The organism is Bradyrhizobium sp. UFLA05-112 (assembly GCF_053572325.1).
The window spans coordinates 1-57,671 of the sequence record NZ_JBANBK010000015.1; the positions used below are offsets into that span (position 1 = coordinate 1).

A 57,671-nucleotide genomic window follows, 5' to 3' on the forward strand; every position below is an offset into this window, starting at 1 on the left:
GTGCCTTGGCGCTTTTTGGACGCCGGTCAGTTGACCCTGCGGAGCCTCCTTCTTGCCGGCGTCCAAAAACCAGCACAATGGGTGACACGCCGCGGGGATTGCAAAAGTTGTTACTCTATCAGCAGCAGTCCGCGTTTCTTATCACCGTCGAACGTATTTACAGCCGCGAACAGCCGCTTTCGCTCGACTAGCCATGGCCGGTAGTCGGAATTGACATCGAGCACGAAAACTAGGTCCTCGGCTTCGAGATAGCCCCCGATAGGCGAATGATGCCCAACACCAGCACCAAAAATTTGCGAGCGATCGAAATTCACGATGTAGCGTCGGCCGGGATCGTTTGAGCGACGCAGGTGCTCCAGAAACTGGTCCTCGCTGAGATCACGCAAGACTGTGACTTTCCGGCTCGTGTTGGTCCTGGCGACCTCGGCCAGTTCATCAAGCGTGAGACCCAGGATGCATACCCCTGTCCAGCACCGCCCTGTGCCGGCCAACACCTCGCCCTCCGTGCTTGCCGCCTCGCCAAGTGACCTGTACGCATTCGCAACAGCGGCAGGTCCGCAACGAGAGCCATTTGACTGCCAGTTCACGTTTCTCTGGAATGTGGCTGCCACTGGAAGGTGCCACGCGCGTTCAATAAGCTCGGGTGTACGCGTTACCGAGGACGCTATAACTTCTGATGGCACGCGTGACTGGCTGACGACCCGGGCCCCGGCAGCCAGTAGACCCGCCGCAACTACCGTGCTGATGATACTGACGTAGCGCCATCGCTTCATGGGTCGTCTGAACCTAGCGGCAGTCACGACAGTGCCCTGGCGATTATATCCTCGAGCTTATTGGCGGGAAGAGAGATCCATCTGAACGCCCGTTGAGGGCCACGAGCGCCATTCTAGCGATCAAACCGCCACTTCCGGTCCACCAGAGCAGCAGACGTTGTGACCGGCTGTTGGCAGGTCTCTGAAGGGCCCAATCCAGAATCCTGCGCCGCCGAACGGCGCGTATTCATGCGTGCGAGGACAGAAATATTTCGGGTTTAGCTCGAAACGAAACCCCTGCTATCCACTCCTCAATGCACAAGTTGTCCGAGCTAGCCCGGATTTTTATTGGGACATGCGGGTGAATTGGTCAGCGGTTCTGATCTCACAGAGCCTTTGCGTGAACCCCATCGTTCGAGCTTTTGCGATGCGAGCGATCAGGCGTTGCGGTGAGGGAGAAGGATTTGTATGTTTCGCGCAAGACCTGCTTGGGCGCCACAGGAGTTCCCAAATCGGCATAAGTTCGCGAGAGCTGCGAGAGCGCGATGAAGAAGGCGCCAATAGGGCCTCTAACGAGGTTCAATTTGCGCTCGTGATCGCTCGCATGATCGAAACGGTAAAGACCGATCCTGAGCTGATGCGCCATGCGATCTATGATTTGGCGCGCCATAAGCTTCAGGAACAACTCGTCGATTCGGATTCGACAGATACCCGTCAGGCCACACTCGCGCTCGAAACCGCAATCCGAGGCGTCGAAGAATTTTCACGACAGCAGATCAATCTGCTCCCACCATCTTCGGTGCCGCCGCCGGTTTTGACGCATGATCCGCGGCCGCGGGAAGCCTCTCCCCCGTCTGAAGCTGATGTAGGGCCGATTCGTCCGAAAGTTGGAGCCGATCGCCATCCCTTGCGGGCTGTCATGACGCGAACCGCTTTGGTCCTGTTAGTCGTTGGAGCCGCCCTTACAGCAGTGCTGCAACGCGAACGGCTGATGACCCTGGGACAACCCTTCCGGGGACACGGAGGACGGGTGGTCTCCGACACGGCGGCGACGATATCCGACGCCAGCGCAATAGCCAATGCGGCCTTCAAGCCGCCTCCGCCGCCTCCCGCCTTCCCGCGGCCGACCGACTACGGGGTCTATGCAATTGCAGGCAACGTCCTGACCGAACTGAAACTGCTGCCTGGCCGCGCGCCTGATGTCAGGGTCGCTATCTCGGCCGCATTCAGGCTGCCTGGTAAAGTGATCCTGCCGAACGGACAACCTGAGTTTATAGTCTTTCGGCGGGATGCCGCGACCAACATATTGGAGCGCGCGGAGGTGCGGGTGATCGCCAGGATTACCCGCGATTTTTCAGCCGCTTCCGCAGGCCAAAGGCTTGACGACAGCGACGCCTGGGTCATCAGGAATTTCTCTTACCCGTACCGGGCGACTCCCGTATCGAACAACCCAGAGATGTACAAGCTCCACAGCGAGGACCCAGCGCTGCAGCTTCCTCCCGGCCACTATGCGCTGATACTCAAGAATCAGTCCTATTATTTCAGTATCGAAGGCGACATTGTGGATGCAAGGCAGTGCATCGAGCGGGTCGTCAGTACCAATGGTACCTTTTATTCAGCTTGTCGGAAGTCGTGAGACTCGCCGCAACTCGCCACTGCGCGCGCATCCCAATCCTCTCTGTTTGCAACTGCCTCCGCCACCTGCTTGCGAAAGCCGATCGGTTCGTGAACTGCTGAGCATACCGAAAACCAGTCGCGAGTTGATCCACTCGCGGCATTGCTTTGCCTGCTGCTTTTCCCTCGCTCGCGTCGAACGCGCGTACTCAGGATTCGCGCGCCCGGCGGACAGCGGCCTCCAGCTTTTGCTTTTGCTTCCGCTTCTCCCAGCGCAACTCCTCGTCTTGAGCCCGTTTTTTGAGTTGTGCACGCTCGCCTTCGATCGCCCTTGCCTTGGCTTCGATCTCCGGCGCTCCGAGCGCACAGAGCTCGGGTGCCGGTATAGCCGGCCAATAAGAAGGGTCCAGCCCCCAAGCCGGGAGACACCGTCGGCTCCAGCTCATGCTCGAACCAGCAGAATCCGCCGGTCCTGCGGCAGGATACTTCCAACATCAAAGATTTGCCGGAAAACAAGAGCGGTCCGAAGAGCTTCGACGATGTAGAAGCGAGGCTTTTCTTACGAGGAAATCGGCCTACGGCACGAGATGAGTCAATTCTATCGGCTCAAAGCGACACTCGAGGAATTGTTTGGCCGCCCTGATGTACATGGAGCTAAAGGAAAATTCGGACCTAGCGGATTGGAAAAAGCATCGAACAAGCTTTTTGGACGCAGTTTGGCTTTCAATTAGATCAAGCGTCCGTATCGCCGATGACGAATGGTTCAATGACATCGATGAGGCAATCGAGCGCGGGCGCCAACACATTAAGCTAGCCCGAAAAGCCTCTGATCTTTTCGCATCACTTTCTGCGACCCTATTCCATATCGTCTTCACGCAGATCGGTTTTATGCCTACTCGGCAGCCGACTGATCTTGCCCCCAAGTTTTATCCAGCCCTGAGTTCGCCCCGGTCGTTGAATTTGCCCAGTTGGGCGGTGGGAGCGACTGGAGCTGGCGCGGAGCCTTCGGCATAGCGCAGCGCCAGATCCCGTTGCGGATGGCAGGTGAAGGCGAACTCGGACGGCGACTTCCATCCGAGCTGAGAGTGTGGTCGCGCGTCGTTGTAATCGGCCCGCCAGCATCCGAGCGCGACGCGGGCCTGGGCCAGTGACGTGAACAGCGTCTCGTTGAGCAGTTCGTCCCGTAGCCGGCCATTGAAGCTCTCGATGAACGCATTCTGCATGGGCTTGCCCGGCGCGATGTAATGCCAGCCGACGCGGTTTTGATCGGCCCATGTCAGGATGGCGTTGCTGGTGAGTTCGGTGCCGTTGTCGCTGACCACCATCCTGGGCTTGCCGCGCTCGGTCATCAGCCGGTCCAGTTCCCGTGCTACCCGGGCGCCCGAGAGCGAGGTGTCAGCCACCAGCGCCAGGCACTCGCGCGTGCAATCATCGACCACGGTCAGGATGCGGAAGCGGCGGCCATCCGTGAGTTGATCCGACACAAAGTCGAGCGGGGCCATCGGCACCGTCATCGGCGCCCGGGTCCCAAGGGCCCGCTTGTGGCCGCCGCGGCGGCGTTTTCATTCCCACGAGATCCTTGAGCGCCGCATTGTCCAGCATGGCATCAGCCAGCAACCGCTTCAGCCGTGTGTTCTCGTCCTCCAGCGTCTTCAGCCGCTTGGCCTCCGACACCCGCCGAACTTGGCCTTCCATTTGTAGATGCTGGCGTCGCTGACGCCGTGCTCGCGGCACAGATCGGCAACCGAAACCCCGGCCTCATGCTGCTTCAAAATCCCGATGATCTGCTCTTCCGAAAAGCGGCTACGCTTCATGCTCTGGTCCTTGTTTGGGCCAGAGCGAACTTCAATCTGGATTAAGCCTGTGGGGCAAGGTCACGAGTATGCCGGCAGGCACCATCGTCAAGCTCGGAAGCAATGGCGGGAACCTCTTGAGCGCCATGAAGATCGGCACCATCGTAAGTCTTCGGGAGGATGGCGCTTGCTCTGATCACTTCTCCCGCATGACGCCTCGCAGACGGTCTTTGAGCGGGCGGACCAAATAATCAAGAACCGTTCGCTCGCCGGTGGGGAAAATCACGTCCGCAGGCATTCCAGCTGACAAACGATCCTTAACGAACGACGGTATGTCATCCACGACAACTTGTGCAAGGAAGTACGGTTGTTTGGTCTGTTCGTCTATGAGGCGATCGCGGGAGATACTCTCTACCTCCCCCACAATGATCGGAAGGATACGCGCTTGAAATGATGAGAACCTGACTTCCGCGGGCATACCAGGCTGGAGGTTTTCCGTATCCTGTGGTTGCACGTGCGCCTGCACAATGAGGGCGTCGTGCTCGGGGACCACATCGACCATGGGCTCACCCGGTTTGACGACTCCGCCAGAGGTAAAGACCCGCAGATTTTGCGCAACGCCTGTGCTTGGAGACAAGATGTCCACGCGAGACAGGACGTCCTGCGCGACTCTTACTTTCTCACGAAGATCATTGATCTTCTGTCGCGTTTCGAGCATCGAGCTAGCAATATCCTCCCGGAACTTTTGGCGAAGTTGCCGGATCTGCAGACGCGCTTCTTCGATGCCGTTGCGGGCCTTTGATTCATCCGCCATTGAGCGTCCAAGCAAACCTTCCAGGCGGCTCCTTTCGCGCTCGAGCGCCATCAATCGACTTTTCTGGGTTAGCTGATTTTCAAACAAGTGACGGACGTCAACCAATTCTTCATTGACATACTTGAGCTGATTCGCGGTTCCGCTTCTCTCCTGCGTTAGACCTTCGATCTCCGATCGATATTGATCGATCTTGGCGTCAAGTATTTGGACCTGACCTTTGAGGGAGCCGCACCTCTCGTGAGATTGAGCCACTTGATCGGCAATTGCCCGCTTGACGTTCGGATCGTCGGCGCGATCAAGCAGCTCCTTGGGAAATGCTATTTCGTCCTGGCCATCCCGTTCAGCGATCAAACGCGCTTCCTGGGCGATCGACGAATCCAGCTGGTTTCGCTGCAGCTCATATCCAGCCTTTGCTTGCGTAAGGTCCAGTCGGAATAAGACCTGCCCGGCTTGGACGTGTTGTCCCTCGCGAATGCGGATTTCGCGAACGATACCACCCTCCAGATGCTGGATGGTCTTGCGGTTGGTTTCCGCGGACACAACTCCGGTGGCGGTGATCGCACTATCCAGCCGAGCAACGGCAGACCATCCACCTAGAACGAGAAAAGTGCCGACTATGACGACGTAGCCGGCTGTGGCTGGGACCCTCCAGTCCGGAACGGAATTCTTACGCATCGTCGCACCTATCGGACGGCTGTTGCAGCACTGGCGACCGCCGCGATTTTCGGACCGCCCATCAATCTAGAAAGAATCTCAACGCGACCGCCGAACGCCGACACCCGTCCGGCTGCAAGCACGAGCACTTTGTCCACCGCGGCAAGCATCGCGGTCTTGTGCGATATAACGACAACGGTCGAGTGCGCTCGCTTCAGCGCCTGGATCGCCTCCATCAGGGCCGCTTCGCCTTCCGAGTCCAGGCTCGCATTTGGTTCATCGAGTATCACGATCGGTGGCTTTCCATAGAGCGCGCGAGCCAAGCCTATACGCTGCCGCTGTCCACCCGATAGGATAAGTCCGCCTTCGCCTACCTGGGTATTGTAACCATCGTGCAAGCCTTGAACCAACTCGTGAACTCCAGCCATTTCGGCCGCAGAAAACAACTTCTCTTCGTCATGCTCGCCGAACCGGGAAATGTTTTCTGCAAGCGTGCCGGAAAACAACTCAATGTCTTGCGGAAGATATCCGATATAGGGGCCAAGCTGATCGCGATTCCAATGAGCCAACTCAGATCCGTCAATTCTGACTTTCCCAACGGCGGGTCGCCACACTCCAACCAACGCTCGTGCCAAGCTGGACTTACCTGCTGCGCTCGGACCTATAATTCCCAAGACTTCACCAGGCTGCAGGGCGAAAGAGACTTCGCGGATAACGGGCTCCTTTGCGCCGGGGGGGATTACGAGAATATTCTCGACTGAGATCCGGCCCTGGGGCGGACGAAGAGTGATTTTTTCGCCTTCCTCGGGAAGCATTTTCACAAGATTGCTTATCCGCTCGTATGCAGAGCGAGCTGCCAGGAATGTCTTCCATTGTCCGACGGCTATTTCGACCGGGGCAAGCGCGCGCCCCATGATGATCGAGGCCGCAACCATTGCGCCGGCCGAAGTCTCCTGATTGACCGTCAAATACGCACCAACTCCGAGTATCGCGATCTGGAGAAACGCTCGAACGAACTTGCTGAATGCCACAAGAAAACCGGCCCGATCACTTGCGCCCGCCTGCAATTGCAGGCCTTCACTATGTCGATCGGACCAACGGTCCCGTAAGCCCTTGAGCATGCCCATGGCATAAAGCACGTCAGCGTTCCGGAACGTCGCTGCTGCGTACGAATGGGCCAGGACCGAATTGCGAGAGGCGTCCTTCAATTGATTCCGCGTCAATAGCTCGTTGGCCAACGCTAACGCAAAAATGAGCAATGCCCCCACACCAGCAACGTAACCGAACCAGGGATGCATAATGAAACATCCAGCGACGAACACAGGAACCCAAGGCGCGTCGCAGAACGCTATGAGGCCTGTGCCAGTAAGGAACTCGCGAATTGTATCGAGGTCTCGTAAAGCCTGCGCATGGTTTGTGCCCGGCTGAACAATCGTGCCGCGCAGGACCGTATCAAACAACGGGCTCTTTGCCTTTTCGGCGAACAGAAGGCCAAGCCTAACAAGGACAGACGATCGGATTTTCTCCAGAGCTGCATACACGATCAGGAGAAAGCCCGCGATGATGGTCAGCGCGACCAGCGTGCCGATGTTTCGACTGCCCAAAACCCGATCGTACACCTGGAGCATGTAGAGGGGGCCCACAAACGCCAGCAGATTTATGAAAAAGCCAAAGACAATAGCGGTTGCGAAGCCAGGGCGAATAGCCTTGGACGCGTCGGCTAAAAACGATGGACGCTTAGACATGGGCGACTAATTTCCTGGAGGCTGGTAGTCTCAATGCCTCATTGAAAATATTTCGACAGCTCCGCAGCCCTCTTTGCTGCTTACGTGACGGCCGCGACAATCGACTGTTGTCTCCTCCAACCATCAGGCAACTCATAAAATGGCTGATAGGCTTGGTCGATCTCACGCCAGGGTAGTTGTAGTGTGGTGCACATCAATTCCGACGATGCTGAGCGTCGAGCCATCCGACACGCACGCTTCGTGATCGGGTTGAGCCTGGTTGGCGGTCACATCACCCGGCAGAGCGGCATAGTTCACCTGAGCGGCGGGCGCGCCGGTTGCCGTGAGCTGGTTCGCCAGAGCAGCGGGCCCGCCGGTCGCCGTGAGCTGGTTCACCTGAGCGGTCGGGTCGCTGATCGCCATGACCTGGCTCACCTGAGTGGTCGGGTCGCTGATCGGCGTGACCTGGCTCACCTGAGTGGCCGGGTCGCTGATCGCCGTGACCTGGCTCACCTGAGCGGTCGGGTCGCCGGTCGCCGTCACCTGGCTCACCTGAGCGGTCGGGTCGCTGATCGCCGTGACCTGGTTCACATGAGCGGTCGGCTCGCCGGTCGATGTGACTTCGGGCTGTACTTGCAACACCGGCGCTTGGATCGCGTCAGCCACATGCACGGTGCTGGAGTGATTGTCGGCCGCGACGGTCGTATCCGAATGCTCAACCGCTGTGGTCGGCGCCGTCGAAACATGCTGAGGAGAGGCATGGTCCGGCGTCAGATTTGACGGGGCGGAGGAACTGACAGAATTGGAGGCGACGGTTATCAGTTCCCTGGCGACAATCGGAAAGCCGTCACCCTGCAGGTGAAAATCCGCCAACTTCAAATCGAGATCATGCTCGGCACGGACTACGTCATTCCCGGAACAGGCAGCCACACTATCGTGATGAGATGACTCGGGAGCGGGACCAGACGGCTTGGCCACCAGGCCGGCAATCGCCGGCTCATTGAAGTGGTGAACAGCGTCTTGCCCGTCAAGATGGAGCGCCGCCGCAGTCAAGACGGACCGATCATCCGTGCCGTGAAACGCCTGAAAATTTTGCAGCAGGCTGTCGTCAGCAAGCGCCTGTCCGATATGTGGACAGTGCTCTCCGTGAGCGGGCTGTGCATGATCGAGTGACACGAGGTCATCAGACGGCTTGCTAACCGAACCGCCTATCGCCAGGCTGTCCCAAACTGAGGCGATTACGATTGCGGAATATGTCGCCGCCAGATCGTGACGATCGAGGAACCATCCGAACGACTTCTCCGGCCGGCTACCGTCGTCGGCAGTCGCATTCAGTTCACTGCTCTTGACGTAGCCCGTGACCACCAGGGCGGCCAACAGTGTGGCGGGATGCAAAAAAACGGTCGATCGCGACGAATGCTGCTTCGGCAAAACGTACGGATGGGAATCCAGCAACTCCCGCACCAACCTCTCGAAGTTTCGGCCGCGAAGCACTGCTTCAGTGAAATTCGAAGCGACAACGTATTCGCCGCCGATGCGGGCAAAGTGAACGATTACCTCTTCGTTGTCTTGCCGGAAGAAAACAAACCAGGGCTCGCCCTCATCGGTGAGCCCACGATCTGTTGAAATCCCAACTCCGGATTTTGTCAGGGCATCTTCCACCCTGTAGAATTCCGCCAGCTCCGGTTGGCTCCAATCGCCGCGCTCGCAGGCCCGAAAAAAGGTAAGAACCTGATTACTTTGCAGCATGAAAGTACTCAGCCCAATGGTGAACTCGCTACGTAACAGCAACCGCTCATCGTAGATGCGGCCAAGCTCCCCCAGGGCCGGAAAGTACAATCGAAAGTGTTGATGCCCCTAGTGCCTACCCCTTGTTGCTCTTTCCAAACAATATCGAATGGGTGACCGGATCATAGCACCTGAGGAGATTTCTGACGAACAACTTCGGCTCTATGCCCAAAACCTCGGCCCACACCAAATATCGGTCGGGGGGTATCCGGCCGCGGCCTGACTCCAATTGAGAGATGAAGGTGTAATAATTCCCCCCCACCTTCTCAGCCATCTGGCGCTGCGACAACCCCCGCTTTTCCCTCAGCCCTTTGAGCCAGAGGCCCGCCTCTTTACGCAACTCAACAACCGCTGGCGATGAAATTTCCTGATGGTTCGAATACATCACTCCACCAATGAAATTGCCCCAAATCACTGGCCGGCGGGGCGTGAGAAAAACGGTCAATCGTGTATAGTGTTTTTGCTACCAATTGTAAATATCCCTGACGCCTGGAATGTCTCTCCGTGAGAATACGGACGTGGGGCGGAGGTCTATCCTGCACTTCAATACAAAGAAAAACACCAAGCGCGTTGATCTGATCAGAGCGGCGGTGGCAAACTCGGTCCAAGGTGCAAGCCGGGCATCCCAACAAGCCAACGGCTCAGGCAGATCCTGCGCCGCGACTACCCGGACCGTGACCATCCGAAGCTGCTCGAGCACGCCGTTGACCAGCCCGCAAACGCAGCAGCAACGACGGTTCGTAAGTCGCACGCCGGCTGGGATGACCTTCTAGCCCAACGAATCGATTCCCGGATTTGTGAGCCACCACGGAGGAGCCGCAACGCTGTCGCGCGGCTTCCACTCTCATTCGCCATTGTGGTGTCGAATCTGCGCACTACGGCCAGCAGCGACGTCGGAAAGTACGAGCCCTAATCGCACCGTTTCCGAGTCGAAATATAGACTGCTCTATTTTGATTTTGGGAGGACCGCAGATTCCGCTTGCGTCGATAACTAAGGAGTATTAACTTCACTGTACACCAGACTGAAGTATTGCCTACCGTTCGCACTGTCGGTCCCCGCTTCGGTTTCGCCGGAGCGGGTCTGCCAAGGATGGAGGAAAGAATGGAACGGTTGTACCTGGGCATCACTGTTACCAGCACGTTCACGCTGGTCACGATGGCGCTGATTCTAGTGTTCATGCGATAAGGCCGTCTCAAGTTGCTGGCAGTCTCGTCTTTATTCTGGGGCGGCATGAGTGTTGCTCATATCAAGGCAAACAAGATGACGCGTCAACCAGCACGATGGCCCCTTCGTCAATCTATTTTGCTAGGAGCTTTTCTGTGAGTAGTTGTAGCCAAAGTTTTTCTCCTGAGGCTTTGCTTCGAAGCGTCCACGAATTGGCCGAACGTATTTCTGAACTTCGCGATCTTCGAAGCCGGGTGCGGGAGGCCGAAGAGAGAGCGCGTGCCAGACGGTGGCACACATCATCCAATCCAGGTACCTCATCCAATCCAGCCACCTCGAAGAGGCGGCTCTTCGAAGAACGGCAGCACCCGATTGTTCATATGAAATGGGCTCGCGGAGCGGGACCGGTTGAACGGCTTGTTAGTTGGAAACTGATCGCTCCTCGAAACGGACTGGAGGAAGGTGGTTAGGGGCCATTCTGCGGACGATCTAACGCGAACAAACAGTTTGGCAAGCCGTTGGCGCGGTTTGCCATGCCGACGCGTGCACGGGTGTTTTGTACGCACCACAGGGCAGCTAGTCGGCTGCCGTTCTTTTTGAAAGCGATATGACGGAATACTTCAATCTGAAGGCAGAACTTCGAACGAATTGGGACCGCGTCACCGGCCGGCGCCATACCAGCACCCGTCCTATGGACCCCGGTCTTGGCGAACGCGACCTAGAATCCGCGCATGCCGAAGCCGTTCGGCAGAGAGGCGACTACGGGGCGAGAGATATCGGCGTTCGCGGCGCGGACACGCGCAGATATCAGTAGTGAGAATGCTCGTCAGAGGAAATTCGTGGTCAATTGCTTTCGACATGTTGATCGGCGGGACGCAGCTTCCAAAGCGCGGGTCAAGCGGATCGTATCGGGACCTCGGCCTCGCAACGAATAGCAACGCCACTGCCATCGAACCGAGTAACCCGAGCAGTCAGGCAGGGTGCGAAGCACTGATCAAAACCGACCGCCGTCATGCAATTGGTCAAAGCAACCGTGGCCAACCCATTTCGCCTTGAATGGCCCCTCCCGAGAAGTCGGCGCGGGTACTTTCGCGAGCGTAGTTTAGTTGCCATTCGGCCCCGGCGGGAGGATGCTCTGGGCTGTGGGCACAATGGAGAGCTGCATGAGCAAGGGTCTCGACAATCGGCACCGCAACAAGGATGGCGAAATCAGCAGCAAACACGGAAACACCCTTGTCCGCACGCTGCGTAAAATTTATGGACAAGGTTTTGCCGCCGGGTATCCGGAAACCGCGCTACTAAGTGAGGTAATGCCTCAACTCAATGAGACTTCGTTGAGCCAACTCCGCCGCGATTACGAGACGCATCATTTAAAAAACAAGATCGCTCATGTATCGGAATAAAGGCACCGACTTGTCGAATCGGGGCTGAAGGTGAAGGCACCAAAATGAACCAGGTGAATGCCCGGCGCGAGATTATTCGCGAATGGCGTTCGCTTCCGAAGGAGCTGAGACAAAGGGACGAACAAGCCGCAGCGTTCGCGATGCAGATAAAAGACAAATACAATTCTCTAGCGATAGCGCAGACCCATATCAAACCGTCTTGGGTTGGCTTTGAGTTACCCATCGCCTCCGCGCGGGCCTGGAGTGAAAGACGGCGGAGCGCCTGAGGCGACTTTCTTTCGCGGGTGATGACCAACGTAAGCGCTGTTGCCGTCGTCAGGGATTGGGATAGCCCTTCCACAACCACTCTAGCGCCGCCGGCAGGGTTTGCGCAACCGTCGAGCGGTCGACATGCTTGGCGTTGCGCGCGAACAGGAACTGGTAGTGGTAGCCCTTCTCCGCCAGCACCTTAGCCATCAATTCGGCGGACAGCGTCCAGTCGTGCATGCCATCGGGGATCGTCGGGTTGGGATAGAACAGGTCCTGATCGCCCATCTCGAACCAGTAACGGATCGGCTTGGTGGGCGCGCTGGGGATCAGTGGCACGCCGGGCGGCTCCGACGGCGTGAGCACACCCGCCTTGACGGTGAGGTTGGGACCGGCGGGCCCCGCCCATGGGCTGTGATATTCCCACGCGCCGCCGCGCAGCGCCGGATTGTACGGCCATTGTTGGTTCACCATCGTCGGCGAATAGGCCAGCACCCGATGATAGAGTTCAGGATGAAACCACGCCATGGTGAAGGCCGCCGTGCCGCTCGAGCTTAGTCCCATGGTCGCGCGGCCCTCGGGGTTCTTGGTGAGTTCTACGCCGGCATTCTGCTCGACCAGCGGCAACACCTCGCGCTCGACAAACTGCGCATAGGTCCCCGACACCGTGTCGTATTCGCGCCCGCGCTGGGCACCCTGCGCGTCCTGCCCGCCATTGCCGATCTGAATCGAGACCATCGGCGGCACGCGGCGCTGCGCGATCAGATTGTCGAGGGTGGTGTTCATGTCCTTCCAGGCCATCGAGCCACCGTCACCCAGCACGATGAACGGCGCCTCCGTGCCGGACACATATTGCGCCGGGACATAAACCTCGATCGTGCGCGTCCAGGTGCCGGGATGGCTGGTTGTGACGATCATGTTTGACTTGTCGCCCGGCGCCGTCGTCGCGATCATGATCGAGCTGTTGCCGCAGCCCGCCACATCGTCGCGGATCAGGCCGGGGTTGTAGATCACGCTGTCTTTCGACGAGAGGGTGAACGACGTAACCTTGCCGCGCGGCACGCCCTCCTTCGCCACCGTCTCAGGCGCGGGCGCATGCGTCGGGCCGATGATGAAGTTGCCCTCAGCGCCGGCCGGCGGCAGCGTGCCGTCGGAAAGCTCGGTTGCGCGCGGATAGTTCGGGTTGGACGGATCGCGCGTGGGTGGCGCCGTCTTGAAATCGAGGCCTGTGGCGTCGATGAAGAAGGGAGCCGTCTTGTCAGAGGTGTTGGCGCCGGGGGGAACGGCCATGTTCTGGGTGACGCAGGTCGATTGCGCGAGGGCGGCGGGCATGAGCGAAACGACAGGGATCAGCGCCCCCGCGAGGACAGCCAACAATTTGCGCATCGTCTTCTCCCGGCGAAGACGAGTCTCATTGGCTCGCCTTTACGGGAACTATGACGAGCGGCCGGAGGACGGTCAAGCATGGCCCCTAATGGCCGTCATACTTCCGAAAGCGGAGTATCCAGTGACGCCCCGGCGCGGGGTATCGCAGACGACATTAAGCGCTCAGGGATCACAACGGTGCCGAGGGAGCCGCATCGCGACCCTTGATCAGGTCCAGTGCGAGGGCATCGATAGCCTGCGTCAGCAAAGCAGACCGTTGCTGAGGAGCCAACGATTTTGCCTGCTTCATGAGCCGGCGCATCGATCAGGAGCGCGTGCGAACGGAACAGGCCGGTCCCAGCAGCGAGCAGAGCGATGAACACGAGTGCTGAAATCATCAGACGCTTCATATCTCCAGCTTGCGCGCGCCTTTGGCCACCACTTGCTCAATGCAACCTGAACACGCCATCGACGGCGCGCAGTTCAGCCGGCTTGATCAGCCTGGAATGCGCCACGGTGACCGAGAACAAGGGGCCGTCGAGCTTCTCCCGCCAGAAGGCGAGGAAATCCTGCAGCGCCGGAAATTTCGGAAACAGATCGTAATTCTGCCAGACATAGGTCTGCAGCAGCGAGCGATGATCCGGCAGCCGATAGAGGATACTTGCCGTCGTCAGCCCGTATCCCATCACTTGTTTCCGAAAATCCTCGGAAGCAATCCCAACCCGAGAAGCCATGCCAATCTCCATTCCCTCCACGCTGGTCCGTCCCAGCAGATCATCTTCGCCGTCGCGGCCTGACACCCCCTTATCGCTCCCGAAGCGTTCGCCATCAGTGATGGCCGTCACTGTGATGCGACGGGGCTTTTGAAGTCGGTGAGGCCACCAACTGGAGGGCGCTTCAACCCGAAGAAGCGGTGGCAGCGTAAGCGTGCGTGAGGGGATGATATGAGCGCTCGCTTTCAATCGTCTCAGGTTGAGACGATTGAACCATCGCAGGAGTGGCAGAGCGCTAAGGACATCCGTGGAGATAACGACTGAAAGGCAAGCGGTGACCGTTGCCGTTCAATCGCTCCGCTCATTCAGCGCATATCACGAAAAGCAGCCAACCGAACACGATTGCGACCCCCGCGAGCGCAACGAGAAAGTAGAAGCTATCCCGCGTCATCGTGTCAGCCTGGGTGAATACGATTGCTGAAGGTAAGGCGTAATGGCTGACGCGGTCCTTACGCCGTCGTTCAATCTCAGGTGAAAGGGATGTTATGGCACCGAACAGCGGTAAATTCGTCGCCTACTACCGGGTCAGTACGGCGCGGCAAGGCAGAAGCGGCTTTGGCCTTGACGCGCAGCGGCAGGCCGTCAAAACCTATCTGGACGGCGGCGATTGGCAGATCGTTGGCGAGTTCTCCGAGATAGAGAGCGGTCGCAAATCCGGCCGCCCCGCATTGGAGAAGGCATCGGCTGCGGCCCGGTTGCATCGCCCACCGCTCATCGTCAGCAAGGTGGATTGGCTCACGCGCTCGGTTGCTTTCCTGTCGCGGCTGCTCGAAGCTGGCGTTGATGCGCGCTTTGCCGATCTGCCGAAGATCGAAGGTGCGACCGGCCGCTTCCCTTACAGCAAATGGTGGCCGTTGCCGAGCTAGAGGCTGGCATGATCAGCAAGCGCACCAAGGACGCGCTGGCGGCGGCGAAGCGGCGCAGGGTGAAACTCGGTGGAGATCGCGGCGTGAGGCCAACCGCAAGGGCCTGTAAGCTGCTATCGAGGTGCAACGTGAGCGCGCGGCGGCAAGGCAGCGGATATCACGCCAATTATTGCGGAGCTGCGGGCCAGCGGCGCAACGAGCTGAAGGCGATTGCAACCGGTCTTACCAAGAAAGGCATTGCAACCGCACGCGGCAAGAACTCATGGACCGAGACGCAGGTCGCACGCGTACTCGAACGCCTGTGAGCCGCAACGTCACTAGGGAACGCACGCGGCATCCCCACCGCGCGCGGATCAGGTGATTGGTCGCCGACGCATGAGACGCGCGCTCGAACGTCAACAATAATCGAAAATAATACTCGCTACCTCCCCTGCGTACCACGCCTACGTCGAAGATCGATGGGTAGACCCCTGCAATGAGCATGGAACAAAAGTTCTTTGCCCCGTCACGTTGGCGACCATGAACGCGGGGGGCTCATTTACGAGCGTTACCGGCCCGCTCCTCATCAAGAACGGACCAGGGTGTCAATCGGCGCGCAAATATTGCAGACGATGACGTAATTGCGGTCGGCGCTCGCGGCACGAAAGATCCGCTATCTTCAGGCCTTCGCAATCTTTTGAACCGGAGGGGGCTATGAAACAGTATGTTGGGCTGGAGGTCTCGCAAAAAGAAACTTCAGTATGCGTTGTCAACGAAGTAGGTCAGGTCTTGTTCGAGGGGAAGGCGAAGTCCGACCCTGGAGCGCTCACCGCGCTGCTACGCAAGCGGGCGCCACATGCGGAGCCCTTCTATGCAGCCTCAATCGTCTTTGCGACCGCCTTCCTGACGCTCGCGATTTCGTTCTGGCCGTACATGATTTCCGTTCTCGATCCGGATCGAGGACGCGGCCGCACCCGCCTCGAGCCTGGCTTTCATGTTCTGGGCGGGCGTCTTCGTGTTTCCGCTGATGCTGATCTACACAATGATCAACTACATCGTCTTCCGCGGCAGAGTTAAGCCGTCAGCAGGACATTACTGAACCGAAGGGAGTTGAAGATGCAGATCGGACTGTTTGTACCCTGCTTTATCGACGCCTTCTTTCCGGAGGTCGGTATTGCCACTCTGGAGCTGCTCGAGCGCTTCGGTCATGAGGTCGTCTATCCACGCGACCAGACCTGCTGCGGCCAGCCGATGGCCAACAGCGGCTTCAACGCCGAGTGCGCCGACACCGAAGCGCTGTTCGTGCGCAATTTCTCGGAGTTTGACTACGTCGTCGCTCCGTCCGGCAGCTGTGTCCATCACGTGCGGAACGACTTCGATGCGATTGAGCAGACAGAGGAAGTGAAGGCGCTCCGACAGCGCACCTACGAACTTGTCGAGTTCCTGCATGACATCCAAAAGGCCGAAGCTTTTCCCTGGGCGCGGTTTCCGCATCGCGTTGGCTTGCATAACAGCTGCGGCACGCTGCGACAGCTCAAGCACGCAAAACCCTCCGAACTGCGCGAGCCGTTCTTCTCCAAGCCGCTTGATCTGCTCTCCAAGGTCGAGGGCATCCAATTCGCGGCCCCGGCACGGCCGGACGAGTGCTGCGGGTTCGGCGGCACCTTTTCGGTATTCGAGGAAGCCGTTTCGACGAAGATGGGTTACGATAAAGTGAGCGATCACGCGCGAGCCGGAGCCGAATACATCGTTTCGGCCGACTCCTCCTGTCTGATGCATCAGAGGGGCTGCGCCGAGCGGATCGGGATCCCGCTCAAATTCATTCATATCGCGCAGATCCTGAACGGAGCGAGCGCATGAGCACCAAGACAGAACCGACCACTGGTGACTGTGGGATGCTGCATCCCGAGTTGCTCGCGCGGGACGATCAGGACGCGATCTATCGCGACGGGCGTCGCCTGGACCATGCCGAGGGCAGCTCCGTGGATCAGGCCGAAGCGGCCGCGCGGTTCATCGCGGCACCTCAGCACGAGAAGATGCACGACGAGCGGCTGTGGGACCTCCGACAGAAGCGCGACCGGGAAATGGAGCACATGCCGGAGTGGGAAGAACTGCGCTCGCTCGCGTCGGCGATCAAGGAGCACACGCTGACCCATCTCGACGAATATCTGGAGCAGTTCGAGGCAAACGCACGCGCGAATGGCGTCTATGTGCACTGGGCCCGGGACGCGGTTGAGCACAACAAGATCGTTCACGGCATTCTCAGGGACCACGGTGCCAAGTCACTGATCAAAAGCAAGTCGATGCTGACAGAGGAGTGGATTCCGGCACTATATGGCCTCGGTCGGCATCGAGGTGATCGAGACCGATCTCGGCGAGCGCATCTAGCAACTCGACAACGAAGACCCAAGCCACGTGGTCGTTCCGGCGGTCCACAAGATGCGACGTGGCCGACGTGTTTGCGAAGACCATCGGGACGGATCCGAACAATAGTGACGTGCATTATCTGGCCGAGGCGCAGCGCGAGGCGACGCGGCCCTTGATCCTGGCGGCGGACGCCGGCATGACCGGTTGCAACTTTGCCGTTGCAGAGACCGGCAGTGTCGTCGTCTGCACCAATGAGGGAAACGCCGATCTCTCGGCCAACGCGCCGAAACTGCACATCGCCTCGATCGGGATCGAGAAGACGATACCCCGGCTGGAGCATCTCGCCGTTTTCGTACGGATGCTGTCGCGCAGCGCGCTCGGGTCGCCGATCACCCAGTATACGTCACACTTTCGAGGGCCGCGGCGGGGCGGCGAGATGCACGTGGTCCTGGTGGACAATGGCCGGTCCGCGCGCCTCGGACTGGAGGAATTCTGGACCTCACTGAAGTGCATCCGCTGCGGAGCCTGCATGAACACCTGCCCGGTCTACCGGCGCAGTGGCGGCCTGAGCTACGGCGCGACCTATTCGGGGCCGATCGGGCTCATCATCGACCCGACCTTCAATGCGCGCAAATACAGCAACCTGCCGTTCGCATCCACGCTGAACGGTAGTTGTACCAACGTCCGCCCCGTGAAGATCAACATCCACGAGCAAATCTACGCCTAGCGGCGAGAGCTCGTGAAGCAGCACGAGGTGCCGTTCGTCAAGAAGGCCGCCATGAAAGCCGCGGGCGAGTTGCTGTCGCGTCCGGCAGCCTACCGCGCTGCGATTGCCGCAGCCGATGCGGTGCTGCCCCATCTTCCACGGTTCGTGATCTACAATGGTCTCAATGCCTGGGGCAAGGGCCGCGAAATCCCGCATGCGCCCAAGCAAACGTTCCACAGTTGGTATCGTATAAACCGGGGAGAGAAAAAATGAGCAGCCGGGAAGACATTCTTGCCGCCATTCGAACCAACCGTCCTAAAGCCGAGCGGCCGCTACCCGTCGTTCCCTTGTTCGATCCGCCCGAGCCCGTGGCCCTTCTGGCAACATTCAAGACAAGTTTGGAGCGCATGGGCGGCATATTCCTCGATCCGCCAGTCGGCGGGGACGAGCTCCAGGCGGCGCGCGACAAAATTGGCACGGCGAAAGTCGTTTGCTCGGTGGTGCCGGAGCTTGCAGGCAATCGCGACCTTGCGGACGTCTATTCGCCTGTCGACCTGGCGGATGTCGATTTCGCAATCGTGCGCGCTTCCTTTGCCGTTGCTGAGACCGGCTCGGTTCTCCTGAGCGAGCGCGATCTGGAAGTCAATGCCTTGGCATATCTCGCGCAGCACATCATCGTTCTGCTTGATCCCGCCGACATCGTTCCAAATCTCCATCACGCCTATCGACGCCCTGAGTTCCGGTCGGGACATTACGCGTCATTCAATACCGGACCATCGGCAACCGCCGATATCGAAGGCGTCCTAATACATGGCGCGCAAGGAGTGCGATCCTTGTCTGTCGTGCCACTTGCAAGGCGCACGGCTGAACACCGTGTGTAGATCGATTTTGGCTTTGAGGTGAAGCGATGGATGGGACCTTGGTTTCCGCAGCGGCCGGCCTTGGCGGAGCCGCGATCGGGGGAGCAATGTCTTTCCTGGGCTCGTGGGTCGCACAACAGAAGCAGCTGCGTGCTCAATGGTTTGTCCAGGACAGACTGCGAAGGCAAGATCTCTATAAGGAATTTGTCGAGGCGGCGTCCAAGTCTTACGTGGATGCGCTCCAACATGACAAGCCCGACATTGCGTCGATAGTGGTCCTGTACGAGAAACTGAGCCGAATGAGGATCATTTCCTCGCCGGCGGTGCTTTCTGCTGCTGAACAGGCCCTCAGGCGGATTATCGATACCCTGCTCCAACCCGGAATATCGCTGACGAGCGAGAGCGTTCGCGAGATGTTTGAAACCGGCTCTGCTGATGTTCTCCGGAGCTTCGGCGAAGCATGCCGCGCTGAATTCGATGCGCTCCGCGCTCAACAGTTCAAGGCGTGGGCCGTACGAACGAAGGTTTGGGAGAGGCCGGTCGCTTAAGGCGCGCAACGCCTTGCGCGATTGCCGGAAAAAGATCCGATGCCTTGCGAGGATCCCGTGACGAGCGCGCGCCTGCCGGCGAGGTTGAACAATTCAAATGGCAAGGGAGACCTTCTTCAGCGCGGCGATGGACGCGGCTATCGGCCGAGCAGCTTCTTCACGCCGGCAAGGCCGACGCGAAGGAACGGATCGGAATGAATGTAGAAATACCGCACGCCCTGCTCCAGCCAGGACGGCAGCTCGTCGGAGGTCACCAGCGTGCCCGCGATCTTGCCTGCGGCGCGAATCTTCTTCACGGCAAATCCCACGCGCTCGATCACAGCTTGGGGCCGGGACTGGCCGAACGGAGGCGCCGGCGGATATCCCATGTTCTGGGACAGATCGCCGGGTCCGATGAAGAACACGTCGATCCCATCCACCGCGAGCAGCTCATCGATGTCATCGATCGCTTTCGGCGTCTCGATCATCGCGATGATCAATCGCTTCTCATGGTCGGCGGGACAGGCGTAGCGGACGGCGTCGACGATGGCGCGCGCCTGGTCTGCGGTATCCACCATAGGAACCATGAGACCGTCGGCGCCGGCGTTGAGATAGCGGATCAGGAGTGGCCGCTCGTGGGAGTGCGGGCGAACGATGGCCGCTCCACCCGCCCCGCGAATGGCCTGCGCGGCGGCGCGCACATCCTCGAAGCTCCAGGTACCGTGCTCGCAATCGACGAAGATGGCATCTGCGCCAAGCTCGACCAGGCGCACCGCCAGTCCCGACGAAGCATGGTGGGGCGTGAGCATGGTGACCGCCTCGCCCTTGGCAAGACGCTCGCGCAGTTTGGCGCCGTTCATGGGAGATCCTTTCTAACGCTTCGGCTGGTCTTTCAGGCCTTCCGGCGCACCGACCCACCGGGCCGTCTCGATGTCTGCGGAGGTATCGCGCATGAAGGTCGGGCAGATGTGCAGTTCGGGGATCACGGCGCCCTTTTGCAGGCTGGCGCAGAGCAGCACCGCGCGCGCGACGTCGTGCGGATTGAGCATCACAGCACGTTCGCTATCCGCCGGCGGTCGCGCGCGATTATTCATGATCGGCGTGTCGGTCTCTCCCGGCAGGATCGTCGTCGCGCGAATGCCCTGGTTGCGATAGGTGTTGTGCAGGAAGGTCATGAAGTTCTTAACGCCGGCCTTGGCCGCACCGTAAGCGGCACCACCAAGCAGGTTCGGGTTGACGACCGCCAACGAGGAGACGGTGATGATCGTACCCTCCCTCCTGGCGATCATGTCCTCCAGCACGGCCTGGGTCAGGTTGAACACCGCGGTGAGATTGACGTTCACCGTGGCGTTCCACTCGACCTCGCTGATGAAGCGCGCGTTCAGCACCTTGCTGGCACTGCCCGCGTTGTTCACGAGGATGTCGACCGATCCGAGATTGTTCTTGACCCAGCCGACCGTCTCCAGGATCGCCTCCCGTGAGGCGACATCGAGCGCACGGGCAACGGCCTTGCCGCCTGCTTTCTCGATCGCCGCGACAACCTCCTCCAGCGGCGCGATCCGGCGGCCAGTCAGGACGACCGTCGCGCCCTCCTGGGCCAGGAGGATCGCGGTCTCTCGGCCGATTCCCGTCCCTGCGCCCGTGACGAGCGCGATCTTTCCGTCGAGCAGGCCCATTCCGTACCTCTATTCGGCAGCGGTCGCCGCCAGACTTGAGCGTCGATAGCCGTAAGTCTGCCTCGCTGCCGCTGGCGTAATCAACCCTTCGGCCAGATCGAGTTCGACCGCTGCAGGGCTACGCTCACTGGTTTGTCCCCATCCGCCGCCACCGGGCGTCTCGACCTCCAGCCGATCGCCGGTCCTGAGAACGACCTTGCCCTTGGGGAACTGCGGTTCGCCGTTCCTGGTCACCTTGCCGGCGCTGCCGGATTGGCCGCCCACGACGCCGAAGCAGGGATGACGCACCCGCTCGGAAGCGAGATAAATGCTCATTGGATTACGTCCGCGGTTGCGCAGCACGACGCGCTGGCCGAGGCCACCACGACTCTTGCCCGCGCCGCCGGAATCCGGAATCAGCTCCTTGCATTCTGTGAGCACCGGCACGGCAATTTCGAACATTTCGACCGCCGTCACCTTGCAGTTGGACGGAAAGCTCAGGGTGTCGAGACCATCGTACGCGGCACGAGCTCCCTGTCCGCCGTGAAAATTCTGGACGGAGCTGTATTGCGAGCCGTCGTCGCGCTGACCGACGCAGTTCGCAGCCCAGATCGGCGCGCCGCCGCTATCGCCCATCACGAGACCAGGCACGACACCCTCCAGCGCCTTGAAGATCAGCGACGGAATCACATGGCCGATCAGGTTTCGCGAATTTCCGGCGGTCCACTGCTCCGGGTTGAGGATGGAGCCGAGCGGGGCTTCATCGGTGATCGGCGTGATGCAGCCCTCGTTGTTGGGCGTATCGGGGTCGAGCAGGCACTTCAGCGCATAGACGGAATGGGCGTAGCGATAGTTGGTGCGACAATTGATCGAATGAAGGATCTGATCCGAGGTGCCGGCATAGTCGACGTGAATGGAGTCGTCGCGGACGATAACCGACGCCTTGAGCTTCACATCTGCGTCGTACCCGTCGAGCAGAACTTCCGCTGAGTACGTCCCGTTCGGCCATTGCCTGATGGCCTTGCGCGTCTGCGCTTCGGATCGCGTATGGATGGCGTCCGCGAGCTCGTCGATGCCATCGAGATCATACTCGTCCAGGAACTTCACGAGCTCGCGTCCCATGACGTTGTTGGCAGCAACCATGGATTCGAGGTCGCCCATCACTTCGGTCGGGAGGCGAACGGACGCAGCGATGATATCCAGCACGTCCTTGTTGAGAACGCCTGCTTTGTGCAGCTTCACGATGGGAAAGCGAATGCCTTCCTCGAAGATGTCGCTGGCCTCGGAGTGCAACGGGCGGCCGCCGACATCGGGCAGATGGGCGATCGAGCCCGCATAGGCCACGATCTTGCCCTTCCTGAATATCGGCGTGATCATGGTCACGTCGGGGAGATGACCCGTGCCGATCTCGGGATCGTTGGTGGCGAGGACGTCGCCCTCCTGCAGGCTTTCCGGTGGAAACTTCGGCAGAAAGTATTTTTGCGCGGCCATCGGCAGCGACGTGATGAACACCGGGATAGACCAGGTGCACTGGGCGAGCGCGCGGCCGCGGCTGTCGAGCAGCACGGTCACATAATCGTGGTTCTCGCGCACGATCGGCGAGAACGCCGTGCGCCCGAGAACGATGTCGGCCTGGTCGGCGATGAAGATCAGGCGATTCCACATCACTTGAAGGTTGATCGGATCGTTGAAATCGGCTGCATTCACGGACATGCGCGGCTTCCTCTAGGCGATGTTGATGACGAGATTGCCGTGGGCATCGACGTGAGCCCTGCCGCTCGGTCCGACGACCGCGGTGGACTCGCGCTGCTCGACGATGGCCGGTCCCTCGATTTCCTCGCCGACAGGCAATTTGTAGTGGTCGTAGACCGCCGTCTCGGCGTACCCGCCGAGCTCGTTGAAATACACCGGGCGCGAGCCGTTCTTGGCCTGGGCAGCTTCCCTGCTGTGCGGACGCGTGACCTGATCCTTCTCGCCGCTGGAGCGCAGGCGCCAGGTGATGACCTCGACCGACGAACCGGCAACGGTGCGGCCGAACAGCTCGCGGTACAGCTTGTAAAAATTGGCGAGCAGCTGCTCCAGGAATTGCTTTGCGGGAAGATTGCGATCCGGCAAGGCGACCGTGATCTCGTGCCCCTGGCCGACGTGGCGCATGTCGACCGTGTAGGTGTTGGTGATCGTCTCCGGTGCGACACCGGCTGCGATGACGACTTCTGCGCCCTGCGCCGCAAGGTCGCCGAGCAGGCGATCCATGGTGGCGAAATCCCAGTTGTCGACCCTCATCGGAAAGCTTGCCGACAGATCGACCGCGACCGGCGCGATGAGCAGCCCGATCGCCGATGTGACGCCGGCGCCGGTCGGGCAGATCACGCGCTTGATGCCAAGCTTGCGCGCGATGCCATAGGCGTGCACCGGACCCGCACCGCCGAAAGCCACCATCGGCAGGCTGCGCGGATCGACGCCGAGATCGGTCGCATGTACCGCGGCCGCCTTGCTCATGGACTCGTTGACGAGGTCGTGGATGCCCCACGCGCAACGCGGCACGCTGACGTCGAGGGAAGCCGCGAGCTTGGCCATTGCCGCCTCGGCCGCATCCTTGGACACCTTGAAGGAGCCGCCGACGAAGGATTCGGTCCCCATATAGCCGAGCAGAATGTCGGCGTCGGTCACCGTCGGCTCGGTGCCGCCGCGCTGATAGGCAGCGGGGCCCGGAAGCGCGCCGGCCGAGCGCGGTCCGACATCGAGCAGGCCGAGTGGGTTCTTGGCGGCGATCGAGCCGCCGCCGGCACCGATCTCGATCATGCGGATCGACTGGATCTTTAGTGGAAAGCCGGAGCCCTTGCGAAAACGATGATAATGCGCGACTTCGAGGTCGGTGCCGACCGTCGGCTCGCCATTTGGAATCAGGCACAGCTTGGCAGTGGTGCCGCCCATGTCGAAGGACAGCACGCTGCCCTCGCCCGCGATGCGGCCGAACTCGGCCGCTGCGACGGCGCCCGCCGCCGGTCCCGATTCAATCAGGCGCACGGGCAGCTCGGCGGCGCGGCGGCTCGGCACGAGGCCACCGGACGAGGTCATCCACAGGACCTGGCGATTAATGCCTTTGGCGGCGAATTCGCGCTCGAGATGCGCGACGTGGCCCGACATCTGCGGGCGCGTATAGGCGTTGACCACCGTGGTCGAAGCGCGGTCGAACTCGCGAACTTCCGGGCACACCTCGGAGGACAGCGAGACGAAGATGTCGGGATTCTCTTCCCGCAAGAGCGCCGCGATGCGCTGCTCGTGAGTCGGATATTTGTAGGCGTGGAGCAGGCAGACGGCGACGGACTTGATGCCGTCGTCGCGCAGCCGGCCGGCAATCTCGCGAACCGTTTCCTCCTTCAGCGCCGTCACGATGTCGCCATCGGCCGAGATGCGCTCGACCGCACCATAACTGTCGGCGCGCGTCACCAGCGGATCCGGATATTTGAGGTTCAGATCGTAGAGATCGTAACGTCCTTCATTGCGGATGCGCAGCATGTCCTGAAAACCGGATGTCGAGATGAAGCCGGTCTTGACGCCCTTGCGTTCGAGCACTGCGTTGGTAACGACGGTGGTTGCGCCTAACACCTGGAGCTTGTCGAGGTCGACAACGTCACCGAACTGCTCGAGCAGCTCGGACACACCACGAACCACGGCCTCGGCCGGGTTGTTCGGGGTGCTCAGGACCTTGTGCAGATGCAATTCGCCGGTGTCGTCGAGAAGCGCGAAATCGGTGAAGGTTCCACCGGTATCGAATCCAAGCTTAGCCATCTTTTTCCTCGAAGCGATCGTCATCAAGACGACGCTGGTCCGTCGAATTTTCCCTGCCGACGCACGGTCAAAGCATGGAGTCGAGATTGCGGATTCCACGTATTTCGAGGGTAGGAAATGTGCCCTTGGCCGGCCACCACAACTCCGGTCTGCCGCCATAGGTTTTGTTTATGGCTTCAAGGACGCAAGCACATTCGCCTTAAGCACGTGGTGCTCGCGTCCTCGAAGTGATCCGGATTTGAGGCTAGACCGCCCGAATGCCCTGCGGATGGTTTCGCATCAGCTTCTCGACCACGGTCAGAAGCACCGCTCGCGTGGCAAGCGCCGGCTCCGACAGCGGCAAATGATCGGACACGCACAGCGAAACGGTGGCCTCAATCGCCGGGCGGACGAGCCGCCGGACTTCGACACCCGCAAAGCTCGATGCGCTCGCTGCGACGGATGCCGGCAAGATGGTGGAGCCGAGCCCCTCCGTGACCGCCGCGCCCAGCGCGGAGACGGACTCGATCTCAGACACGACGTTTGGTGTCACCCTTGCCCGCGCCAGGGATTCATCGATCAGCCGGCGCAGAAAATGCCCCTGGCTCGGCAGCAGAAGCTTGACGTCGGCAAGCGCGGAAAGCTGGAGCGGCTCATCCACGGATTTCTTCGCGGCCGGATCCGCGCGCGACACCAGATACAGCTCCTCCCGGAACAGCGGCTGGAGTTTCACGCCCTTGATCGGACCGGACCCGTAGATCATGGCCATGTCCATCTTGCCGGTCATGATGAGCTCGCTCAGCACGTGGCCGAAACTGTCGTTGATGTGGACGATGATCTGGGGATGGAGCCTGGACATCTCCTTGAGCAGCGGCAGCGACAGCGTGCTGGAGGCCGAATAGGTGGCAAGCCCGATCGACACGCGTCCGGCCAGCGCCTTGGTCGATTGATCGATGTCGATCTGCGCCTGCTCGATCTGCTTCAGCAGAAGTTGGGCATGACGATAGAGAATGAGGCCGGCTTCGGTCGGGACGATGCCCTGATTGCTGCGCAGCAGCAGCTTGTGCTTGAAATGACTCTCGAGAGCGGCGATCTGCTGCGAGAGCGCGGGCTGCGCCGTCCGCAACAGACCGGCCGCCCGCGAAACGCTGCCGGCGTCGACGACTTTGACAAAGCTCTTCAGCTTCCTGAAATCGACGCTCATGTGTGCGGAACGCTGCCCCTCGATGTACCTGGGTTGGCAATATCCTCTATCTAGGTCGTTGATTTCAATGAGATTCTTTGCAAGACCCCAGGCGTTCAGCGTAGCGCCTTACAGGCCTTCCCGATGCGGTCGCAGGCTTCCTTGATCGCCTCCATCGAGGTCGCGATCGACAGGCGGAAATAGGGTGACAATCCGTAGGCTGCACCCTGCACGGCAGCGACACCGACGTCATCGAGCAGGTACAGCACGAAATCGAGATCGTTCTCGATGACCTTTCCGCCCGGCGTCGTCTTGCCGATCACGCCGGCGCAGCCCGGGTAAAGATAGAAAGCCCCATCCGGGACGAGGCACGACAGGCCTGATATCGCGTTCAGCCGCGCACAGGCGTAGTCGCGCCGCTCCTTGTAGAGCTTGACGCTCTCGCGAACGAAGGATTGATCGCTGGTGAGCGCATGAGCTGCGGCGGCCTGACTGATCGACGACGGACATGACGACATCTGCGATTGCAGCTTGTTGATTGCGGCAACCAGCGGCGCAGGACCCGCCGCATAGCCGATCCGCCAGCCGGTCATCGCGTACGTCTTGGAAACGCCGTTGGTGAGGAGAATGCGCTCCTTCAATGCCGGCACGGCGGCCGCCAGCGTGGTTGCGGGTACGTCGCGATACCAGATCTGGTCGTAGATATCGTCGGATAGCACGAGCACGTTGGGATGCCGCAGCAGAACAGCGCCCAGCGCCTCCAGGTCCGATCGCAAATAGGCCGCGCCCGTCGGGTTCGACGGCGCATTGAGGATTAGCCACCGCGTCCGCGGCGTAATGGCGGCCTCGAGCGCATCGGCCGTCAGCTTGAACCCCTGGTTCTCGGAGCAGCGCACGATGACGGGCTTGCCGTCGTTGGCGATGACCATGTCGGGATAGGACACCCAGTACGGCGCCGGGATGATGACCTCCGTCCCCTCTTCCACGCTTGCCATCAGCGCCAGGAACAGAATCTGCTTGGCGCCGCCGCCGACGCAAATCTCATTGTCGGCATAGTCGAGCCCAAGGCGCCGCTTGTAATCGCCGATGATCGCCTTGCGCAGGGCGACGGTGCCGTTCACCGCGGTATATTTCGTCTCTCCGCGATCAATCGCATCGTGCGCTGCGGCCTTGACGTTATCAGGGGTGTCGAAGTCAGGCTCCCCGATCGCCATGTCGATGATGTCACGACCTGCTGCCTTCAGTTCACGAACGCGCGCGGACGCCGCGGTGGTCGGTGAGATCTTGATGCGGGAGACCCGCGCGGCGGGCACGAAAATCGTCACTTTGGTGGTCCTTCGCGTTGCAGATGACGTCAGTGTTCGACGTCGGTTTCGTCGCGCATGCGGCCGGTCAGGAACAATTCGCCCAACTCGTCGTGCGTGATATCCGCGGGCCGGCCGTCCCAGATTACCTTGCCGAGGCGGAGGATGACGGCGCGTTGGGCGACCGCCATGGCCTTTTTGGTGTTCTGCTCGACGAGCAGAATGGTCTGGCCGGCAGCATTGATGCGCAGCAGCTCATCGAAGACGTTCCCGATGGCCGTGGGCGACAACCCGACCGACGGCTCGTCGACCAGCAGGATCTTGGGTCGCTGCAGCACCGCCATCGCGACCTCGAGCAATTGCTGCTCGCCACCGGACATGTTTCCCGCCAGCGTATTGCGGCGCGTCTTCAGGATCGGAAACAGGTCGTAGACATAATCCCGCTCCGCCTTCACTTTGGCATCGCGCAAAGTGTAGGCGGCCATCTGGAGATTCTCGTCGACCGTCATGAGCGAGAAATTGCAGCGTCCCTGCGGGACCCAGGAGATGCCTTCGGCGAGAATCGCGCGGGACTTGTAGGCGCTGATGTCCTTGCCCTGCCAGTTGATGCTGCCGCCCTTGATCGTCGTCATGCCATAGAGCGTCTTGAGCAGCGTCGACTTGCCGGCGCCGTTCGGTCCCATCAGGGCGACGAACTGGCCTTGGGGCACGTCGAGATCCACGCCGTTGAGGATGTCGAGCAAGCCGTAACCCGCGCGCAGTCCCTTGATCGAAAGAGAGGGTTCAGCCACCGAGATAGGCCTCCCGCACCGCCTGGTTCCGGACAATCTCGTCGGGCGTGCCTTCCGCGAGCTTGCACCCTTGGTCGAGCACGACCACGCGCCTACACAGGCTCGTCACCACGTCGATGTTGTGCTCGATGATCAGGAAGCTGACGCCGAAAGACGTGTTGGCAAGGCGGATGCTGTCGACGACGCGTTCGATGAGCTTGGGGTTGATGCCGGCCATCGGCTCGTCGAGCAGGATGAGCTTTGGCTCGGGCATGAGCATCGAGGCGAACTGGATCAGCTTCTGCTGGCCGCCGGACAGCTTGCCCGCGGGCTGGAAACGCACGTCCCACAGACCCGCGATCTGAATCAGCTCCCGCGCCCGCTCCCGCAGTGCCGCCACGCGATTGCGGGCTGCCGCGCCGATCCCGAACGTCGACAGGATGCCGGGAAAGGTGAACATCTGGCCCGCGATGACGAGGTTTTCCTCGATGTCGAGCGCGCCGAACACGACCGTCTTCTGGAAAGACCGCAGCATGCGGCCCTCGCGCGCGATGTCGTTCAAGGACCAGCCCGTGATGTCCTGGCCATCGAGCTTCACCGCTCCCCCGTTGGGTTTCGCAAGCCCGGTCACGCAATCGAAGAAGGTCGACTTGCCCGAGCCGTTCGGACCGATCAGCCCGCAGATCTCGCCGCGATCGACATGGAGATCGAGGGCGTCCACCGCGCGGATGGCACCGTAGGATTTGCAGAGGCCGGAGATATCGAGGATGGGAAGGCCGGTCATTTGCGCCTCTCCAGGAATGACCAGAAGCGGCCGATCAGCGGTGCGAAGCCACTCGGGAACCAGAACACGAGACCGAACAGGAAGAAGCCGTAAGCGATCATGCGCAGTTCGGGCGCAACGCGAAGGGCTTCGGTGAGGCCGACGAACAACAGGCTGCCGAAGATGACGCCTGAGATGGTGCCGGCACCTCCTCCGAGGACGATGATCAGCATCGTGGTCGAATAGTACATCTGGAAGGTGAGCGGGCTGACCACGGTGAGGTAATGCGCATAGAGGCTGCCACCGAAGCCGGCAAACGCGGCACTGATCATGAAAACCAGCAGCTTGTAATGCCAAGTCGGGATGCCGACGGACTCGGCCAGCGTCTCGTTCTCGCGAATGGCGATCATGTTCCGGCCCGCCGGCGACCGCACGATGAGGTAGACAGCCAATGTCGCAATCGCAGCGATGGCGAGGACCAGATAATAGAAACCCACCGTTCCAGAGACCGTGAACGAGGCCGGCCCCAGCGCGAAATAAGGTTTCGGAATGGCCGCGAGCCCCATGTCGCCGCGTGTCAGGCTGATCCAGTTCTTGGCAATGGCCTGACCGATGATGACGAAACCCAGCGTACACATCACGAAGGATGTGGCGCGCAGCCTAAGTGCGGGAATGCCGAGCGGCAGCGCGATGGCGCCGGCGGCGATCCCGGCCGCCAGGAAGTTCACATAGAACGGCGTGCCGAAATGCACCGCCAGCAGCGCGGACGCATAGGCGCCGATGCCGAAGAATGCTGCCTGGGCGAGCGAGAGCAGCCCGGTATAGCCGAGCAGCAGGTTGAGGCCGTGCGCGGGCAGCAGGAAGATCAGCGCGATGATCAGCGCGTGCAGCGGATAGTTTCCGAGAAAGAGCGGTGCGATACAGGCGAGCGCGATCAGCGCGACACCGAACGGAAGTCGAAGATCCCGCGCCGTCGTCGGCAATGGGAGCTCGGCTGGTGTCATGTTCGGACCTCGCGCGATCTCGGACAACTCTGGATACCTCGCTTAGAAGCGCGCCTGGGCGGAGAACAGCCCGTGCGGACGCCACATCAAGACGAGCATCAGGGTGGCGAACCCAACGGTGTCCCGGAACTGCAGGCCGACATAGGTCGCGACCAGACTTTCTGCGATACCCAGGATCATCGCAGCGATGAACGTGCCGCGAACGTTACCGAGCCCGCCCATGATGATAATGGGCAGCGTCTTGAACGTGATGAGCTCGCCCATGCCGCCGTAGACACTGACGTTCACCGGCGCGGTCAGAACGCCCGAAAGAGCAGCAAGGGAGGCGCCGAGAATGAAGGTCCACAGCGCAATATGGCGAACATCGATGCCGACGACGGCGCAGCACTCGATGTTCTGCGACACCGCGCGCATCGCCTTCCCCATGCGGCTATAGGTGACGATCAATTCGAGGCCGACGAACACAACCAGGCCGACGAGCAGGATCAGGATCCGCTGCTCGGCCAGTGTGAATCCAAAGATGCTCACCGGCTCGATATAGCCGCCCGAGAAGAACTTGTAGCTGCCGCCGAAGACGAGAATGGTCGTATTTTGCAGGATCAAGGCGACACCGAGCGTCGCAAGAACCCCGGCTTCGGCCGGCGCTCCGACGATCCGCTGCATCACGAAATTGCCAACGACGACAGCGATCAGCGCCGTCGCGACCACGCCGATCACGACGGCGACCGGATATGGCAGATCGAAATAGTCGATGGCGAACCAGGCCCCGAAGGTGCCGAGCATGTAGTATTCGCCATGCGCGAAGTTGATCGCCCGCAGCACACCGAAGATCATCGTCATTCCGACGGCAACGATCGCATAGACCGATCCGGAAACGATTCCGTTGATGACCTGCTCGACGACCGTGTAGAACATGCGCCTGACCGTTCCGTTTGGGCCTATTTGGGATAGTCGATCTCGCCTGCAAAGGTGCCCTTGATCACGGGCTTGCCCTTCTCGACTTCCAGCAAGATCATGGGCAGGCGCGCCTGGTTATGATCATCGAAGGTCACCTCGCCGACCGCGCTGTCATAGTGAATTGCCGAGAGTGCAGCCCGGACCTTCTCACGGTCAATGCTTTGAGCTTGCTCGATCGCCTTGGCCAGCAGATGCACCGTCTCCCAATGCACATAGGCGTGATTGTTGGGGGCCTCGCCGTACTCCGCGATGAACTTCTCGACGAACGCCTTGCTCTTTGGGGAATCGAACGCCGGAAGCCAGGCCGCAGCCTCGATGGCTCCTTCGAGCGCCTTCGGCGCCGCCTTGATGGTGCTTGCCGTATTGAACTCGGCATTCCCGACGAGCGGAATCTTGCCGGCGATCCCGACTTCGATCATCTGGCGCCCTACGATGGGAGTCGAATCCGCGTTGCCATACATGATGATGGCCTGCGCGCCGGAATCGCGGATCTTGGAAAGCACGCTGCGGAAGTCGACTTCACCTTCCTTATAGTAGTCCTCAGTCAGGATCTGGCTGTTGAAGCGAGGCAGGTACTTCTTGGTGAAGGCGATGGCCGCGCGCCCATAGTCGGTGTCAACCGAGAGAACGGCGTATTTGGTGAAGCCCTTCTTCTCGGCGGCATACTGGAGCACGATCAGCGCCCGGTTCTCGTCCGTCGGATAGTTGCGATAGGTCCATTTGAAGCCGCCGACGCCCGCCTTGTAGGTGATCATCGGGTTGGACGACGCCGCATTGAGGAGAAGGACGCCAGCGTCTTCGGCCACCGGCTGCATGGCCAGCGTAACCGAGCTGGAAACGTCGCCAATGATGAAATCGACCTGGTCCTGATCGATCAGACGCCGGGTCGCCGAAACACCTTCGACCGGTGTCCCCTGGCTGTCCGCGGGCATGACCTTGATCTTGCGCCCGCCCACGCCGCCCGCGCCGTTGATCTCTTTCGCCGCCATCTCGGCGCCGCGCAGCGAAAACGCGCCGTACCGCGCATTCGGACCGCTCATCGGCGCGACGAGCCCGAGCTTGACCGTGCCGTCCTCGGTTCGAGCAAATGCACGGGAGGACATGTCCTGAAGTCCGATCAGGGCGGTTCCGATGCAAAATCCCCGCCGGCTTACATCAATCGTCATTTCCCCGCTCCGTTGCTGCCAACTTTTGTGCACCCACTAAGTCCGCCGGCTTTTTGGTCTGACGCTTAGAATTTTTTGCTGCGTCCGGCAGTAAAAAATAGATTTACGCCCGGTCGCGGGGGAAGCACGACTGCGGTCTGCCGCCATAGCGAATTTTTATGGCGGGATGCGACCGCGGCGAGAGGATCATCCCGAACAGCTCGGCCGCCCGGTCTAATCGGCATGAGCAGCGGCCAGGCGGGGACGCGACCTCGGAGATGATGCGAAGCATGTTGTCCTCGCGAGAATACAGGCGAGCACCGAGCATCACTTCGGCATGGCTGCCGAAGCCACTTGCGGGCATCGACCAATTGACGCGAGCCCGAACGGCGAGGTTGCTTGCAAGTCCTTGCGATGTTCGGGACTTGCCTCGCGATGAAGTGGGTCGGCGCGCGGTGTAAACTGCCGACAATCGCCATAATTTGGCATTGGTTTCTTCGGAAGAACCACTCAACGGCAACCAATGCGGCACAAATGCGCAAAAATGACCCGATGCCAATCGGGAGCTGCGCATGTCCCAGTCAGTACACGTTCGAGCCTTTCGCGACCTTCTGGGCAGTGGAGGCTTCGTTGAAGACCCGGAGCGAATCGCCACTTACACATCGGACCAACGCCGGCTCTTCACGGGGACAACGTTTGCCGTGCTGAAGCCGGCGACGACGCAGCAGGTCGCCGACATAGTGCGCCTGGCGGCGCATCACGGTATCGGAATCGTTCCGCAGGGCGGCAACACCAGCTACTGCGGCGGTGCGACGCCCGACGCGTCGGGACGCCAAATCATCGTGAGCCTTGAGCGGATGGACAGGATTCGCGAAGTCGATCCCGTCTCCATGAGCATCTCTGTCGACGCCGGCGTCATCCTGAAGAACGTACAGGACGCCGCGACGGCGGCAGGACTTCTGTTCCCGCTCAGCCTCGGCGCGGAAGGCAGTTGCCGAATCGGCGGCAACATCGGCACCAACGCCGGCGGCCTGTCGGTGGTCAGGTACGGGATGACGCGCGATCTGCTGCTCGGGATCGAGGCGGTGCTGGCGGACGGCACGGTGGTGTCCGACATGCGCAAGCTGCGGAAAAACAATACCGGCTACGACGTCAAGCAGTGCTTCGTCGGAAGCGAGGGGACTCTCGGCATCGTCACCGGCGCAGTGTTGCGTCTTGCGCCCTTGCCGACCCGCCGCGCAACCGCATGGCTGAAGCTCGCGAGCGTCGCGCCGCTCGCCGAGGTTCTCGCCCTCGTCCGTCGCGAATCCGCGGACCTGCTGACCACTTTCGAATTCATGGCGGCCCGATCGATCGCACTCGCGACCGAAGCAATGACCGACCCGCCATCCCTGGGAGCGGGCCCAGGAGGCGCCGTCCTCGTCGAGCTCGCCTCTTCCTCACGTCATCTCGATCTCGACGAATTGATGGAAGCCGTACTGGCCGAGGCGATCGAGTCCGGATGGATCGAAGATGCATTGCTGGCGCAGAGCGAATCGCAGCGGACCGCGATGTGGCGGCTCCGCGAGACCATCCCCGAGGGCGAGAAGCGCCGGAACGGATCGGTCAAGCACGATATCTCGGTACCGCTTTCCTCCATTCAGCGCTTCCTGGATCTGGCCGGCTCGCAGGTGCGATCGTATGACGCCGACCTTGAGCTCTCCGTTTACGGGCATGTGGGCGACGGTAATCTGCACTACAACGTCCTCGTTCCTCGCGATGTCGACCGGCTGGAGTTCACCAAGCGGATCGAAGGCAGCCTATCATTGCAACTCTACGACACGGCTGCGGCGCTCGGCGGCACGTTCAGTGCAGAGCACGGCGTCGGTCGTTTCAAGAAGAACCTTCTGGAGCGGTATGGCGATGTCGGCCGCATCGCTGCGATGCGCCGGATCAAGACCGCCTTTGATCCGGCAGATATCATGAACGCCGGTGCGATCGTTCGTCCGCTGGACGTGACGTCTGCCTCTTGAACCGTCGGCCGGCAAAAAGAAAGAGCCACTCCCAAGGAGTGGCTCAAGTTGGGGAGGAAACGCTCCATCGGCACTGCTGACTTCCGGCTCGATCTTCAGATGGCGGAGATGTCCAGCTTCGAGCCATCGACCAGGCGCGACAGCCGAAACGGTGTGGGATCGACGCAAGGCGTGTCGTTGACGACAAGCTCTGCGGCCAGATGGCCGAGCCCCGGCCCCAGACCGAAGCCGTGACCCGAGCAGCCCGCCGCAAGGACGAGGCCTTCCACCCCATCCACCTTTGACACCACAGGCACTGCGTCCGGCGTGCAATCGACGAAGCCGCCCCAGGCGCTATCGATCTTTATTTCGCCGAATTGGGGGAAGGTTTTCCGGACACTCTCCACCACTTGGCTCACCAGCCATTTCAAGGGCGGAGGATCCAGCACGCGATTCTGTTCGAATATCCGGTCGTCGTTGGTCAGAAGCGCCGGCATCGAATCCGGCCCCGAAACGAAGGATCGGCCGACGCCGAGCCTGACATTCTTCAAGCGGCGCAAGAACTGCGGCATGAATTCGCGGCTGTACCTGATCGCCTGGGGCGTGATTTCGAGGTTCGCCTTGCCGCTGATCGCAAGCGTATAGCTGCCGTCCAGTCGGCGCGTGATCGTGCAGTAGGGTGTGGAGACCGCCTCACCTATGTTGATCGTCGGGGTGGAACGCAGCGCAGTCTGCCGGATGCTCGCCTGGGGGAAACTGATCCCGAGCGGCCGAAGGAAGCGGGAGGACCAGGCGCCGGCGGCGCACAGCACCGCGCTGGTCCTGATGTAGCCCCTCTCCGTGTGCACGCCCGCAATCTTGCCATTGGCCAGGTCGAGCGCCCGCGCGGCGCATCCCTGATGGATCGTGGCGCCCAGGGTTCTGGCCGCTTCGGCGATAGCCGGCGCAGCGAGCGCAGGTTCGGCCTTGCCGTCACGCTCCGAATAGGTCCCGCCAACCCATTTATCGCGCGCTTCCGGGACTCGCTCGGCCACCTCCGCCCGGCTCAGCACGCGTGTGTCGACGTCGTACTCCCTGGCGACCTCGCGCCACTTTTCCCAGCCGGCGAGCACAGCCTCGTCGTGGGTCGCATAGACGAGACCGCAGCGTCGAAATCCGAGGTCCCGATTGATATCGCGCGTGAGCTCGTCCCACAGTCGCATGGAGAGCACCGAGAGCGGCAGTTCGCGCCGGTCGCGGTTCTGCTGGCGGCACCAACCCCAGTTCCGGCTCGATTGTTCACAGGCGACGTGGCCTTTCTCGAGCAGCGCCACAGAGAGGCCGCGCTTCGCCAGGTAATAGGCGGCCGTAGAGCCGAGAATGCCGCCGCCGACGACGACGGCGTCCGCCTCGGCCGGAAGACGCTCATCGCTGTGAATGCGCTCGACGCGGGGCGACATGTTCCAACGAACCTCGGCAACCAAGAGTGCGGAAGCAAAATTCCGATCAGCTCTTCATCGCATCGTGCGCACGATACAAAGTGCTGAAATCATCCAGAACTTCGCAAGTTGTTCGGTTTTCGAGCGCTTGAGCGACACGACCTGCTCAAGCCCCGACCGAGCAGGGTGCTTTTCGGAGCCGATATTGAGCTACCGGTAGAACCCGAGAACTGCCTTGGTCTCGAGATATTCCTCCATGCCCTCGATGCCATATTCCCGGCCATTGCCGGAACGCTTGTAGCCGCCAAAGGGTGCGTTGGGGTCCCAGTCAGGATGGTTGAGATGCACTTGGCCCGACTGGATCTGCCTGGCGACGGTCCGCACCATCTCCATATCGGTGCCCTGCACATGGGCGCCGAGGCCGTAGACGGTGTCGTTGGCGATCGCGATCGCGTCGTCTACGGTGTCGTAGGGGATGATCGACAGCACCGGGCCGAAGATCTCCTCCTGCGCGATCCTCATGTCGCGACGGACGTTCGAGAAGATGGTCGGGCGCGCATAGAAGCCAAACTGAAGGTCGCCGGGCCGACCCGGCCCGCCGATGACGAGCTTGGCGCCTTCCTCCAGGCCGACGCCGATCATGGTCTGCACGCGCTCGAACTGCGGCCGGTTGGCGATCGGGCCATGGGTCGTGCTTTCCGCAAGGGGATCGCCGACCACCAGTTCCGAAGCGGTCGCCGCCGCCAGGCTCTCGACCTCATGCATCTGCGGACGGTACACGAGCATCCGCGTTGGTGCGCTGCAGGATTGACCGAGATTGCGGAAGGCGGCGCCGACGCCGAGCGGAACAGCACGGCTGAGATCGGCGTTCGGCAAGATGATATTCGGCGACTTGCCGCCAAGCTCCTGGGCAACACGCTTCACGGTGGGCGCCGCCGCTTGCGCGACGAGAACGCCGGCCCGTGTCGAACCGGTGATCGAGATCATGTCGACCTCTGGATGCGACGCCAGAGCGGCGCCCACGATCGGTCCTGTCCCATTGACGAGATTGAACACGCCGGGCGGACAACCGGCATCGTCCATCAGCTCGGCAAACAGCAAGGCGCTCAGCGGCGACAATTCGCTCGGCTTCAACACCACGGTGCAGCCCGCTGCGAGCGCGGGTCCGACCTTGGCTGTGATCTGGTAGAGAGGCCAGTTCCATGGCGTGATAAGCCCGCAGACGCCGATGGCCTCGCGCATGATCGCGGTGCTGCCGCGCGCGGCGATGAACGGATAATTCGCGAGATTGTCGCGGGCGACGCGGATATGTTCGGCGGCCAACGGCACCTGAGCGCGACGTGCGTAGGTGATCGCAGCTCCCATCTCGCACGTGAGAGCCTGTGCGAACAACTCCAGCCGCTGGAGGAGCAAACCATGAACCCGGTCGAGCAGCGCCGCTCTCTTGGCAGGCGGTGTCATGGACCAGGCGGCGAAGGCTCGTCTGGCGGCTGCGATTGCGCAGTCCACATCGTCGTCATCGCCGAGCGCGACGTCGGCGATCGGCTGCTCCGTCGCCGGGTTGACGACAGTTGCTGCTGCCGTGACGGATCCGATCGGCTTCCGCCATTCTCCGTCAATGTAGCATTTTCCGAGGAAGCCGGCTTCCGTCAGGTGTCGAAGGGGCGAGGTCATTGGAGGCGATCCTTGATCCGGTAATGGGCGCCGATCAGCGGCAGGAACCAGGGTTGGCCGGGAATGACCGGCCCGCCCTACCAGCCGCGCATCCGGGGCCATCGCGCGTGAATCGCGTCGCTGCCGGCGGAGACGACGTTGTACAACTCGTGTTGCGACGCCGTCGCACAGGCGTGATTGGGGAGAATCCTGACCTTCGCGCCGATCGGAAGATCGGGCAAAGCGTGCGCCGACCCGGGCCTGATGGCGAGGATCCCGTGCTCCTGGCTTGCTTGCGAGACGATCAGGTCGGGATAGATCTTGCCTGCCGCGTCGCAGACCAGACCATATCCCTGGTCGACCCGCTGCGCCGCAGTGCCGCGGTCGCGCGACAGCGCCATCCACCCCGCATCGACCAAAATCCAGCCCTTCTCGGCTTTCGTGCCGATCACGGTGGCGAGCACCGATATGGCGATGTCATCGGTCGTGCAGACACCGACACCGTGCATGACCAGATCAAAGAACATGTAGACACCGGCACGCATTTCTGTGACGCCGGTCAGGTCTTCGGCGAAATGGGCGGTCGGCGTCGAGCCGACGCTGACGGCAGGGCATTCATGCCCGGCCGCGCGCAATGTCGTTGCGGCGGCCACGGCCACGGCGCGCTCGTTCTCCGCAGCCGCGGCAAGGGCCGCCGGCGTGCTGAGGCTGTAGGATTCGCCGGCATGGGTGAGAACGCCGGCAAGCTTGACGCCGGCCTCGGCCAGGGCTGTCGCGACGGTCAGGAGCTTGGGATCGGTCCCGGTCAGCCCGCCGCGATGACCGTCGCAGTCGATCTCGATGAAGGCGGACGGTGTCACACCGGCTGCGCGCCCGGCCGCGCCAAGCTCGGCGGCCTGCTCAGGCGAATCCAGCAGCAGCTTGATGTCGATGCCTGCTTTCCCCAGGCGCATCGCCCTCGCGGCGGTGTGAGGTGCAAGTCCCACGGCATAGGTGATGTCCCGGAAGCCATGCTGCGCGAAGTACCCGGCCTCCGCCAAGGTTGAGACAGTGATTGGCCCCGGCTCCGATGGATGGGCGCGTTGAGCGACGTCAATGGATTTCGCGGTCTTCATATGGGGACGCAGCACGATGCCTTGCGCGGCCATACGAGAAGAGAGGCGCGCGAGATTGCGATCCAGTCGGTCTCTGTCGAGCAGGAGAGCCGGTGTTGCCAGCGCGCCGAGCGTTGCAGCTGCCTGGTCCGAGCCGGCGTCCGGGATGTCAGTTCTGTCCATCTCCACCCGCAGCATCCCGATGTCCCCTAGCCGAATGACTGATTGGCGACCCCAAACAGGCGCGCTGGTCCAGTCCATCGAGCCGGCGTTCCCAGCACCATGGTTGTGGCGTCGCTGACGCGTTGCAGGCCGATGCTTTCGAGCCATGCCCCGAGCTGCGAGGAGGCTGGAATGTCGATCCGGACGAAGACAGGCCCGAGCCGCGCGATCGTAAATTCAATCAGCGCGCGCGCATCGGTCGGGCTTTCAGCCACGACGGGGCCGATGACATGCCCGCGGCCGAACAGGCGAGAGATGGCGAAGCCACGAAGTACGCCGTCACGCAGCAGGACATGGCCGTCACCGCTGTCGAACAGCCGACTCAGCATCTGTCGTCGCTCCAGCCCTGTAGCGGCGCGGTCGAGCCGCGCGATCACCTCGAACTCCGATGCAGCCATCGGCCTGAGGAGACCCGATTGCAGCGTCTCGCGGATTGCACGCGGAATTCCCTGATGCTGGTGAATAATCCCGGTCGGTACAAAGCCGCGGCGGCGATACAGCGTGATGCCCTCGGCCGTCGAATTCAGCGCGATGGTCCGTGGGCGCGCGGACGCCAGCAACGCGTCCATCAGCCGCGCCCCATAGCCGCGGCCCTGAGCAGCCTTCGCGACAATGATCATGCCGGCGGAAGCATGAGTCTCGCCGTACGGCCACCAGGCCGCGGTCCCGATCACCGTCCCGGCGCGCTCCAGAACAAAGCCATGGCCCAGCTGCAGCGCGACGTCCCAATCCTCGATCCGGTAGGGCCAGGACATTTCTTGCGAGAGCTTCAGGGCGCCTTCCAGATGTGATCTGGCGAAGGGAAGCAGGACCACATCCTCATTGTCGAGATGCCCGACTGGATAAGCGGCGGCTGTCATGATCGGTCGACGTCTCTTGCTCGGGGACTACTCGCCACAGTGCGCGTGCGATCTCGTGATCGTCGCATGGTCTGCAGCGTATCTTGAGGACGACAGCATTACGCAATCAGACTCGCGCAAAGTTCGGCATAGTATTTCATTGATGATGCGGCAGAACGACCGATCTGCCGTCAGCGGCTGGCGCGCCACAGCGCGATCCGGTCCCGCATCCGGTAGCCCTGGATGAAGGCAGGCATGAACCAGGGATTGCCGCGATAGAACGGGATGAAGGCCGGAGGGCGGAAATCAAAGGCCGTGCGTGCCCGCTCCTCATGCCCCAGGAGCTTGTGGGCTGCATGCATACCGACCCACGGCGCCCAGACCACGCCCGAGCCGCAAAAGCCGCTGGCATAGACGATGCCGTCCTTCGCGAAGATGCGAGGAATCATGTCGCGGTTCATCGCCACGTTGCCGAACCAGCTGTGCGAGAGGCGAACGCTCTCCAGTTCCGGAAACAGATTGATCAGGCCCTTGCGGAGAAGCAGCTTCGGGGCGATGGGATCGCCGACCCGGGAGCTGTCACGGCCGCCGAGCAGAAGGCGTTTGCCGTCCGGCGAAGGCCGGTAATAGAAGCCGACCTCCCGATTCTCGGTGATCATCATCCGTCTCGGCATCAGCCGCGCCATGACCTCGGGGGCGAGCTCCTCGGTCGCAATAATCCGGCTGCGAACCGGCACCAGCCTGCGGCGCAGGAAGGGCACGGCGCCATCGGTGTAACCATTCGTGCAGACCAGCACCTGACGTGCCTGCACCGGCCCGGCCGAAGTGACGACGCGGAAGCCGGCTCCATCTCTTTCGATTGAAATCACGGGCGTCCGGGCGTGGACTGCCAACCCCGAATCGAGCGCGACGCGCAGGAGTTCGGCGTGGAATTTCGCCGGATGCAGCCCGCCGATGTCCATCCGAACCGTGCCGCCGCGATAGACATCCGTGCCGATGTACTTGCGCTGCTCGGCATAAGGAACTGCGTAAGCCTCGATCCCAAGCCTCTTAGCGAGCCTCGCCGCGGTCCGCGCCATGGATTCGTATTGTTCATAGCCGAAGGCGCCCTTGAACTGTCCCACCGGCTGGAAGTCGCAGGCAAGCCCTTCGGTCTTGATGAAATCGTACAGGAATTCGCGTGCGCTCTTGCCTTCGGCCTCGACTGCCAGCGCCCTCTCCTCCCCGAACCGCCGGGTGAGCGTCGCGAAATCCGGCCGAATTGTCCCGCTGGTGATCCCGCCATTGCGCGTAGAAGCTCCCTCTCCCGGATCCATCGCATCGAACGCCGCAACGGAGCGTCCTTCGCGCGCCAGCACCAGACCGGCCGAAAGCCCGGCATAGCCGGCGCCCACGATCAGCACGTCGAGCTTCCTGGGCAGTGGCTGTTGAGGCAGCGGCTTGAGCGGTGCGGCTTCCCACCAGTAGGGCGTCGCCTTCTCGTCAACTCTCGGCGCGTGCATGGCGATTGCTTCTCATTTGTCCAGTCGTGGCTCGGCTCGAAGTGTCAAATGTGGTCGTTTCGAACGTCGAGAGCATCTCGCAAGCCATCGCCGATGAAGTTGAAGCTCGTCACCGCGATGGTGATTGCGGCTCCGGGAATGATGGCGAGCCATGGAGCGCTCGCCAGATATTGCTGGGCGCCGTTGAGCATGTTGCCCCAGCTCGGCAGCGGCGGCTGGATGCCGTAGCCGAGGAAGCTGATATAGGCTTCCAGAAGAATCGCGCGGGCGACCGCCAGGCTTGCGGCGACGATGATCGGGCCCATGGCATTGGGCAGGATCTCGCGGAACATGATGTGCCGACGGCTCAGCCCCACCATGCGTGCAGCCTGGACAAACTCGCGCTCGCGCAGCGAGCGCACTTCGGCCTCGACAATCCTGGCGGTCTCCATCCAGCTTGTGACGGCAATGATGACGGTGATCATCACGGGGCTCGGCCGCAGCGTCGCGGCCAGCGCCAGGACGAGGAAGATCGAGGGATAGGACAGGAAGCCGTCCACGGTGCGCATCAGCGCCGCCCCGATCCAGCCGCCGCGATAACCCGCCGTGACGCCGACCATCGTGCCGATCAGCGTTGACAGCAACATCGCGGAGAACCCCACCAGCAGAGAGATGCGGCCGGCCACCAAAAGCCGTGCGGCCAAGTCACGTCCGAGAGGATCGGTGCCGAGATAGTGGTGACCGCTGAGAGGCGGAGCAAAGCGCGCCCGCAGATCGATGTGGAGGGAGTCGTAAGGCAAGGCATAGGGCCCGACGATGCATGCCAGCACGAGCAGGGTGATCATCGCGATCCCAACGAGCGCCAGATGATGACGCATGAAGCGGTACACCGCACGGCTGTGCCACCAGTGAGTTGGAGTAGCGTGCGCGGCGATGACGGTCATATCAGCTGCCTCCTGTTATCAGGCATGAGTCCGCGGGCTCAGCCCAGGCGAATGCGCGGGTCGACGGTGGCGATGATGATGTCTGCGATCAGGTTGCCCAACACGACCAGGATCGCCGAGAATATCAACAGCCCCATCACGACGGGATAGTCGCTGTAACCGAGACTATCGAGAAACAGCCGGCCCATTCCGGGCCACGTAAAGACCGTTTCCGTGACCAATGCGCCGGTCAGGATGCTCGGCAGCTGCATCCCTGCCAGCGTGATCATCGGCAGCAACGCATTGCCGACGACGTGCTTCAGCAAGATCCGGCGCTCGCTGACGCCCTTGGCGCGAGCCGTCTTGACGAAATCCTGACTTAGCGCATCGAGTGTCGCGGTGCGCATGTAGCGGCTCCAGATCGCGACATGAACCAGCGACAGCACCAGGCTCGGCAAGATCAGGTGATGCAGATAATCCAGCACCGAGCCGTCGCCGATCGTGTACATGTTACCTGCAGGAACCCAACCGAGCTTCAGCGTGAAGATGTAGATGCCGATGAGGCCGAACCAGAAAGTCGGGACCGACAGCGCGACCATGGCGCCGACCGTCGCGCAATAGTCGAACAGGGAATAGCGGTGGGTGGCGCCGCGGATTCCGATCCAGGCACCGACCGCGATCGCAAATGCGGTGGACGTCCCCATCAGCAGGAGCGTCGCCAGCAAGTGTCGACCGATGACCGCCAGGACCGAAGAGCCGTCGCGGAACGAGTGTCCCCAATCGCCCTGGAGCAGCCGCCAGGCCCAATCCAGATACTGTATCCATAGCGGCCGGTTCAACCCGAGCTGCGCTGCGAGCCGCTCCACATCCTTCTGGGTCATGCCCGGATCGAGCCCGAACTGCGCGAGAGGACCGCCCGGCATGAGGTTGAGAACCGTGAAGCCGATGATCGAGACGATCACCAGCAGCACGATGCTCTGCGAGAGACGATTGAGCAGGAACCCGGACATTCGAGTCACCATGTTGGCGTTGCAGCATCACCCCAGCGCCGGCTTCGGCCACACCGCCTCGGCCGGCAGCACATCAACTCGCCCAATACCAGGCCAGCGCGTTCCAGGACTCCGTGCGCGTATTGCCATTGGGCACGAAACCGTTGATCCCCTTCTTGAGGCCTTCGACCGCATTGCTCTGGTACAGCGGCAGGAAGGGGAGATCGCGACGGACGAGCTCCTGGACGCGAGAGTAGATCGCGCGGCGGGCTTCAGGATCGAAGGTTCGCGCGCCCTTGTCGAGCAGGGCATCGACCTCCGGATTGTTGTACTGCGCATTGTTCGAACCGCGACCGCCTTTCACGGCGATCGAACGCGAGTGCAGGCGATTGGTGACATCAGGGTCGGCGCCGATCAGATACGAGCTGCCGACGATCACGGAATCGAATTGCGATTGCGTCCAGAACTCGCCCCACATCACGGCAGCGGGTAGGTTCGATATCTTCATCTCGACGCCCAGCTGCGCGAAGGTTTGCTGCAGGAACTGCTGCACCTGTTCGCGCAGGGGATCGCCGGACGTGGTCGAATTGGTAAAGGACAGGCGAACGCCGTTCTTGGCACGAATGCCGTCCGCGCCCTTTGCCCAGCCGGCCTGATCGAGAATCTTACCCGCGCGATTCACGTCGAATTGGTGCAGCGGCAGATTGGCATTGAAGAAGAATGACTGCCGCGGCATGAACGTCTCTGTTGGCGTCGGCACGCCATAATAGAGCCCCTGGATGATCGCCTCCTTGTCGATCGCAGCGTAAAGCGCCTCGCGAACGGCAAGCTCCTTGAACTGCGGGCGCTCGAGGTTCAGGTAGAAGGATTCGAACGAGGTCCTTGGGACGAGGGTCACGACGCGGTTCGGCAGCGACTTGGCTTCCCCATAGTGGTCAGGGGTGATGTAGGGCTGACCGACCAGATCAACGTCGCCGCTCTTGAATTGGGTGTAGAGGACGGTGAGATCGGGAATGTATTTGAAGACCAGCCTCTCGATGTGAGGACCTTCCCCGAAATAGTCGGGGTTGGCTACGAGCTCGAGATGATCGCCGGCGACCCGCTGGCCCCATTTGAATGCACCGGTGCCGACCGGCGCCTGATTGAAGGCGGCGTTGTTCGGATTGGCCTCCTTCTCGAGGATGTGCTTGGGAACGATGAAGGTTTCGGTCAGGAAGGACAGATACGGCGCAAAGGCCTCTTCCATTCGCCACGAGATCTCCGTCGGCGAGATCACCGTGACGTCGCGCACGAGGGCATGGCCGGCGGTGCGCCAGCTGCGGAAGTTGGGATTCACAATCAGCTCAAGCGTGAACTTCACGTCCTCGGCGCTGAACGGCGTGCCGTCGTGCCAGCGAACATCGTCACGCAGGCGGATGCGCCATTTGAGACCGTCCTCCGAAATTCCGCCATTCTTCAGGTCCGGCACTTCCGCCGCAAGGTTGGGCTGAATGACGCCCTGCGGATCGATGCGGAAGAGCGCATCGAACACCGAGAAATGTACGCCATCATCGACTTCGATATGCACCATCAGCGGATTGAAAACGGTCGGCTCTTGCCCGAGCCCGACGATCACACGGCCGGTCGGCTTTTCCGCAGAGGCTCGTGCGAAAGCAGGCTTGCCCAGGAGATTGGGCGCGAAGAGGCCCGCCGCTCCGCCAAGTGCCACCATCCGCAGGGCATCGCGCCGCGAGTAGTTCGATGTGGTCGCAGAACGGCTCGTCATAACGTCTCTCCTTGCCTGTGGTGTCCGACGCCGCTTTCATCTTGGGACATGCCCCCGGCCTGCTCGCCGGGGATCGCTGCCACCAGTTCACGCGTGTAGCTGGATTTCGGGTCGAGGAAGATCTGAGACGGCGGTCCACGTTCCACGATTTGTCCTCGATGCATGACCGCGATTTCATCGCAGATCTGGCTGGCAACGCGCAGATCATGGGTGATGAAGATCATTGAGACGCCCGTCTCGCGCTGAATCTGGTCCAGCAGCTTCAGGATCTGGGCCTGGATCGATACGTCGAGCGCAGAGACCGCTTCGTCGGCAATCAGCAGCTTTGGCTTGAACATCAGCGCCCGGGCGATGCCGATGCGTTGGCGCTGCCCGCCGGAGAACTCGTGCGGATAGCGGTCGAAGGCTCCTGAATCCAGGCCGACATGGGACAGAAGCTCCCGCGCCCGATCGCAAGCTTCGCTGTAACGCATCCCATGCGCGACCGGACCGACTGTCAGGATTTGCCCGACCGTCGATCGCGGGTTGAGCGAGGCAAAAGGATCCTGGAAGATCATCTGGATCTTTGGCCGCAGCGGCCGAAACTCGGCTTCGGAAAGCTGAGCAAGGTCGCGGCCCTCGAACAGAATCGAGCCGCCGTCGCTGTCCATAAGCTTGATCAGCAATCGGCCGAGCGACGATTTCCCCGAGCCGCTTTCGCCGACGACGCCCAACGTGCGTCCCGACGTGAGATCGAAGGTGACGCCATTGACCGCGGGCACGATGCGCTGTGTACGGAAAAGTGCACTGCCGCTGCGATAGGTCTTTACGAGGCATTCAACCTTCAGGATGGGGGCCCTGTCAGCTGCGTCCAAGGGAACACGGTCCTTGCCGGTCAAGTGCGGCACGGCCGCGATCAGGCGTCGCGTGTAGAGGTGGCTGGGCGAGTTCAGGACCTGCTCGGCACTGCCCTGCTCCACGCAATGGCCTTTCTCCATCACCACAACATAGTCGGCAATCTCGGCCACGACGCCGAAGTCGTGCGTGATGAACATGACGCTCATCCCCTTGCGGCGCTGAATGTCGCGGATCAATTGAAGGATCTGCGCCTGGGTCGTCACGTCCAATGCCGTGGTCGGCTCGTCCGCGATCAGGATCGCAGGCTCAAGAGCCAGAGCCATGGCGATCATCACGCGCTGCCGCTGTCCGCCCGAAAGGCGGAATGGATATTGGTGATACATGAGCTGCGGATCGGGCAGACCCACTTCAATCAACAGCTCAATGGCCCGGCTGCGACGGGAGGCCGGCGTGCCGACATCGTGCGCGGCCATCACCTCCTCGATCTGCGCGCCCACGGTCATCAGCGGGTTGAGCGCCGAGAGAGGGTCTTGAAAGATCATCGAAACGACCCGTCCGCGCAGGCTGCGGAGCTTGTCGGGCGGGAGGCCGACAATGTTCATCCCATCCAGGTGGATCGCACCCGAGGAGACCCGGATCACCTTTGGCAGAAGCCCCATGATCGCGTTGGCGGTGACCGACTTGCCCGAGCCTGATTCCCCGATGATACAGAGAATCTGTCCGCGGTTCAGATCGAACGAGATGTTCTCGACGGCGTGGGCCCGCTCCATTCCTTCAGGCAGACTCACGATCAGCTCGCGCACCGACAGCGCGACATCAGCGGGGATTGTCACCTGGATGCCAGAGGCCATAAGAGCATCCTCCCGTTTCAAGCCAATGCCGCCATCTTGCTGCAGCCGGCGCCTTCGGCTCCTTGCGCCTCCACGCTCCCTGGACAGGTCGATAATTCGCCGCTCAACTTGCCATTCCTTCGTTGGAGGCTGCGACATGATTCAGGCCTCTTCGCGCAAGAAGCAAGAGCTGTTGCTCAGAGCGCAGCGCCGACCCGATCGGCCATATCGATCAAAGCGAAGCTCAGCTGACATCCACGTCATCGCTTCTGCGAAGGCCTGCTCCTGGGCACGGCTCATGCAAATTGCCTCCGTGGACTTTGGCCGATCGATCGCTTGGTTCTGCCGATCTTGGCGATTTGAGTCAGCCCGGAGTCGCCGAAAACGGCATCGAAGCAGCAGGAACTTCTGAAAACGAAGTCCGATTTGGCATTTCAGTCTGCGGCGCCGGCCCTGCCATGGCGCACGCCGGGAAGCGCCCGATGGATTGCAGGAGCACGTGCATCGGTCTCACCGCCTGCAAGCTGCAACGCAAGCAAAGGATTTTTGCAATAATAGCCTGTGTCAAAGCCAGTAAACCGCAGGATATTCGGTCTCATGATGAAAGTCCGCGGGGCCTGCCGCAATTCCTCGGTTACGCTACGCAACCACCGAGGATCCCAGTCCGATGAGCGCGCCGCTCCTGCATATCGAATCCAGTCCATCCCTGCCTCGTGAGGCGGACGTCGTCGTCATCGGCGGCGGCGTGGTGGGCGTGTTCACCAGCTACTACCTCGCCCGCCGCGGCCTCAAGGTCGCCTTGCTCGAAAAGGGCCGCGTCGCCGCCGAGCAATCCAGCCGCAACTGGGGATGGTGCCGCCAGCAGAACCGCGATGCGCGCGAGTTGCCGATCGCAACCAAGAGCCTCGATCTCTGGGAGAAGGTTGCCCATGAGACCGGTGAAGATATCGGCTTCCGCCGCTGCGGCCTGTTGTATTTGTCGAACGACGAAAGCGAGCTGGCGGGCTGGGCCAAGTGGCGAGACTTCGCCAGGACGGTGGGCGTCACGACGCACATGTTGAGTGCGGAAGAAGCGGACGAGCGAGGCAAGGCGACGGGCCGCAAGTGGAAGGGTGGCGTCTTCTCTCCAACGGACGGAACGGCAGATACCTCAAAGGCGGTGCCCATCGCCGCGCGTGCGATCATGGCCGCAGGTGGGACGGTGCACCAGCAATGTGCGGCGCGCGGCGTGGAGCTGAGTGGCGGCCGGGTCAGCGGCGTGGTGACCGAAGCCGGCACGATCCGGACGAAAACGGTGGTCATGGCAGGAGGCGCGTGGGCGTCCTCGTTCTGCAACCAGTTGGGAATTCGCTTCCCACAGGCGTCTGTCCGCCAGTCCATTCTCGCCGTGGCTCCGGGCGCCACCGGCCTGCCTGATGCCCTCCACACCGGCCTCGCCTCAATCACCCGGCGCGGCAATGGTGGATACACCCTCGCCATCAGCGGGCGCGCGCGCGTCGATCCGACGCCGCAGCAGTTCAGGTTCAGCCGTGAATTCCTACCCATGTTCGCCCGCCGGTGGCGAAGCCTTAGCCCTGGGGCTTTCGAGGGCCTGCGGCAGCGCCATGAATCCCTGGGCAAATGGCGGCTGGATGAGGTCACCCCAATGGAGCTGAACCGGACGCTCGATCCTCGCCCCGACATGAAGCAGATTCGCGCGACGCATCGACGAGCTTGCAAGCTCGTGCCGGAACTTGAGCACGTCGAAATTTCCAATGTCTGGGCCGGCTACATCGACAGCACGCCAGACGGCATCCCCGCGATCGGTGAAGTTGAATCGATTCCGGGGTTCATTCTTGCAGCGGGGTTCAGCGGCCACGGCTTCGGAATTGGCCCAGGCGCGGGGCATATGATCGCGGACGTCATTACGGGCAGCGCGCCAATCGTCGATCCGCGTCCCTACAGGCCGGAGCGGCTGAAAATGAGCGCCTGGGGCAAGGTCAGCGAGTTCTAAGACGCGGTTTGTGCCGCCGGTGGGAAAAGATGCTGGTTGATGCTATGACAAGGCGTATGACCCTGAAGCCTCAAAGCCTCCACACCGTTGTCGGCCCTATCTCATGGCATTGCTATGAAGCTCGATAAGATCGACATCAGGATTTTATGCGAACTGCAGAAGAACGGGCGGATTTCCAACGTCGAGCTCGCGGAGCTGATCAACCTGTCCCCGAGCCCTTGCCTGATGCGCGTCAAAAGGCTCCAGACGGAAGGCTTCATCACCGGCTATTCCGCCCAGATCGATGTTTCCAAGCTCGGACAAACCCTGACTGTCTTCGCCGAAATCACCCTCAAGAATCACCGGCGGATCGATTTCGCGCGCTTCCTCACGACCATCGAAAAGATCGACTCGGTGGTCGAATGCCATCTGGTTTCGGGCGGGTACGACTATCTCGTGAAATTCATCACGGCAGGCATCAGCGAGTACCAGGCGGTCATGGAGCGCCTGGTCGAGATGGATATCGGCATCGACAAATACTTCAGCTTCGTCGTGCTGAAGTCGCCGATCGTGAAATCTCATCTGCCACTCGAAAGCATATTCAACGGCTAGAGGACGGGCTCGGTCCTTATCCCATCATGGCCGCGCGAACGTCCTTGTCTTCGAGCGTCTGGTCGAGCGTCTTCCTGGTCCGCTCGATGATACCGTCGATGTCCGCATCCGTGCAGCACAGCGGCGGCGCATAGCCCAACACGCCTTGCGCGAAGGCGCGGATGACGAGACCGTTGTCCCAAGCGCGGTCAAAAATGCGACGCGCCGCGTCGGCTTCCGCCGGCAGAGGCGTCTTGCGCTCCTTGTCAGTCACGAGCTCGATCGCAGCCAGCATGCCGCGCCCCCTGATATCGCCGACGAGTGGATGATCGGCCAGCGCGCGAAGACCCTCCATGAGCCGATGCCCGGCCTTCCGGCCGTTTTCCAGCAAGCCGTTTTCATAAAGATCAAGGCACGCAAGCCCGACGGCCGCGCTGACCGGATGGGCGGAATAGGTATAACCGTGGCCCACGGCCGCCTTGCCGGCACCATCGGCAATGGTGTTGTAGATGCGGTCCGACATCAGCACGGCCCCCATCGGCACATAACCCGAGGTCAGTCCCTTTGCCGTGGTCATGAGATCTGGCACGACGTCATCCTCTTCGCAGGCGAAGAGCGGACCGACTCGGCCAAAGCCGGTGATGACCTCATCCGCGACGAACAGGATGTCGTGCTCCCGGCAAACACCATGCATGGCCTTCAGCCAAGACGGCGGTGGAACGAGGACGCCCCCTGATCCCTGTATCGGCTCGACATAGAAGGCGGCGACGCGTTCGGCACCGAGCTCGGCGATCTTGGCCCGCAGAGCGGCGACCGACGCCGCTATGATGGCCTGGGGATGGGAGCCGACAGGATTGCGATAGGCGTAGTGCGACGGGATTTTGTGCTGCCAATTGTATGGTACTCCGAAGCCCGCATGAAAGGCCGGCAGCGCGGTCAAGCCGGCCCCAGCCGTCGACGATCCATGATAGCCAGACTCGACGGAAATGAACTGATCCTTCTGTGGCATACGCTTGGCATGATAATAGTACCGAATGAACCGGATCGTGCTGTCGACGGCATCGGAGCCGCCCAGGGTGAAATAGACATGGTTCAGATCGCCAGGCGCCAATTCAGCCAGCCTTGCGGCGAGCCGGATGGCCGGGTCGGAACCCAACCCGAAATAGCCCGTCGCATAAGGCAGTTCGCGCAGCTGCCTCAAAGCCGCTTCAACGATGCTGTCCTGTCCGTAGCCCGCATTGACACACCACAGCCCGGCAAAGCCGTCCAGCAATTGACGGCCCGAGACATCGGTCAGCGTCGCGCCCCTGCCTGACTTCAGCACGCGGACGCCAGTCGCCTCGTGGCTACGATACGATGAGACCGGATGAATCAGATGCGCGCGATCGAGCTCAATCAGCGAGTTGCTCAACATGTCGTCCTCCAGATCAACCGCAACAACTGTGCGGCTACCCCGATGTTTTCGCACTCAACGTAGGACAACCAGGACAGCAGTTGCTCCCAGGCTGGACATCGAGGAAGGGCATTTTGGCTGTCATTGACGATCGGCGCCGCATCTTATGCCGGCATCGGCCTGCGCCCGGCGCTGGCACTCAACTCGAAGGCGCCTCTTCGCACAACTCTCTGCCACAGCTGCGATCCGATACGACACAATCTGCTCCCGGTCACCGCGACAGCGGTGCTTTATCCGGTCGCCCGCCCGCTATGATCCCTGTCGTACCGGACCACGGTGCGCGAGGACCGAAAAGGAACGAGCCATGGCAACATTCAGACCGAAATACATCACCTTCGACTGCTACGGCACGCTGACCAATTTCGACATGGCCGGCGCGGCCACCAGAGTCTATGGCTCCGAGCTCTCGTCGCCAGCCATGACAAAGCTGATCAAGGATTTTTCGGCCTATCGCCTGGACGAGGTTCTCGGCGCCTGGAAGCCGTACTTCGAGGTCGTGCACAATGCGCTGGAGCGCGCGTGCAAGCGCAACGGCATCGTGTTTCGGCCGGAGCATGCCCAGCGCATCAATGAAGAGGTCCATACATGGGGTCCGCACGCCGACGTCCCAGCGGGTCTGGCCAAAGTTGCCAGAGAGATTCCGCTGGTCATCCTGTCGAATTCGATGAAGAATCTGATCATGTCGAACGTCGAAAAGCTCGGCGCTCCCTTCCACATGGTCATCACGGCGGAGGAAACCGGCGCATACAAGCCCCACATGAAGGGCTTCGAATATATGCTGGACAAGCTGGGCTGCGGGCCGGACGACATCACCCACGTCTCATCCTCTTTCCGCTACGACCTGATGACCGCCTACGATCTCGGCATCAAGAGCAAGGTCTGGGTGAACCGCGGTCACGAGCCCGCCAATCCCTTCTACGAATACACCGAGGTTGCTGACATCGGAGGGCTTGCTACAGCAGTCGGCCTCGAGCCCTTGCGCAAAAGCGCCTGAGCGCAGTCTTTTCGGGATCTCTCGCAACACTTCAGTTCTTGGAAAACTTCAATAGAGAGCTGCGCAGTAAAGGAAAAAGGGGGCGGTTCAGCCGCCCCCTTTCCTTGTTTCAGCTGTAGACCCGATGGCCGCTCAGTCCAGTCCGCCGACATGGAGCGCCTTGGTCTCGAGATATTCTTCAATCCCGAGCTGGGATCCCTCGCGTCCGAGGCCCGACTGCTTGACGCCGCCGAACGGCGCAACCTCGGTCGAGATCAGGCCGGTGTTCAAACCGACCATGCCGAACTCCAGCGCCTCGGCAACACGCCATGAGCGCTTGAGGTTTTCGGTGTAGAAATAGGCGGCAAGGCCGAATGGCGTACCGTTGGCGATCGCAATTGCCTCGTCCTCGGTCTCGAACCGGAAAAGCGGAGCGACCGGCCCGAAGGTCTCCTCCGAAGCGAGCAGCATCTCAGTCGTCGCACCACCGAGCACGAGAGGCCGGGCATATTGCCGTCCTTCCGGCACCATTTCACTCTGCGAGATGATCTTCGCGCCCTTATCAAGGGCGTCCACCACGTGCCGCTTGATCTTCTCGATCGCCGCGCCGTTGATCATCGGTCCGATTGCGACTCCCTCTTCCGTGCCAACGCCGACCTTCATTTTCGCGACCTGGCTGGCGAGCTTCTGTGCAAAGGCATCGTAAATGCCTGATTGCACGAGAATGCGATTGCAGCAAACGCAGGTCTGCCCGCCATTGCGGAATTTTGACGCAATCGCGCCCTCGACGGCCCGGTCGAGATCCGCATCGTCAAAGACGATGAACGGCGCATTGCCGCCGAGCTCGAGGCTAAGCCGCTTGATGTTGTCGGCGGCGCCCTTCATCAACAACCCGCCGACGCGGGTCGATCCGGTGAACGAGATCTTGCGGACGATTTCGTTGGCCATCAGCTCCGCGCCAATTTCCGCCGGCATGCCCGTCACGATGTTGATCACGCCCGCCGGAATTCCGGCCCGCTCAGCCAGAACAGCGATGGCCAGAGCCGAAAAAGGCGTGAATTCAGACGGTTTGATAACAACAGTGCAGCCCGCAGCAAGCGCGGGTGCGACCTTGCGCGTGATCATCGCGTTGGGAAAATTCCAGGGCGTGATGATCCCGCAGACGCCGACCGGCTCTTTCAGAACCAGAATGCGGCGATCGACGGTGGGCGCCGGGATTGTCGATCCGTTGATGCGGCGGGCTTCTTCCGCAAACCATTTGACGAAGGATGCCCCGTAACGGATCTCGCCGAGCGCTTCGGCAAGCGGCTTGCCCTGTTCCAGCGTCAGCAGGAGAGCCAGATCCTGCTCATGCCGACGCATCAGCTCATACCAGCGCTCCAGCAGCGCGGCGCGCTCTGCATGAGACTTGGTCTTCCAATGCTTGAACGCTGCGGCCGCGACGTCGATCGCTGCCCTGGTCTCGTCTCGGCCCATGTCGGGGATGGTGCCGAGCACTTTCTGGCTGGCGGGATCGACGACGTCAACGGTGGCTTTCGTGCTCGCATCCCGCCAGGCGCCGCCGATCAGGGCTTGCTGGCGAAACAGATCCGTGTCCTTCAACGCAATCATGGGCTTGCTCCTTGCCTTCGGGCCATCCCGCCATCTGCCTGGATCTGCGATCGGCGAGATGAAGCCGTCTCATGCAAGCAGTACAGGACCGGACGCCGCATTTTTCATCGAGAATGAAGCGTCTGGCCGCGTTGAATCTGGTCAGGCGCGGCCGCGGAGGTCGAATATTCTGAGGGGCCGCTTGATCGTGCTGCCCTCAGCGTCGTCTCAGTCATAATGGCAGACGTAGATTTTCCGCACGGTCTCGATCGTGCGCCAGACCCCGACGAAGCCGGGCTTCATCACAAAACTGTCGCCGGCACGGTAGGTCTTCGTCTCGCCACCCTTCTCCTCGATTTCGATGAGGCCCGAGAGGATGTGGCAGAACTCGAAGGTGGTGCCCTTGATGGAATGGGTCTCGCCCGGTGTTGCTTCCCAGACGCCGGTCAGCACCTTCTCGCCTTTCGAGGCGTCCTGGGCCCAAGTCTTGAAGGATGGATCGCCAGAGATGAGCCGTTCCGGCGCAGGTAAGGCGTTCTTCGGTGCGAAGTCCGGATTGGTGTCGATGGTGACCAGAAGTGACATGGCATTTTCCTGCTAGTAGCCGAGTGTTCGATCGACGAGGCCGATCGGGTTTCGTCCGGCGCGGTGGCGCCGAATGTTTTCTATGACGGATTGTGCTGCCGTATGCGGTTGAGTCACGGACGCGATATGCGGCGTGACGATCACCTTCGGATGGGACCAGAGCGGATGGCTTTCCGGCAGCGGCTCGGGATAGGTCACGTCAAGCATGGCTGCTGTCAGACGCCCGCTGTCGAGCGCCTCGATGAGTGCGCTCTGGTCAAGCTGCGGACCACGGCCGACGTGCAGCAGCTTCGCTCCCGCCGGCAGAAGCGAGAAGAGCCTTGCGTTCAGGATGCCGCTTGTTTGCTCCGTCAGCGGCAGAAGACAGACCAGGATATCCGTTCCTCGCAGGAAGTAGCCAAGCTGATCGTCGCCATGAAAGCAGGTAACCCCTTCGAACGCCTTTTTGCTGCGGCTCCATGCGGCAAGCGGAAATTGAAAAGGCCTCAAGCGGTCGATTACAGCTTGCGCCAGCATGCCAAGCCCCAGAAAGCCAACACGCCGATCAGTCGCCTGGGACGATGCTAGCGCCTGCCAAACGCCCCGTCTCTGCTGCTCCCGATACGCGAGCATCTCGCGATGCAGCGTCAGCACGCCGAGGACGACGTATTCCTGCATCATGCGAACGATGCCATCCTCCACCATGCGCACGACCTTCACGTGGCCGGGTATGGCCTCCGGCCTGAACTGATCGACACCGGCGCCGATGGAAAAGAGCACTTCCAGATTACAAAAACGCGAGAGATCGTCGGGCACGTTCCAGGTCAGCAGGTACCGCACCTTTCCCGGGTCGAAACTCTCGCTGCAATGATGGAATTCCAGATCGGGGAGCTCGCGCGCAAAGACCTCGCGGAAGACTGCCGCCCTCGCAGCATCGGAATTAAACAAAAATGCCATCGCTACACGCCTCTGCCTTGCCTGGCGTGTCGACGACGCCGGGAAAAGCGACTAGCCTCGCAACACGTCCTTGAGCATCCACAGCGACTCACTCTGCCTGCGCAGTTTGCCTGATATCGCGAGGGTAGCTGCGAGCCGGAGCTTTCCCTGCCGAATTGCGCGGCGAGACAAGCCGAAGATTTCGAAAAGAAGGCCCAAACAGGGGAAACCTGCCGAGTTTCCGTGCGATAGTGCGGCGAAATACTCCCGCTGCCCTATTGTGGCGGGAGAGAAAAGGCGCGATGCGCGAGAGACTGGCATCCCGCGAAGGAATGGACGGGTCGAGATGGGACGAACGGTACGCGTGAAGTCCTTCGAACTGGCTGCGAAAGACATCAACGACGTTGATGTGACGCTGCTCCACGCCCTCTCGACCGGGGTTGGCTGGCCCCATCGGCCCAAGGATTGGGATTTCTTGCGCCGCGCAGGTCATGGGATCGTAGCCGTTGATGGCATCGGACGGGTCTTCGGCAGCGCGATGTGGTTTCCACATGGCCGCGATTTCGCGACCATTGGCTTGGTGATCACATCGCCCCGAACCCAGGCTCAGGGCACCGGCCGCTGGCTCATGGAGCAGGTGTTCGAGCGGTGTGACGACCGGAATTTGACTCTCAATTCGACCGACGCGGCGTACCACCTCTATCTTTCCCTGGGCTTCACGAAGGAAGCCACCGTGTTTCAGTGGCAAGGAGAGGTCGTGTCACCACCGCCACCGGTGCCGACTCTCGACGGCGAATTGAGCTCGCCGTCTGCCGAGAATTTCAAAGAGATCGCAGCACTGGATGAACGCGCGTTCGGAACCAACCGCCAGAGACTGCTTGCATTGCTTTCCGAAAGCGCGTCAATCTGCGTCTTGCGCCGCGGCGGAGCGACCGTCGGGTACTCCATGAAGCGCGAATTCGGGCGCGGCCACGTGATCGGGCCCATCGTCGCCAGCAATGATTGTGACGCGATCCATCTCACGGCCATGCATCTCAAGGATCTCGCCGGAAGGTTCGCCCGCGTGGATACGCGGGAGCAGACGGGTCTGTTTGCCGACTTTCTTCAACAGAGCCGCCTCGGGATGAACGACACAGTCACGACCATGTCCAAGGGACGGCGATTCCTGAACCGAAAGGAAAACGAGCCGTGGGTCTACGGATTGGCCGGTCACGCCTTGAGCTGAAGCTCTGAAGCATCGGACGGAGAAGGGCTCAAGCGACAGGCAAACTGTTTCCAGGTCCCATGAGGATTCTATCGCTGCCAGCCTTGGCGTGCATTCGGCCCAATCGACGAATTTAAGCGCGCAAAATCGTAGTTTGGCGTGCCAAATCGCACAAATGGCGGAGAGAGTGGGAGTCAAACACACGATTCAGATTGTGGTGCTGAATTTCAGCCAACTAGCCACCCGCCGTTAGGTTCGGAGCGCACGCAACGACGGCCGAAGCTCGCCCTCGATGGATTTTTCTTGATCCGTGCACACGTTGGGCACACGCCGTCTTCCGGTTGTAAGTCTTGAAGTCTGCTCCAATCCATGACCGGACGGATTTGTGTCCTGCGGCGAGCTCTCCGGCACCTGGCCCAATAGTTCGCCTCAATATCCTATTCTACGATGTGCGGATTTTCTTTCTGTACTCAGGTCACCGACGCATGCATCTTGCCCAGAAGAAAGGCGCAAAGACCACCCTCGGCTTTGAATAGGATCGAGACTGAAAGATCAGCTCGATAGCCGCTGACCACTTGTCGGAATGGCCGCCTCGCAAGCTACCTAAGCTATTGAAAAGCTTGGTGGGCGCACCAGGGCTCGAACCTGGGACCCGCTGATTAAGAGTCAGTCATTTAGATAGATATTTCAATGACTTAAATGTAAAGCTTGGCATTAGCAGGCCGATACAAATCAATTGCTTACAGCAGAATTGTAAATCGCAATGCGGCCCGCAATTGGCCTTTTGGCGCCTGCAAACGGTTCTACCCGAGGTTATCGTTTTCAATGGACTTGGGTGAACCATTTTGCGGAATCCCTAGGGTCGAGCTGGGTCGCGCTTGAGGATGCGCACCTCACGCACGAGCGTGACGCAGTGCGAGAATCGCAGCACCAGCTGAATAAGTTCAATGCGGCAGCATGAAGGCAGCGCATGAAAATTGACCGAGATGCCACGGTTGGAGGCCAACCTGCCAAGCTAGTGCGCGACCTCCTGGCCGATGCCACTAACTCCGATGGCTTTCATTCCGATTTAGTCGATGAGCACATATTGAAGGCATGGTGGCGCTCGACCATCGACACGTTGATTGAGGAAGGCAAGATCGATCGTCAAAATCGCGGCCAGGCTCTACGCAATTGGACCATGGCACGGGATCGCGAAAAGATTTTCGGAGTGCGTTTGCCCAATGCGCCAGATCTCCCGGCTCAGACGCGCAATTTGATTGAAGCACTTCTGGCTCGCGATCTGATTCGCGAAGACGATCGGAAAAGCGACGGCCGCATCGTCTATCGCATTACGGACAAGGGCCACGCGACCGGGATGAAAACTCTTGCTCCCCGGATGACCCGCTCCACTGCCGAGGCCCTACTTCAGAAGACGCTTCAGCGCATCGCTAAGATCAACAATGACCCTGAGCTGCTCCACTACGTCACTGAAGTTCGTGTATTCGGCTCCTATCTCACCGACACTGACGACCTCGGTGATCTTGACCTAGCGATCAAGCTCGAGCGGAGGCGGGTCAAAGGTGAGTGGGTCAAGGCCTGCCACGATCTCGCGGACAAGAGTGGCAAGACGTTGAGTTTCTTTCAGAGATTGACTTACCCAGAGACCGAAATACGCCGCCGGATCAAGAACCGTTTGCCGCGCATCTCTTTGCACGAAACCAGCGAGCTTGACGAGAATCCGGAGATGGGCGGCAGAACTGTGTACACCTTCGCGGCGCCTGATAGATCAGATCAGTAATGAGTCTCGTGGCAATCATCACGCGCCACCGAGAGGCGAGTTGCCACCCGTCATCCGACGCATGAAGGCCGAAGGTCATCTCGGCCGCCGCTACCTCAAAGGCCGCACTGGTGACGCCGCCAACGCCTCCTCTCAGCCGTCGGCCACAACTTCCGCCTTCTCGCCTCGCTGAGAACTTTTGGGCCTGTTCCTGGGTGGGCCTGTTCCTGGGATTGCTATCGCGAACGCTCACAAGTCCTGCGCAGGTCAATCCGTCTTCTTAACGGACGACCCAATTCTGGTTCTGCAGCAAGACGTACCTCCGGGGATTGTCCGTTTTGCTCGCCCTAGCATCCTATTCTACGACGAGCACGTAATCGACCTGTGCCATTGGATCCGCGCGCTGTATCAAATGGGATGAAGATACAGAAACAAGGAAGGATAAGTCGCACCGCAATCCGGCCCGCGACGTCCGACTACAAAAACCGTCGCACGAGACCCGTTTTGTTCTCGGCGACCACTCTCGTAATTTACTGAAAAAGAGGGGTTTTTGTTTGGTGGGCGCACCAGGGCTCGAACCTGGGACCCGCTGATTAAGAGTCAGCTGCTCTACCAACTGAGCTATGCGCCCGAAAGGCG

The 57,671-nt window shown here is 60.9% G+C and carries 45 protein-coding genes, 2 tRNA genes and 4 pseudogenes; 17 read left to right on the forward strand and 34 right to left on the reverse strand.

Going from position 1 to position 57,671, the window contains the following annotated elements:
• Positions 1-110: 110 nt before the first annotated feature.
• Positions 111-773, reverse strand: coding sequence for a phytochelatin synthase family protein (locus tag SO180_RS11360; RefSeq protein WP_449378907.1), 663 nt, complete (start codon positions 771-773; stop codon positions 111-113).
• Between the two features lie 583 nt (positions 774-1,356).
• Here SO180_RS11360 and SO180_RS11365 point away from each other — a divergent pair.
• Positions 1,357-2,388: a hypothetical protein gene (locus SO180_RS11365; RefSeq protein WP_449378908.1), complete on the forward strand. Its 1,032-nt coding sequence runs from the start codon at positions 1,357-1,359 to the stop codon at positions 2,386-2,388.
• A 904-nt stretch (positions 2,389-3,292) separates the two neighbouring features.
• On the opposite strand, the pseudogene SO180_RS11370 reads toward SO180_RS11365, so the two are convergent.
• From SO180_RS11370 to SO180_RS11390, 5 genes and pseudogenes are all read right to left on the reverse strand, one after another.
• Positions 3,293-4,180, reverse strand: a pseudogene (locus SO180_RS11370) (IS3 family transposase).
• A 175-nt stretch (positions 4,181-4,355) separates the two neighbouring features.
• Positions 4,356-5,648 (reverse strand): HlyD family type I secretion periplasmic adaptor subunit, encoded by a 1,293-nt coding sequence (locus tag SO180_RS11375; RefSeq protein WP_449378909.1) that lies wholly within the window; start codon positions 5,646-5,648, stop codon positions 4,356-4,358.
• Between the two features lie 8 nt (positions 5,649-5,656).
• Entirely contained in the window at positions 5,657-7,372 is a 1,716-nt protein-coding gene (locus SO180_RS11380; RefSeq protein ID WP_449378910.1) for a type I secretion system permease/ATPase, read from the reverse strand.
• A 162-nt stretch (positions 7,373-7,534) separates the two neighbouring features.
• A complete protein-coding gene (locus tag SO180_RS11385) occupies positions 7,535-9,190 on the reverse strand; it encodes a hypothetical protein (protein ID WP_449378911.1) in 1,656 nt (551 codons plus the stop codon).
• Positions 9,191-9,215: 25 nt separating this feature from the next.
• The gene (locus SO180_RS11390) at positions 9,216-9,524 is read right to left on the reverse strand and encodes a helix-turn-helix domain-containing protein (RefSeq protein ID WP_449379005.1); all 309 of its coding nucleotides are present in this window, start codon (positions 9,522-9,524) and stop codon (positions 9,216-9,218) included.
• Positions 9,525-11,467: 1,943 nt separating this feature from the next.
• Here SO180_RS11390 and SO180_RS11395 point away from each other — a divergent pair.
• Both SO180_RS11395 and SO180_RS11400 read left to right on the forward strand, forming a co-directional pair.
• A complete protein-coding gene (locus tag SO180_RS11395) occupies positions 11,468-11,707 on the forward strand; it encodes a hypothetical protein (protein WP_449378912.1) in 240 nt (79 codons plus the stop codon).
• A gap of 44 nt (positions 11,708-11,751) precedes the next feature.
• Positions 11,752-11,973 carry a hypothetical protein gene (locus SO180_RS11400; RefSeq protein WP_449378913.1) on the forward strand — a complete coding sequence of 74 codons (222 nt, stop codon included), beginning with the start codon at positions 11,752-11,754 and terminating at the stop codon, positions 11,971-11,973.
• Between the two features lie 49 nt (positions 11,974-12,022).
• Here the strand turns inward: SO180_RS11400 and SO180_RS11405 are convergent, their stop codons facing one another.
• A complete protein-coding gene (locus SO180_RS11405; RefSeq protein ID WP_449378914.1) occupies positions 12,023-13,339 on the reverse strand; it encodes an alpha/beta hydrolase in 1,317 nt (438 codons plus the stop codon).
• A 425-nt stretch (positions 13,340-13,764) separates the two neighbouring features.
• Complete coding sequence (locus SO180_RS11410; protein ID WP_449378915.1) at positions 13,765-14,052, reverse strand: usg protein; 288 nt, start codon at positions 14,050-14,052, stop codon at positions 13,765-13,767.
• 524 nt (positions 14,053-14,576) lie between these two features.
• Here SO180_RS11410 and SO180_RS11415 point away from each other — a divergent pair.
• The 7 genes and pseudogenes from SO180_RS11415 to SO180_RS11445 all read left to right on the forward strand — a co-directional run bounded on the left by SO180_RS11415 (position 14,577) and on the right by SO180_RS11445 (position 19,417).
• A complete protein-coding gene (locus SO180_RS11415; protein WP_449378916.1) occupies positions 14,577-14,957 on the forward strand; it encodes a recombinase family protein in 381 nt (126 codons plus the stop codon).
• A gap of 8 nt (positions 14,958-14,965) precedes the next feature.
• The gene (locus tag SO180_RS11420) at positions 14,966-15,262 is read left to right on the forward strand and encodes a hypothetical protein (protein WP_449378917.1); all 297 of its coding nucleotides are present in this window, start codon (positions 14,966-14,968) and stop codon (positions 15,260-15,262) included.
• Positions 15,263-15,650: 388 nt separating this feature from the next.
• A pseudogene (locus tag SO180_RS11425) lies at positions 15,651-15,800 on the forward strand (IS110 family RNA-guided transposase); the annotation flags it as partial.
• A gap of 252 nt (positions 15,801-16,052) precedes the next feature.
• Positions 16,053-16,796: a (Fe-S)-binding protein gene (locus SO180_RS11430; protein WP_449378918.1), complete on the forward strand. Its 744-nt coding sequence runs from the start codon at positions 16,053-16,055 to the stop codon at positions 16,794-16,796.
• Positions 16,793-18,282, forward strand: a pseudogene (locus tag SO180_RS11435) (lactate utilization protein B). The gene SO180_RS11430 and the pseudogene SO180_RS11435 overlap by 4 nt, the downstream one beginning before the upstream one ends.
• The gene (locus tag SO180_RS11440; protein ID WP_449378919.1) at positions 18,279-18,890 is read left to right on the forward strand and encodes a LutC/YkgG family protein; all 612 of its coding nucleotides are present in this window, start codon (positions 18,279-18,281) and stop codon (positions 18,888-18,890) included. Before SO180_RS11435 ends, SO180_RS11440 begins: the two are co-directional and overlap by 4 nt.
• A 26-nt stretch (positions 18,891-18,916) precedes the next feature.
• Positions 18,917-19,417, forward strand: coding sequence for a hypothetical protein (locus SO180_RS11445; protein WP_449378920.1), 501 nt, complete (start codon positions 18,917-18,919; stop codon positions 19,415-19,417).
• Positions 19,418-19,554: 137 nt separating this feature from the next.
• Here SO180_RS11445 and SO180_RS11450 read toward each other — a convergent pair whose 3' ends face one another.
• The 11 genes from SO180_RS11450 to SO180_RS11500 form a co-directional block, all read right to left on the reverse strand.
• Positions 19,555-20,256, reverse strand: a complete 702-nt coding sequence (locus SO180_RS11450) for an HpcH/HpaI aldolase family protein (RefSeq protein ID WP_449378921.1) — start codon at positions 20,254-20,256, stop codon at positions 19,555-19,557.
• Between the two features lie 12 nt (positions 20,257-20,268).
• Positions 20,269-21,072, reverse strand: coding sequence for an SDR family NAD(P)-dependent oxidoreductase (locus tag SO180_RS11455; RefSeq protein ID WP_449378922.1), 804 nt, complete (start codon positions 21,070-21,072; stop codon positions 20,269-20,271).
• 9 nt (positions 21,073-21,081) lie between these two features.
• Entirely contained in the window at positions 21,082-22,764 is a 1,683-nt protein-coding gene (locus SO180_RS11460; protein ID WP_449378923.1) for a hydantoinase B/oxoprolinase family protein, read from the reverse strand.
• A gap of 12 nt (positions 22,765-22,776) precedes the next feature.
• Positions 22,777-24,843 carry a hydantoinase/oxoprolinase family protein gene (locus SO180_RS11465; RefSeq protein ID WP_449378924.1) on the reverse strand — a complete coding sequence of 689 codons (2,067 nt, stop codon included), beginning with the start codon at positions 24,841-24,843 and terminating at the stop codon, positions 22,777-22,779.
• Positions 24,844-25,087: 244 nt separating this feature from the next.
• A complete protein-coding gene (nac, locus tag SO180_RS11470) occupies positions 25,088-26,026 on the reverse strand; it encodes a nitrogen assimilation transcriptional regulator NAC (RefSeq protein WP_449378925.1) in 939 nt (312 codons plus the stop codon).
• A 95-nt stretch (positions 26,027-26,121) separates the two neighbouring features.
• Positions 26,122-27,330, reverse strand: coding sequence for an aspartate transaminase (locus tag SO180_RS11475; protein WP_449378926.1), 1,209 nt, complete (start codon positions 27,328-27,330; stop codon positions 26,122-26,124).
• 29 nt (positions 27,331-27,359) lie between these two features.
• Positions 27,360-28,100, reverse strand: a complete 741-nt coding sequence (locus SO180_RS11480; RefSeq protein ID WP_449378927.1) for a branched-chain amino acid ABC transporter ATP-binding protein — start codon at positions 28,098-28,100, stop codon at positions 27,360-27,362.
• Positions 28,093-28,863, reverse strand: coding sequence for an ABC transporter ATP-binding protein (locus tag SO180_RS11485; RefSeq protein WP_449378928.1), 771 nt, complete (start codon positions 28,861-28,863; stop codon positions 28,093-28,095). Before SO180_RS11485 ends, SO180_RS11480 begins: the two co-directional genes overlap by 8 nt.
• Positions 28,860-29,846 (reverse strand): branched-chain amino acid ABC transporter permease, encoded by a 987-nt coding sequence (locus tag SO180_RS11490; protein ID WP_449378929.1) that lies wholly within the window; start codon positions 29,844-29,846, stop codon positions 28,860-28,862. Before SO180_RS11490 ends, SO180_RS11485 begins: the two co-directional genes overlap by 4 nt.
• 42 nt (positions 29,847-29,888) lie before the next feature.
• Positions 29,889-30,761 carry a branched-chain amino acid ABC transporter permease gene (locus SO180_RS11495; RefSeq protein ID WP_449378930.1) on the reverse strand — a complete coding sequence of 291 codons (873 nt, stop codon included), beginning with the start codon at positions 30,759-30,761 and terminating at the stop codon, positions 29,889-29,891.
• A gap of 23 nt (positions 30,762-30,784) precedes the next feature.
• Positions 30,785-31,969 carry an ABC transporter substrate-binding protein gene (locus tag SO180_RS11500; RefSeq protein ID WP_449378931.1) on the reverse strand — a complete coding sequence of 395 codons (1,185 nt, stop codon included), beginning with the start codon at positions 31,967-31,969 and terminating at the stop codon, positions 30,785-30,787.
• A 551-nt stretch (positions 31,970-32,520) separates the two neighbouring features.
• Between SO180_RS11500 and SO180_RS11505 the strand changes: the two genes are divergently transcribed.
• Complete coding sequence (locus SO180_RS11505) at positions 32,521-33,960, forward strand: FAD-binding oxidoreductase (RefSeq protein ID WP_449378932.1); 1,440 nt, start codon at positions 32,521-32,523, stop codon at positions 33,958-33,960.
• Between the two features lie 95 nt (positions 33,961-34,055).
• On the opposite strand, the gene SO180_RS11510 is transcribed toward SO180_RS11505, so the two are convergent.
• The 9 genes from SO180_RS11510 to SO180_RS11550 all read right to left on the reverse strand — a co-directional run bounded on the left by SO180_RS11510 (position 34,056) and on the right by SO180_RS11550 (position 46,011).
• Complete coding sequence (locus SO180_RS11510) at positions 34,056-35,378, reverse strand: NAD(P)/FAD-dependent oxidoreductase (protein ID WP_449378933.1); 1,323 nt, start codon at positions 35,376-35,378, stop codon at positions 34,056-34,058.
• Positions 35,379-35,567: 189 nt separating this feature from the next.
• Positions 35,568-37,031 (reverse strand): aldehyde dehydrogenase family protein, encoded by a 1,464-nt coding sequence (locus SO180_RS11515; RefSeq protein WP_449378934.1) that lies wholly within the window; start codon positions 37,029-37,031, stop codon positions 35,568-35,570.
• Between the two features lie 77 nt (positions 37,032-37,108).
• On the reverse strand, positions 37,109-38,287 hold the full coding sequence (locus SO180_RS11520) for an alanine racemase (protein ID WP_449378935.1): 1,179 nt from the start codon (positions 38,285-38,287) through the stop codon (positions 37,109-37,111).
• A gap of 26 nt (positions 38,288-38,313) precedes the next feature.
• Entirely contained in the window at positions 38,314-39,186 is an 873-nt protein-coding gene (locus tag SO180_RS11525) for a GNAT family N-acetyltransferase (protein WP_449378936.1), read from the reverse strand.
• Positions 39,187-39,356: 170 nt separating this feature from the next.
• Entirely contained in the window at positions 39,357-40,667 is a 1,311-nt protein-coding gene (locus tag SO180_RS11530) for an NAD(P)/FAD-dependent oxidoreductase (protein ID WP_449378937.1), read from the reverse strand.
• A 44-nt stretch (positions 40,668-40,711) separates the two neighbouring features.
• Complete coding sequence (locus SO180_RS11535; RefSeq protein ID WP_449378938.1) at positions 40,712-41,590, reverse strand: ABC transporter permease; 879 nt, start codon at positions 41,588-41,590, stop codon at positions 40,712-40,714.
• 38 nt (positions 41,591-41,628) lie between these two features.
• Positions 41,629-42,579, reverse strand: coding sequence for an ABC transporter permease (locus SO180_RS11540; RefSeq protein WP_220001813.1), 951 nt, complete (start codon positions 42,577-42,579; stop codon positions 41,629-41,631).
• A gap of 73 nt (positions 42,580-42,652) precedes the next feature.
• Positions 42,653-44,323 (reverse strand): peptide ABC transporter substrate-binding protein, encoded by a 1,671-nt coding sequence (locus tag SO180_RS11545; protein WP_449378939.1) that lies wholly within the window; start codon positions 44,321-44,323, stop codon positions 42,653-42,655.
• On the reverse strand, positions 44,320-46,011 hold the full coding sequence (locus tag SO180_RS11550) for an ABC transporter ATP-binding protein (RefSeq protein ID WP_449378940.1): 1,692 nt from the start codon (positions 46,009-46,011) through the stop codon (positions 44,320-44,322). Before SO180_RS11550 ends, SO180_RS11545 begins: the two co-directional genes overlap by 4 nt.
• 646 nt (positions 46,012-46,657) lie before the next feature.
• Here SO180_RS11550 and SO180_RS11555 point away from each other — a divergent pair.
• A complete protein-coding gene (locus SO180_RS11555; RefSeq protein ID WP_449378941.1) occupies positions 46,658-47,983 on the forward strand; it encodes an NAD(P)/FAD-dependent oxidoreductase in 1,326 nt (441 codons plus the stop codon).
• A gap of 114 nt (positions 47,984-48,097) precedes the next feature.
• Positions 48,098-48,574 carry an Lrp/AsnC family transcriptional regulator gene (locus SO180_RS11560; RefSeq protein WP_449378942.1) on the forward strand — a complete coding sequence of 159 codons (477 nt, stop codon included), beginning with the start codon at positions 48,098-48,100 and terminating at the stop codon, positions 48,572-48,574.
• Positions 48,575-48,590: 16 nt separating this feature from the next.
• Here the strand turns inward: SO180_RS11560 and SO180_RS11565 are convergent, their stop codons facing one another.
• Positions 48,591-49,967 carry an aspartate aminotransferase family protein gene (locus SO180_RS11565; RefSeq protein WP_449378943.1) on the reverse strand — a complete coding sequence of 459 codons (1,377 nt, stop codon included), beginning with the start codon at positions 49,965-49,967 and terminating at the stop codon, positions 48,591-48,593.
• A gap of 343 nt (positions 49,968-50,310) precedes the next feature.
• Between SO180_RS11565 and SO180_RS11570 the strand changes: the two genes are divergently transcribed.
• On the forward strand, positions 50,311-51,000 hold the full coding sequence (locus SO180_RS11570) for a haloacid dehalogenase type II (protein ID WP_449378944.1): 690 nt from the start codon (positions 50,311-50,313) through the stop codon (positions 50,998-51,000).
• Positions 51,001-51,132: 132 nt separating this feature from the next.
• Here SO180_RS11570 and SO180_RS11575 read toward each other — a convergent pair whose 3' ends face one another.
• The 3 genes from SO180_RS11575 to SO180_RS11585 form a co-directional block, all read right to left on the reverse strand.
• Positions 51,133-52,590, reverse strand: a complete 1,458-nt coding sequence (locus SO180_RS11575; protein ID WP_449378945.1) for an NAD-dependent succinate-semialdehyde dehydrogenase — start codon at positions 52,588-52,590, stop codon at positions 51,133-51,135.
• Between the two features lie 207 nt (positions 52,591-52,797).
• A complete protein-coding gene (locus SO180_RS11580; protein ID WP_449378946.1) occupies positions 52,798-53,154 on the reverse strand; it encodes a cupin domain-containing protein in 357 nt (118 codons plus the stop codon).
• A gap of 12 nt (positions 53,155-53,166) precedes the next feature.
• A complete protein-coding gene (locus tag SO180_RS11585; protein ID WP_449378947.1) occupies positions 53,167-54,090 on the reverse strand; it encodes a 2-hydroxyacid dehydrogenase in 924 nt (307 codons plus the stop codon).
• A 325-nt stretch (positions 54,091-54,415) separates the two neighbouring features.
• On the opposite strand from SO180_RS11585, the gene SO180_RS11590 reads away from it, so the two are divergent.
• Positions 54,416-55,294 carry a GNAT family N-acetyltransferase gene (locus SO180_RS11590; protein WP_449378948.1) on the forward strand — a complete coding sequence of 293 codons (879 nt, stop codon included), beginning with the start codon at positions 54,416-54,418 and terminating at the stop codon, positions 55,292-55,294.
• 600 nt (positions 55,295-55,894) lie between these two features.
• Here the strand turns inward: SO180_RS11590 and SO180_RS11595 are convergent.
• Positions 55,895-56,045 (reverse strand) — tRNA-Lys (locus SO180_RS11595).
• Between the two features lie 198 nt (positions 56,046-56,243).
• Here SO180_RS11595 and SO180_RS11600 point away from each other — a divergent pair.
• Positions 56,244-57,053: a hypothetical protein gene (locus SO180_RS11600; protein WP_449378949.1), complete on the forward strand. Its 810-nt coding sequence runs from the start codon at positions 56,244-56,246 to the stop codon at positions 57,051-57,053.
• A 31-nt stretch (positions 57,054-57,084) separates the two neighbouring features.
• Positions 57,085-57,316 (forward strand): annotated as a pseudogene (locus SO180_RS11605) (IS5/IS1182 family transposase); the annotation flags it as partial.
• A gap of 271 nt (positions 57,317-57,587) precedes the next feature.
• Here SO180_RS11605 and SO180_RS11610 read toward each other — a convergent pair.
• A tRNA-Lys gene (locus tag SO180_RS11610) sits at positions 57,588-57,663 on the reverse strand.
• Positions 57,664-57,671 lie beyond the last annotated feature (8 nt).

Coding starts and splice junctions, on each gene's coding strand:
- SO180_RS11490 (WP_449378929.1), bottom strand. CDS start 29,846: ATGACACCAGCCGAGCTCCCATTGCCGACGACGGCGCGGGATCTTCGA.
- SO180_RS11390 (WP_449379005.1), bottom strand. CDS start 9,524: ATGTATTCGAACCATCAGGAAATTTCATCGCCAGCGGTTGTTGAGTTG.
- SO180_RS11460 (WP_449378923.1), bottom strand. CDS start 22,764: ATGTCCGTGAATGCAGCCGATTTCAACGATCCGATCAACCTTCAAGTG.
- SO180_RS11495 (WP_449378930.1), bottom strand. CDS start 30,761: ATGTTCTACACGGTCGTCGAGCAGGTCATCAACGGAATCGTTTCCGGA.
- SO180_RS11455 (WP_449378922.1), bottom strand. CDS start 21,072: ATGGGCCTGCTCGACGGAAAGATCGCGCTCGTCACGGGCGCAGGGACG.
- SO180_RS11445 (WP_449378920.1), top strand. CDS start 18,917: ATGGATGGGACCTTGGTTTCCGCAGCGGCCGGCCTTGGCGGAGCCGCG.
- SO180_RS11565 (WP_449378943.1), bottom strand. CDS start 49,967: ATGTTGAGCAACTCGCTGATTGAGCTCGATCGCGCGCATCTGATTCAT.
- SO180_RS11485 (WP_449378928.1), bottom strand. CDS start 28,863: ATGACCGGCCTTCCCATCCTCGATATCTCCGGCCTCTGCAAATCCTAC.
- SO180_RS11500 (WP_449378931.1), bottom strand. CDS start 31,969: ATGACGATTGATGTAAGCCGGCGGGGATTTTGCATCGGAACCGCCCTG.
- SO180_RS11365 (WP_449378908.1), top strand. CDS start 1,357: ATGATCGAAACGGTAAAGACCGATCCTGAGCTGATGCGCCATGCGATC.
- SO180_RS11465 (WP_449378924.1), bottom strand. CDS start 24,843: ATGGCTAAGCTTGGATTCGATACCGGTGGAACCTTCACCGATTTCGCG.
- SO180_RS11520 (WP_449378935.1), bottom strand. CDS start 38,287: ATGGACAGAACTGACATCCCGGACGCCGGCTCGGACCAGGCAGCTGCA.
- SO180_RS11580 (WP_449378946.1), bottom strand. CDS start 53,154: ATGTCACTTCTGGTCACCATCGACACCAATCCGGACTTCGCACCGAAG.
- SO180_RS11585 (WP_449378947.1), bottom strand. CDS start 54,090: ATGGCATTTTTGTTTAATTCCGATGCTGCGAGGGCGGCAGTCTTCCGC.
- SO180_RS11410 (WP_449378915.1), bottom strand. CDS start 14,052: ATGGCTTCTCGGGTTGGGATTGCTTCCGAGGATTTTCGGAAACAAGTG.
- SO180_RS11415 (WP_449378916.1), top strand. CDS start 14,577: ATGGCACCGAACAGCGGTAAATTCGTCGCCTACTACCGGGTCAGTACG.
- SO180_RS11420 (WP_449378917.1), top strand. CDS start 14,966: ATGATCAGCAAGCGCACCAAGGACGCGCTGGCGGCGGCGAAGCGGCGC.
- SO180_RS11570 (WP_449378944.1), top strand. CDS start 50,311: ATGGCAACATTCAGACCGAAATACATCACCTTCGACTGCTACGGCACG.
- SO180_RS11600 (WP_449378949.1), top strand. CDS start 56,244: ATGAAAATTGACCGAGATGCCACGGTTGGAGGCCAACCTGCCAAGCTA.
- SO180_RS11540 (WP_220001813.1), bottom strand. CDS start 42,579: ATGTCCGGGTTCCTGCTCAATCGTCTCTCGCAGAGCATCGTGCTGCTG.
- SO180_RS11575 (WP_449378945.1), bottom strand. CDS start 52,590: ATGATTGCGTTGAAGGACACGGATCTGTTTCGCCAGCAAGCCCTGATC.
- SO180_RS11510 (WP_449378933.1), bottom strand. CDS start 35,378: ATGTCGCCCCGCGTCGAGCGCATTCACAGCGATGAGCGTCTTCCGGCC.
- SO180_RS11590 (WP_449378948.1), top strand. CDS start 54,416: ATGGGACGAACGGTACGCGTGAAGTCCTTCGAACTGGCTGCGAAAGAC.
- SO180_RS11525 (WP_449378936.1), bottom strand. CDS start 39,186: ATGACAGCCGCCGCTTATCCAGTCGGGCATCTCGACAATGAGGATGTG.
- SO180_RS11535 (WP_449378938.1), bottom strand. CDS start 41,590: ATGACCGTCATCGCCGCGCACGCTACTCCAACTCACTGGTGGCACAGC.
- SO180_RS11360 (WP_449378907.1), bottom strand. CDS start 773: ATGAAGCGATGGCGCTACGTCAGTATCATCAGCACGGTAGTTGCGGCG.
- SO180_RS11430 (WP_449378918.1), top strand. CDS start 16,053: ATGCAGATCGGACTGTTTGTACCCTGCTTTATCGACGCCTTCTTTCCG.
- SO180_RS11380 (WP_449378910.1), bottom strand. CDS start 7,372: ATGTCTAAGCGTCCATCGTTTTTAGCCGACGCGTCCAAGGCTATTCGC.
- SO180_RS11550 (WP_449378940.1), bottom strand. CDS start 46,011: ATGGCCTCTGGCATCCAGGTGACAATCCCCGCTGATGTCGCGCTGTCG.
- SO180_RS11530 (WP_449378937.1), bottom strand. CDS start 40,667: ATGCACGCGCCGAGAGTTGACGAGAAGGCGACGCCCTACTGGTGGGAA.
- SO180_RS11505 (WP_449378932.1), top strand. CDS start 32,521: ATGTCCCAGTCAGTACACGTTCGAGCCTTTCGCGACCTTCTGGGCAGT.
- SO180_RS11560 (WP_449378942.1), top strand. CDS start 48,098: ATGAAGCTCGATAAGATCGACATCAGGATTTTATGCGAACTGCAGAAG.
- nac (WP_449378925.1), bottom strand. CDS start 26,026: ATGAGCGTCGATTTCAGGAAGCTGAAGAGCTTTGTCAAAGTCGTCGAC.
- SO180_RS11400 (WP_449378913.1), top strand. CDS start 11,752: ATGAACCAGGTGAATGCCCGGCGCGAGATTATTCGCGAATGGCGTTCG.
- SO180_RS11375 (WP_449378909.1), bottom strand. CDS start 5,648: ATGCGTAAGAATTCCGTTCCGGACTGGAGGGTCCCAGCCACAGCCGGC.
- SO180_RS11555 (WP_449378941.1), top strand. CDS start 46,658: ATGAGCGCGCCGCTCCTGCATATCGAATCCAGTCCATCCCTGCCTCGT.
- SO180_RS11395 (WP_449378912.1), top strand. CDS start 11,468: ATGAGCAAGGGTCTCGACAATCGGCACCGCAACAAGGATGGCGAAATC.
- SO180_RS11545 (WP_449378939.1), bottom strand. CDS start 44,323: ATGACGAGCCGTTCTGCGACCACATCGAACTACTCGCGGCGCGATGCC.
- SO180_RS11450 (WP_449378921.1), bottom strand. CDS start 20,256: ATGAACGGCGCCAAACTGCGCGAGCGTCTTGCCAAGGGCGAGGCGGTC.
- SO180_RS11440 (WP_449378919.1), top strand. CDS start 18,279: ATGAGCAGCCGGGAAGACATTCTTGCCGCCATTCGAACCAACCGTCCT.
- SO180_RS11405 (WP_449378914.1), bottom strand. CDS start 13,339: ATGCGCAAATTGTTGGCTGTCCTCGCGGGGGCGCTGATCCCTGTCGTT.
- SO180_RS11515 (WP_449378934.1), bottom strand. CDS start 37,031: ATGACCTCGCCCCTTCGACACCTGACGGAAGCCGGCTTCCTCGGAAAA.